The organism is Streptomyces sp. NPDC059785 (genome assembly GCF_042732375.1).
Classification (GTDB): Bacteria; Actinomycetota; Actinomycetes; order Streptomycetales; family Streptomycetaceae; genus Streptomyces.
In genome coordinates, this window is sequence record NZ_JBHWHV010000002.1 from 178,272 (window position 1) to 233,606 (window position 55,335).

The window sequence follows — 55,335 nt, forward strand, 5'->3', positions numbered from 1 at the left end:
TACATCAACACCTTCCAGCGCGGCGCCCAGGAGTCCGTCTGGGAGACGGTCCCGCAGCCGACCTGTGACGCCTTCAAGTACGGCGGCACCAACGGCTACCTGGACCTGTTCACCGGCGACTCCTCGTACGCCAAGCAGTGGAAGTACACCGACGCGCCCGACGCCGACGCACGGGCCGTGCAGGCCGCCTACTGGGCCGACATCTGGGCCAAGGAGCAGGGCAAGGGCTCCGACGTCTCCGCGACCGTCGGCAAGGCGGCGAAGATGGGCGACTATCTGCGCTACGCCATGTACGACAAGTACTTCAAGAAGATCGGCAACTGCGTCGGTCCGTCCGCGTGCGCCGCGGGCACCGGCAAGGACGCCTCGCACTACCTGCTCTCCTGGTACTACGCCTGGGGCGGCGCCACCGACACCTCGGCGGGCTGGGCCTGGCGCATCGGCTCCAGCCACACCCACGGCGGCTACCAGAACCCGCTGGCCGCCTACGCGCTCAGCAGTTACGCCGACCTGAAGCCGAAGTCGGCGACCGGGCAGGCGGACTGGGCCACGTCGCTGACCCGGCAGATGGAGTTCTACCGCTGGCTCCAGTCCAACGAGGGCGCCATCGCGGGCGGCGCCACCAACAGCTGGGCGGGCCGCTACGCGACCCCGCCGAGCGGCACCCCGACCTTCTACGGCATGTACTACGACCAGCAGCCCGTGTACCACGACCCGCCGTCCAACCAGTGGTTCGGCTTCCAGGCGTGGTCCATGGAACGCGTCGCCGAGTACTACCAGCAGACGGGGAACGCCACCGCCAAGACGGTCCTCGACAAATGGGTCGACTGGGCGCTGTCCAAGACCACGATCAACCCGGACGGCACCTACCAGATCCCCTCCACGCTCCAGTGGTCCGGCGCCCCGGACACCTGGAACGCCTCCAGCCCCGGCGCCAACAGCTCGCTGCACGTCACCGTCGCCGACTACACCAACGACGTGGGCGTGGCGGCCGCGTACGCCAAGACCCTGACGTACTACGCCGACAAGTCCGGTGACACCGAGGCCGCGACCACGGCCAAGGCGCTCCTGGACGGCATGTGGGACAACTACCAGGACGACCTCGGCATCGCCGTCCCGGAGACCCGCGCCGACTACAACCGGTTCGACGACACCGTGTACGTCCCCAGCGGCTGGACCGGGAAGATGCCGAACGGCGACACCATCAACTCCTCGTCGACCTTCGCCTCGCTGAGGTCCTTCTACGAGGACGACCCGGCGTGGTCGAAGATCGAGAGCTATCTCGCGGGCGGCGCCGCGCCCTCGTTCACGTACCACCGGTTCTGGGCCCAGGCGGACATCGCACTCGCCATGGGCTCGTACGCGGAGCTCCTCGAATAGTCCCCGCTACAGCTCCGCGTACCGCGCCGGGCGGCCCCCACCCGCACGGGGGGCCGCCCGGCCTTGGGCTGTTGTGACGGCCCCCGCTTCCCCCACCTTTCCCGGAAAGGACCCCCCGTGCGAAGAACCCGCATCCTCACGGCCGTCCTGGCACTGGCCGCCGGCCTGCTCGCGGGCACCCCGCCCGCACTGGCCGCCTCCGCCCCGAAGACGACGCTCGCGGCGGACACGTACACCTGGAAGAACGCCCGGATCGACGGCGGCGGCTTCGTGCCCGGCATCGTCTTCAACCGCTCCGAGAAGAACCTCGCCTACGCCCGCACCGACATCGGCGGCGCCTACCGCTGGAACCAGTCGTCGAAGACCTGGACCCCGCTGCTCGACTCGGTCGGCTGGGCCGACTGGGGCCACACCGGCGTGGTCAGCCTGGCCTCGGACTCCGCCGACCCGAACAAGGTGTACGCGGCCGTCGGCACGTACACCAACAGCTGGGACCCGACGAACGGGGCCGTGCTGCGCTCCTCGGACCGGGGCGCGAGCTGGCAGAAGACGGACCTGCCGTTCAAGCTCGGCGGCAACATGCCCGGGCGCGGCATGGGCGAGCGCCTCGCCGTCGACCCGAACAAGAACAGCGTGCTGTATCTGGGGGCGCCCAGCGGCAAGGGGCTGTGGCGCTCGACCGACTCGGGTGCGAACTGGTCGCAGGTCACCAATTTCCCGAACGCCGGCAACTACGTGCAGGATCCGACCGACACGAGTGGTTACGCCAACGACAACCAAGGCATCGTCTGGGTCACCTTCGACGAGTCCACGGGTACGTCGGGGAGCGCGACCAGGACGGTGTACGTCGGGGTCGCCGACCTGAACAACTCGGTGTACCGGTCGACGGATGCCGGGGCCACGTGGGAACGGGTCGCCGGGCAGCCGACCGGGTATCTCGCGCACAAGGGTGTACTGGACGCCAAGAACGGCTATCTGTACCTCGCCTACAGCGACAAGGGCGGACCCTACGACGGCGGCAAGGGGCAGCTCTGGCGTTACGCGACCGCCACCGGGACCTGGACGGACATCAGCCCCGTCGCCGAGGCCGACACCTACTACGGCTTCAGCGGGCTGACCGTGGACCGGCAGCATCCGGGCACGGTGATGGCGACCGCGTACAGCTCCTGGTGGCCGGACACCCAGATCTTCCGGACCACCGACAGTGGTGGCAGTTGGACGAAGGCTTGGGATTACACCTCTTATCCCAATCGGTCCAACCGTTTCACCATGGACGTCTCCTCCTCGCCCTGGCTGACCTGGGGCGCCAATCCATCGCCGCCGGAACAGACGCCGAAGCTGGGGTGGATGACCGAGGCGCTGGAGATCGATCCCTTCGACTCGGCCCGGATGATGTACGGGACGGGCGCGACGGTCTATGGCACCGAGAATCTGACCAACTGGGACAGCGGGAGTCAGTTCACCATCAAGCCTATGGTGCAGGGGCTGGAGGAGACGGCGGTCAATGACCTGGCCGCTCCGCCGTCCGGCGGCGCGCAGTTGTTCAGTGCGCTCGGTGACATCGGCGGGTTCCGGCACACGGACCTCACCAAGGTGCCGTCCATGATGTACACCTCGCCGAACTTCACCTCCACGACCAGTCTCGACTTCGCCGAGACCAATCCGAACACGGTGGTACGGGTCGGCAATCTCGACTCCGGGCCGCATGTGGCGTTCTCGACCGACAACGGCGCCAACTGGTTCGCGGGCACCGACCCGTCGGGGGTCAGTGGTGGGGGCACGGTCGCAGCGGCCTCGGACGGCAGCCGCTTCGTGTGGAGTCCGGCGGGCACGGGTGTGCAGTACACGACCGGGTTCGGGTCGTCGTGGGCCGCGTCCAGCGGGATACCCGCCGGTGCGGTCGTGGAGTCGGACCGGGTGGACGCCAAGACCTTCTACGGGTTCGCGGCCGGGAAGTTCTACGTCAGTTCGGACGGCGGCGCCACGTTCACGGCTTCGGCGGCCAGTGGTCTGCCCAGTGGGGAGAGCGTCCGGTTCAAGGCGCTGCCCGGCACGAAGGGCGACATCTGGCTGGCCGGCGGGGCGAGCGACGGCGCGTACGGGCTGTGGCACTCCACCGACGGGGGCACAAGCTTCACCAAGCTCTCCAACGTCGAGCAGGCCGACACCATCGGCTTCGGCAAGGCGGCCACCGGCGCCTCGTACCAGACGCTCTTCACCAGCGCCAGGATCGGCGGGGTGCGCGGTATCTTCCGCTCCACCGACAAGGGCGCGAGCTGGACCCGCGTCAACGACGACGCCCACCAGTGGGGCTGGACCGGCGCGGCCATCACCGGCGATCCGCGGGTGTACGGGCGCGTGTACGTGTCGACCAATGGGCGCGGTGTCATCTACGGCGACACCTCCGACACCAGCGGAGGCGGGGACGGGGGTGGCGGCACGGATCCCACGCCGACGGGAGCCTGTGCGGTCACCTACAAGGTCACCAACCAGTGGTCGGGCGGGTTCCAGGCCGACGTGACGCTCGCCAATACCGGTGGCGCCGCCTGGAGCGGATGGTCGCTGGGCTGGTCCTTCGCCGACGGGCAGCAGATCAGCCAGCTGTGGAACGGCGACCTCAGCCAGTCGGGGGCCGCGGTGACGGTGAAGAACGTGAGCTGGAACGGGACGGTGGCGGCCGGGTCTTCGGTGAGCTTCGGGTTCACCGGGAGCTGGACGGGGGTCAACGGGAAGCCGTCGGCTTTCAAGTCGGGTGAGGAGAGTTGCACGGTGTCCTGACCGTGGCGAGAGAAGGGCGCGTGCCGTCTTGCGGCACGCGCCCTTCGTGTTGTCCTGGCTACGGCTTGTCCCGTCTACGGCGTGTACACCGTCGGCCTCGGTGCCGTCGCCATCTTGTTGCCCAGGAAGAAGCTGGGGTGCGGGGGCTGGTTGTAGGCCGTGTTCTGCCAGGCCAGGCCCGTGCGGTACATCGTGTCGTGCAGGAGCGTGGTGATCTTCGTGGTCGTTTCGTACGGGGTGCTGTAGATGCGCAGTGCCGTGTTGTTCGTCGTGGGCCAGACGACCTCCTCGCGCCAGTCGCCGAGGATGTCGCCGGACAGCGACGGGGTCGCCTTGGTGCTGTTGTTGGAGTGCACGTCCGAGCCGGTCAGCAGGCGGGTGTCCGACGAGGTGCCGTACTTGTCGATGTGGGTGCCGTCCAGGAGTTCGCGGACGGTGTCGCCGTCCCACCAGGACAGGAAGTTGACCGAGGACGGCTCACGGCCCTTGGTCGCCCCGGCCTCGTCGCGGATGTAGGTGTCGGAGGCCGACCAGACCTCCGCGCCGTCGTTGCCCGCGTAGATGTCGCCCGCGACGCCGCGGCCGTTGTCGCAGCAGGCGGCGAGCTGCCAGTTCACGGTGCCGTTCGCCGGGTTGATGTACAGCTCGGCGGGCTGGCTGGTGCCCTCGGAGACCTTGAAGTACTCGAGGCCCGTGTGCGACGGGTCCAGGTCGCCGAGGTGCTGTGCGTCGCCGTGGCCCGTCTTGGTGGTCCACAGGCCGTTGCCGTTGTCGTCGACCGCCATCGCGCCGTAGACGATCTCGTCCTTGCCGTCGCTGTCGACGTCGCCGACGGAGAGGCTGTGCGAGCCCTGGCCGTCGTACCCCTTGCCCGTGTTGGTCGAGGAGTTGGTGTCGAAGGTCCAGCGGCGGGTGAAGGCGCCGCCCCGCCAGTCCCAGGCCGCGATGACCGTACGGGTGTAGTAGCCGCGGGCCTCGATCAGGGAGGGGCGGGCGCCGTCCAGGTAGGCCGTGCCCGCGAGGAAGCGGTCGACGCGGTTGCCGTAGGAGTCGCCCCAGGAGGAGACGGTGCCGCGCGCCGGTACGTAGTCCACGCTGCCCATGGCCTTGCCGGTCTGGCCGTTGAACATGGTCAGGTACTCGGGTCCGGACAGGACGTAACCGCTGGAGTTGCGGTAGTCGGCCGAGGAGCTGCCGATCACCGCGCCCGTGCCGTCGACGGTGCCGTCCGCGGTCTTCATGGCGACCTCGGCCTTGCCGTCACCGTCGTAGTCGTACGCCTGGAACTGGGTGTAGTGCGCGCCTGAGCGGATGTTCTTGCCCAGGTCGATGCGCCAGAGCCGGGTGCCGTCGAGTTTGATGCCGTCGACGATCGTGTTTCCGGTGTAGCCCGACTGGGAGTTGTCCTTGGCGTTGGTGGGCTGCCACTTGAGGACGAAGTCGAGCGCGCCGTCGCCGTCGAGGTCGGCGATCGAGGCGTCGTTGGCCTCGTAGGTGTAGGCGACGCCGTCCGGGGTGGTGCCGCCGGAGGGGGCGGAGATCGGTACGTCCTTGTAGCCGGCTCTGAACTGGATGGCGTGCTCGGAGTCCGCCTGTTCCACGCCGTTCACGATCGCGCGGACCGTGTAGTCGGCGGAGTTCGGGGCGCCGGAGTGGAAGTAGTTCGTGGAGCCGGTGATCGGCGAGGAGTTGACCAGCGTGCCGGCCCGGTAGACGTTGAACGACACGTCGTTCGGGTCGGTGCCGAGCCAGCGCCAGCTGATCAGGTTGCCGCTGCCGGTGTAGACGCTGACCAGGCCGCGGTCGAGCTTCTCGACCTGCCGGGCGGTCGCGGCCTCGGCCGGGGTCGCGGTGAGGGCGGTGAGGCCCGCGGCGGCGAGGGCGGCGGCCGCGGCTACGGAGAGGGCGGCCCGGACGGGGCCGTTCCTGCGTCTGCGGTGACTGTGCGGGTGGGGGTGCTGCACGGTGACCTCCTGGGAGGACGGACGGGTTCCGTCCTCCCAGTCGCCGCCCGGGGCGGGCGGGTTGCCGCTCGGGGAAAGCGTTTTCTGGCGGGTGCGGGCCGGGTTCGCCGGGTGCCTCGGCACGGTGGTGGATCGGGGCCGTGCGTACGCGGCTGCGGGTGGTGGGGGCCGTGGTCAGCTCGCTCCGTGTGCGCGGGCCAGTTCCGCCACTCGGTGGGCCAGTTCGAAGTCGCGTTCCGTTACGGTGCCGCCCGCGCTGTGCGTGTTCACCGAGAGGGACACGGAGTTGTAGCCGAGCGTGAGGTCCGAGTGGTGGTCGAGGTCGTCCTGCACCTGGGCGATGTGCATGACCAGCGCGGCCGCCGCGAAGTGTGAGCCGAGGCGGTAGGAGACGGTGATCCGGTCTCCCTCCAGTGACCAGCCGGGCAGTTCCGCCAGCCGGTCCTCGATGTCCTTCTGCGACAGCGGCTCGACGGGCATGGGACCGTCCTCTCCAGGCAGGGGGTACGCGCGGTGGTCCCACCTTGCCACAGGGTGCGGAGGGGGGCGGGTCAGCTGCGTGCGCACTCACTGGCGAAGTCGTCCGCCAGTACCGTGATCTCCGCGCGGGCCTCGGTGAGTGCCAGCCACTCCTGCGGCAGTCCGTGGTCTCCGTGGCGGGCGCCCAGGAGGTTGCCGCAGATCGCGCCGGTGGAGTCGCTGTCGCCCGAGTGGTTCACGGACAGCAGCAGCGCCTCGGCGACCGAGGGCGCGGCCAGGGCGCTGTACACCGCTATGGCGAGCGCTTCCTCGGCGGTCCAGCCCGCTCCGAGACCTTCCAGCTTCTCCGGGGTCGGGTCGCCCTCGGCGGCCAGGTCCAGTGCTCGGTGCAGGGCCGTCGTGGTCTCGTCGTGGCCGGGGTGGCGGGCCAGCAGCCGCAATGCCCGGAGTGCGGCGCTCTCCAGGGACTCGCCTGCTATGAGGTGGACGATCATCGCCGCCAGTGCGCCTGCGGCGTAGTAGCCGGTCGGGTGGCCGTGCGTTGTCTGGGCGCATTGGGCAGCGAGGGTGAAGGCTCGGGTTCCGGTGGTGCGGGTCAGGCCGAAGGGGGCCGAGCGCATGACCGTGCCGCAGCCCTTGGAGTTCGGGTTGACCGGGCCCGGGCGGCCCAGGGCGGACGACGGGTCGGGCACGTGGTTCTGCTGGAGGCCGGAGAGGCAGGCGTTGCCCGGGGCGCGGCGGGCGTACAGCCAGGGCTGTGCGGCGAGTCCGCTGTGGACATCCGCGGCGGGGCCGGTCCTGGTCCGGGTGTCGAGCCAGCGTCCGTAGGCCGCGCGGACCAGTTGGGGCGCGGCGCCGCCGATGCCCTTGCGGCGTTCGCGTGCGTGGGCCTGCGTGAGCGCCTCCACCGTGAACAGGGTCATCTGGGTGTCGTCGCTGACGCGTCCCACGGCGTTCTGGCCGTCCGGCACCAGGCCCGTGACGCCCCTGGGCCCGTGTTCGGCGCGCAGCCGGCCCAGGGAGTGGAACTCGACCGGGTAGCCGAGGGCGTCCCCGACCGCCCCGCCGAGCAGACAGCCTCGTACCCGGGCCCGGTAGGCCGCCTCGGCCTCCCAGGACAGCCGTCCGCTCCACATGTCGTTCACATACCTTTCCGCTTCTCGGCTACCGTCCTGTTCATGACCAGTGTCGCTTCCGGGGGCGTCGCCCCGTCCACCGCCCCCGGCGTCGGCCCTCTGTTGCGGGGGTGGCGTGAGCGGCGGCGGGTCAGTCAGCTCGATCTGGCGTTGCGCGCGGGGTCCTCGGCCCGGCACATCAGCTTCGTGGAGACCGGCCGGGCCCGGCCCAGCGAGGAGATGGTGCTGCGGCTCGCCGAGCACCTCGACGTGCCCGTCCGCGAACGCAATGCCCTGCTGCTGGCCGCCGGATTCGCGCCCCGGTTCCGGGAGACACCGCTCGGCGATCCTTCGCTGGACGGTGTCCGCCAGGGACTCGAGCGGCTGCTCCAGGGGTACGAGCCCTACCCGGCGCTCGTGGTCGACGCCGCCTACGACGTGGTGGCCGCCAACCAAGGCATCGGCATGCTGATGGAGGGGGTCTCGGAGACTCTGCTCACTCCCCCGCTCAACGCCATGCGGCTCACCCTCCATCCGGAGGGGCTGGCGCCGCGCATCCGCAATCTGCGGGCCTGGCGCGGGCATCTGCTCGATCAGATGGAGCGGCAGATCGCTCTGCACCGCTCGGCGCCGCTGCGTGCTCTGTACGAGGAGGTGGCCGCCTATCCGGTGCCGGACGGGCCGGAGGAGGAAACGGCCGGGTCCGTCGTGCACTTCGCGCTGCCGATGGTCATCGAGCACGACGGCCGGATCCTGTCGTTCGTGTCGTCGATCGCCACCTTCAACACCCCGATGGATGTGACGGTCGCGGAGCTGGCCGTCGAGACCTTTCTTCCGGCGGATCCGGCGACCGCGAAGTACCTGCTCATGAGGGTGGCATGAGTCGCTCCAGTGGCCTGCGGGGCCGGTGTGCGGCGGCCGGATTCGTGAGGCCGGATCCTGAACATGGCACACTGCACGGGGACTTCGGCGCTCGGGGAGGCGTGGCGTGAGTGAACGGCGGCCCGCGCCGACGGTGGGGCAGGTGGTGCTCGGCCGGCGGCTGCAGGAACTGCGGGAGGGTGCCGGGCTGAGGCGGGAGGAGGCCGCGCGCGTCCTGCACGTGGCCGCGGCGACCGTCCGGCGGATGGAGATGGCCGAGGTCGCCCTCAAAATCCCGTACGTGCAGATGCTGCTGCGCACCTACTCCGTGCCCGAGGACGAGGCGGCGGCCTTCGTCGCGCTGGCCGAGGAGGCGAACCGGCCGGGGTGGTGGCAGCGGTTCCAGGACGTGCTGCCGGACTGGTTCAGCATGCACATCAGCCTGGAGGGCGCCGCCAGCATCATCCGGTCCTACGAGCCGCACTTCGTGCCCGGTCTGCTCCAGACCGAGGACTACGCGCGTGCGGTCCTCGAGGCCGGTACGGTCGGCGAGGCGGGCCCCGAGAACATCGAGCGGCACGTGTCGCTGCGCATGGCCCGGCAGAAGCTGCTCAGCCGCGAACGCCCGCCGCACTTCTGGGTGATGATGGACGAGACCGTGCTCGCCCGCCCCGTGAGCATCCACGGCGAGGTGATGCGCGACCAGATCGACCGGCTGCTCGAAGCGTCCGAGGAGCGCAACATCACCCTCCAGATCGCCGAGTTCGCCGACGGCCCGCACCCGGGCACGTACACCTCGTTCACGCTGTTCCGGTTCGCGGAGCCGGAGCTGCCCGACATGGTCTACAGCGAGTACCTGACCGGCGCCCTCTATCTGGACGCGCGGCCCGAGGTCTCCCTGCACCTGGAGGTGCTGGACCACATGTCGGCGCGGGCCGCCACCGCGGAGCGGACCAGGGATCTGTTACGGGAGTACCGCGAGCGGTTCTGAGCCGCTAGCCCTCCGGCTTCCCCTTCTCCTTCTCCTCGTCCACGATCTCCGCGTCCACCACCCCCTCGTCGTCCCCGTCGCTCCGCTCGGCGTCCGGCTGCCTCGGGGGCTGTTGCTGGGCCTGGGCGTACATGGCCTGGCCCATGCGCTGGCTGACCGAGGCCAGCTTCTCCACGCCGGCCCGCAGGGCGGCGGTGTCCGCCTCCTCCGCCAGCAGGTTCTTCAGCTCCGTGGCCGCCGACTCGACCTCGGTACGGGTCTCGGACGGCACCCGCTCCTCGTTCTCGCGGAGGAACTTCTCGGTCTGGTAGACGAGTTGCTCGGCCTGGTTGCGGGTCTCGGCGGCCTCGCGGCGTTTGCGGTCCTCGTCGGCGTACTGCTCGGCCTCGCGCATCATGCGGTCGATGTCGTCCTTGGGCAGCGCGGAGCCGCCCGTGACGGTCATCTTCTGCTCGCGCCCTGTGGCGAGGTCCTTGGCCGAGACATGCATGATCCCGTTGGCGTCGATGTCGAACGCCACCTCGATCTGCGGCACGCCGCGCGGCGCGGGCGGCAGTCCGGTGAGGTCGAAGACGCCGAGCTTCTTGTTGTACGCGGCGATGTCGCGTTCGCCCTGGAAGACCTGGATGCCGACCGACGGCTGGTTGTCGGTGGCCGTGGTGAAGATCTCCGAACGCCGGGTGGGGATGGTCGTGTTGCGCTCGATCAGCTTGGTCATGATGCCGCCCTTGGTCTCGATGCCCAGGGACAGCGGGGTGACGTCGAGGAGCAGCACGTCCTTGACGTCGCCGCGGATGACACCGGCCTGGAGGGCGGCGCCGACCGCCACGACCTCGTCGGGGTTGACGCCCTTGTGCGGGTCCTTGCCGGTCAGTTCCTTCACCAGGTCGGTCACCGCGGGCATCCGGGTGGAGCCGCCGACCAGGATGACGTGGTCGACCTCGGACAGCTTGACGCCCGCGTCCTTGACGGCCTGGTGGAAGGGGGTCTTGCAGCGGTCGAGCAGATCGGCGGTGAGCTCCTGGAACTGGGCGCGCGTCAGCTTCTCGTCCAGGTGGAGGGGGCCCTCGGCGGAGGCGGTGATGTAGGGCAGGTTGACCGTCGTCTCGGAGGAGCTGGACAGCTCGATCTTGGCCTTCTCGGCGCCCTCGCGCAGCCGTTGCAGCGCCATCTTGTCGTTGCCGAGGTCGATGCCGTACGCGCCCTTGAACCGTTTGACGAGGTGGTCGACGATCCGCTGGTCCCAGTCGTCGCCGCCGAGCCGGGTGTCGCCGTTGGTGGCCTTGACCTCGATGACGCCGTCACCGATCTCCAGGAGCGACACGTCGAAGGTGCCGCCGCCGAGGTCGAAGACGAGGACGGTCTGTTCCTCGCCGCGGTCGAGGCCGTAGGCGAGCGCGGCGGCGGTCGGCTCGTTGATGATCCGCAGCACCTTCAGGCCCGCGATCTCGCCCGCCTCCTTGGTGGCCTGGCGCTGGGCGTCGTCGAAGTAGGCGGGGACGGTGATCACGGCGTCCGTGACGTCCTCGCCGAGGTAGGACTCCGCGTCCCGCTTGAGTTTTTGCAGCACCCGGGCCGAGAGTTCCTGGGCGGTGTAGCGGGTGCCGTCCACCGAACCCTTCGCGGGGAAGCGCCAGTCGGTCTCGCCCATGTGCCGCTTGACCGAGCGCGCGGTGCGCTCGACGTTCGTCACGGCCTGGCGCTTGGCCACCTCGCCGACCAGGACCTCGCCGTTCTTGGCGAACGCCACCACGGACGGCGTGGTGCGCGCGCCCTCGGCGTTGGCGACGACGGTGGGGTCACCGCCTTCCAGGACGGCCACCACCGAGTTCGTCGTACCGAGATCGATCCCCACCGCACGTGCCATGTCCCTCCCCTTCCGACCCTTCCGACCTGTCCGACCCTTCCGGCCTTCCATCCGGAACTGCCCGGACTCCAGCACAAAACTTGAGTGCCGTCTTGTCAATGGGCCGATTCGGCTGCCGGGTGCGGACAAGCGGGTGCCGCGCCCTCCGGGGAGGACGCGGCACCTGGGCGTACGAGCGTTCCGTACGGGTGGAGCGACGCGGAGCGGCGTGGGTCAGGCCAGCTTCGCCGACAGCGTGATGTTCGTGCCGGACAGCGCCTGGCTCACCGGGCAGTTCTTCTTGGCGTCCTCCGCGGCGGCGGCGAAGCCCTCCTCGTCCAGGCCCGGCACCGTGCCCTCGACGGTGAGGTGGATGCCGGTGATGCCCTCGCCCGGCTGGAAGGTGACGTCCGCCGAGGTGACGAGCTTGGTGGGCGGCGTGCCCGCGCCGGCCAGGCCGTGCGAGAGCGCCATGGAGAAGCAGCTCGAGTGGGCGGCGGCGATCAGCTCCTCGGGGCTGGTCCTGCCATTGGCCTGCTCGGCGCGCGACGGCCACGACACGGGCTGCTCGCCGATGCCGGAGGAGTCGAAGGTGACGACACCGTTGCCCTCGAGCAGGTTGCCTTCCCAGACGGTGTGTGCGGAGCGCGTGGTAGCCACGGTTGTTCCTTTCAGGGTGGCCCCGTTGCCGGGGTGTTGGTGTGCGGGACCATCCGATCACATCCCCGCTCAGCTCACCCGGAAGACCGGCCCGCGTGCGGTGAACGGCAGTCGCGCGCCCTGCGGGATCAGGTACGCGTGCTCGCGCCGCACCCGCAGCACGTCGCACTGCCCGTCGGTGATGACCAGGACGGGCGCGTCCGGCGGGAAGTCGTCGGCCCGGCGCAGCAGATCGATCCCGGGCTGGAGGACCGTACCGCCGCGCCCGTGCACCCGGACGCGGCCCGCGATCTCCGTCACCGGGAGGTAGCCCGCGTCGTACGGGGCCGCGTCACAGAAGACGACGCGGGCGGCCGGTACGTCCCGGGCCCCGGCGTAGGAGGCGATGGCGCCGAGCGCCTTGCCCAGCAGGGTGCTGCTCATCGAGCCGGAGGTGTCGAGGACGACGCCGAAGGTGCAGCGGGCGATCTCCTCGGGCGGGAAGTAACGTCCGGCGCGCGGGATGCCGGGGGTGGCGGCCTGGCGGCGGGCGGGGCGGGCGTAGCTGCGGACGGGCTCGGGGCGCGGCACGTACTCGTCGAACCAGCGGGCGAGACGGGCGTCCCAGGGCAGCGGCGGGTGGCTGAGCGCCCGGATCTCCTGCACCAGGCCGCCCGGCAGGAAGCCGCGGTCCTGCTGCTGGTGCAGGTCCAGGCCGTGGGCGAGGCCGCGGCGGAAGAACTCGTCGAGGTCGACGTAGTCGCGCGGCGGGCCGAGCGGGGCGCCGAGGATGTCGCGCGCGCCCTTGCCGCGCAGGGTGGCGAGCCGGCGGATCCGGCGCCCGTCGCGGACGATCCGGTCGTACACCTCCTCGGCGGACAGGTCCTTGAACCGCGGTTCGTACAGCAGCCCGTGGGGCATCGTGCCGATCCGCATCTCGTGCAGCCAGCCGTTGACGACGTAGTCGCAGGCGACGTTGAACAGGTGCGGGTCCCGGCCGCCGCAGCGGTCGCCGTGGCGCAGCGCGGCGTGCAGCATCTCGTGGGCGAGTACGAACCGCCATTCCTCGTCGCCGAGCTGCTGGAGCGGGTTGAGGTAGATCTCGCCCGCGTCCGCGTCGACGGCGGCGACCTGGATGCCGTGCGCGCGGGCCAGTTCGGCGTCGGCGACGAGGGTGATCCCGGCCGCGATCCCGCCGAGCAGCGGGTACGAGGAGACGAACCAGCTCAGCGCCCGCTCCCAGGGGCGCAGCCGGGTGGGGCCGCCGGTCATCGCGTCGCGCCGGCCGCCGGCCAGGTCGAGCGCGGTGGACATGGTGCCGGTCAGGGCCGTCGCGAAGGCGAGCTGCCAGTCCGGGGGCCGGCCGTTCCAGCCGTTCCACGGCGTCAGGAGCTGGTCGGGCTCGGTCCCCGCCGTACCGCAGTGCTCGTACGCGGCCGGGATGCCGTCCTGGCGCCAGCGGGCGGCGAGCTGCTCCTCGTCGCCGTCCGGGTAGGCGGCGGGCAGGTCGTCGGGCGGGCGGCCGACCGGGAAGGTGAGCAGGAAGCGGTTGACGACGGCGCAGCGGGCGGCGAGGTCGAAGCGGTCGGGCTGAACGCGCTCGCCGGCCGCGGCGGGGACGTGGCCGAAGCCGAGGTGGAGCAGGGCGTGGGCGAGGGCCCACGCCCACTCGGCGGGGTCGGCGCGGCGGGTGGGGTGCATGTGCACGTTGCCGTTGGAGGTGACGCGGACCAGGCCGCCGCGCGGCGCGAGCCGGCAGTCCTCCAGGCGGCAGCCCTCGTACTCGATCGCCGCGAGCGCCGGGTTGGCCTTCAGGATCCGCACCCCGGCCGCGCACGCCTCGGCGGCGGGGTCCTTGGGCTCCTTCTTGCCGGACTTCCGGCGCCCGCCGCTCACTTGCGCGCCTCCACCAGACGCGGCATGTCCCGGGCCGCCTCGACCAGGAACCAGGCGGGCAGCACCGGGTTGCCGTCGGGGTCGGAGGCGATGACGCTCTGGGCGACCTCGACGGATATCTCGGCGAGCTGCACGAGCAGCGACTTGGCGCGGTGAGCCTGCTGGCGGCTCTGCGCCGAGACGTGCTCGCGGTTGGCGGGCAGCTCCTTGACGAGGCGGCCGCGGAACGACTCGGCGAGGTAGTAGAGCAGGTCACGGTCGCGCGGGCGGTGCGGCCAGGAGGCGTCGCCCTTGATGATGGCCTCGATGCCGAAGCGGCTGCGCACGATCTTGACGTAGCCGCAGAAGGCGACCGCGTGCGCGGGGGTCAGGGTGCCGTGCGCGACGACCTTCAGGGTCTCCTCGTCGAGGTCCGTGCCGAAGGAGTGCAGGGCGTCGGAGAGCATGTGCCAGGAGCGCGGCGTGGAGAACGGCTCCTCGGTCTTCGGCGGCTTGGACCACAGGTGGTCGGGCCGGTCGGTGAGGTGGTCCAGGACCCACGGGTGGATGCCGTTCCCTGCGGCCCACACCAGCCAGTCCTTCGGGGACGCCTCCAGGTGTACGTGGGTGAGGCGGTTGACCAGCGCGGAGGCGATCGGGCGGGCCAGCGCGTTGTCCGTGGCGCGGTTGCCCGCGCCGATGACGATCGAGCCCTTGGGCAGCTCGTAGCTGCCGATGCGGCGGTCCAGGATCAGCGAGTAGAACGCCTTCTGCACGTCCGGCGTCGCCGCGTTCAGCTCGTCCAGGAACAGGCAGTACGGCTCGTCGCGGGCGATGGACTCCGGCGGGCAGAACACCGAGCGCCCGTCGCGGATCTGCGGGACGCCGATCAGGTCCTCGGGCGCGAGCTGCGTTCCCAGCAGGCTCACGCACTCGAGCCCCAGCGACTCGGCGAACTGCCGCACCAGGGACGACTTCCCGATCCCGGGCGCGCCCCAGACGAAGACCGGCCGCACGGTGGCGAGCCCGAGCAGCAGCTCGGGCACCCGGGCGGGAGTGACGGTGACGGCGGCCTGCACGCGAGGACTCCTTGTAAGGACGGTGAGGGTTCGACGGGGGACGCGCGGAGCGCGGTGACCGGCACGGACGTCCGGGCGTACGGACGTCCGGCACGGACAGTGTGGGCGGCGAGTGGCGTTCACCGCAGCCGATTTTCCCGGGACCGGGCCCTGGCGGCGGCCGTCGGGCTTCCCCGGGGCCGGGTCCCGGCGGCGACCGTCAGGCTTCCCCGGGCCGGGTCCCGGCGACGGCCGTCAGACTTTCCCGGGGCCGGGGCCTGGCGGCGGCCGTCGGGCTTCCCCGGGGCCGGGTCCCGGCGGCGACCGTCAGGCTTCCCCGGGCCGGGCCGGGCCGGGCCGCAGTCGCAGCCGCAGTCGCAGCCGCAACCGCAACCGCAACCGCAGCCGCAGCCGCAGCCGCAACCGTCAGGCTTCCCGGAAGCGGGCCCCGGCGACAGCCGTCAGGCTTTCCCGGCGCCGGATCCCGGCGGCAGCCGTCAGGCCGCTCGCCGGTTGCCCCGTCCTTCCGTCTGGGGTACCTGCGGGCCCAGGGACTCGCGCAGCCAGCGTCGCAGGACGTGGTGGACCTGTTCGGCGCCGACCAGGTCGGCGCCGTCCTCCACCGGTGCGGACAGCGTCAGCGGCGACAGCAGGAAGGGGCGGCCCTGCGCGCCGCCGAGCCCGCCGTGCGAGCCGATCTGCTCCTCAAAGGCGAGCACCTCGCCCTCGGCGGGCTCGTACCAGGAGTTGACCATGATGTCGGCGGTGTGCGGGAACGAGTGCGTGCGCCGTACGGCGTCGGCGGCGCCCGGACCGAAGTCGGCCAGCGGCCCCGGGTCGTCGTCCAGGGCGTCGAGCGGCACCTCGGCGCCGTGCGCCCCGAGCACCAGTCCGCCGTGCTCCTCGCTGCGCACCAGCAGGAAGCCGATGCCGGGATGGTTGGCGAGGGTGGTCAGCAGCGCCGGGTGACGGGCGTCGATCTCCTCCCGGCTCATCCGGTGCGGCACGTCGGGGAACGAGACGAGTCCGAGGTTCCCGGACGCGAGGACCAGCGGTTCGGACCGGCGGCTGGCGGGCGGCCGGTGCTGTTCCGCGCCCTCCTCGACCGGCCGGCGCAGCGCCGCCCGTACCGCCGCCCGCGCCTCGGCACCGCTGTGCGTGCGCCGCACCTTGCGCGGCACGGGCAGCCCGCAGCCCGCCCGCACCAGATTGCCCAGGGACAGCCCGTAGCGGGTCAGGAAGGTCTCCCCCGGGCTCTGCCCGTGGTCGGAGAGGACCACGATCCGGTACGGCCGGGGGGCGTGCTCGGCGACCTTCGCGACCAGCGCGAGGGACCGGTCGAGCCGCGCGAGCACCTTCTCGGCGTCCCGGCCGCGCGGCCCCGAGTGGTGCGCCACCTCGTCGTACGCCACCAGGTCCGCGTAGACGGCGGTGCGGCCCGCGAGCATGTCGCCGATCACCGAGGCGACCACCACGTCCCGCTCGACGACGGTCGCGAAGGCGCGGATGAACGGGTATAGCCCGCCGCGTCCCACCCGGGGCCGCTGCTTGCGCAGCCGGGCCCGGGTGGACTGGCCGATCTCCCGGCCCACGTCGGCGACGAAGGACATGGCGGTCCGCACGGCGTTGGCGGGGTCGCTGAAGTACGCGAAGTAGCCCGCCCGCGACCGGTTGCCCCGGCCCCGCCGCGCGGCCACGGACAGCACCAGGGCGAGCTGCTCGGCACCGCCGCCGAAGAGGTTGCCGCGGCTGGCGCCGTCGAAGGTGAGCAGCCCCTCGTCACCGGTGTGCGCGACGGCACGGCGCTGGAGCTCGGCCGCGCTGGACGGGCGGTTGCAGACCATCACCTCCCGGCTGTCCTTCTCGTACCAGCGGAAGGCCGGTACGTCGTGGTTGGTGCCGTGCAGGATGCCGAGCTGGCTGGCCCCGGTCTGGCTGGACCAGTCGGTGCGCCAGGGGGTGAGGCGGTGGGTGGCAAGGGGGGCGGTGCCGGGCGGGGTGCGCTCCCCCGTGTGCGGCGCCGCGGGGTCCGTGGCCGGCCGCGGTCCGGCGTCCCGTACCACGCCGAGCCAGCCCGCGACGGTCGGCATGACGCCCTTGCGCACGGCGTCCGTCAGCACGTCGTGGCCGACGCCGTCGAGTTGCAGGAAGACGGTGCCGGGGCTGGACGGACCGGCCTGGCCCGAGGCGCGTCTGCGGCGGTCGGCGAGGCGGTAGAGCCTGCGGCGGTAGGCGTCGTCGTCCCGGACGGCGAGCGCGGCGCCGGTCGCCGAGGCGACGGCGGACATCACGGCGGCCACCACCACGGCGGTCTCCGGAGCGGCCTCACCGCGTCCCGAGGGGTTGATCCGCAGCGCGATCAGCAGCAGCGAGCCGTTGAGGAAGAAGACCAGCAGTCCGAGCACGAGGGCGGGCACCAGCAGCAGCAACCGCACCAGCAGCGGCCACACCAGCGAGGACAGCAGACCGAAGACGGCCGCGCCGGCCCCCGCCGTGAGGGCGATCCGGGTCGCGCTGTCACCGGTGTCCGACTGGAGCTGGAAGTCGGGCAGCAGCCCGGCGAGCGCGAGCATGGTGACCGTGGACACGGCCCACACGGCGACGGACCGCCACACCCCGCTCAGCACCCTGCGCCAACGCCCGCCACCCACGCCCAGCCACCTCACGTTCCGGCCCGCACGGCGCGGACCGCCCCCACCCTGTCACAACGGACCGAGCACCTGTTTCCGGGCAGGTCGCCACCCGGACAGCCCGGTACGGGCACGGGGACGGGGACGGGGGCGGGTGCGGGCACGGGTGCGGGCACGGGCGTGGGTGCGGGCACGGGAATGCGGCCGGTCCGCGCCGGGGGCGCGAACGACCCGTTCCGGGGGCGCGAACGGCCCGTTCCGGGCGCGCGCAAAAGCCGGAGGCCGGGCCAACCCGGCCGACGGCGTCAGCGGCCGTCGTAGCCGGCCGTCGGCATCGACAGCCGGCGGTGCACCCGCGCCTTCATCTGCGCGTCGTAGGACGGCTCGGCGCTGCCGACCGTCTCCACCCCCACCCCGCGCCGGGCGCACTCCGCGGTGAACTCGTCGACCGAGGCCAGCGCCCGCTCCAGGACGCGGCGGCTGGGGGCGACGAACAGGTCCACGAGGCCCGCCTCCACGTCGTCCCACAGCACGCAGTGGTCGGCGCGCAGCCCGCCCACGAGCAGCTCCCGGGTGACGACGTAACCGCGCTCGGCGGCCCAGTGGGCACACATCGCGTGCTGGCTGCGGGAGTCGACGAGGAAGGGATCTTCGTCCAGCTCCTCCAGAGGCGTCAGACTCGCGATCGCGGTAACACGCACCAAAGGGTTTGCCCCCTGCTCGAACGAAACGGGTAGCGGGGCGCGGGGCATGCGGGCGGCACCTCGCACGTCTCCCATGACGTCCCCCTCACCTCAGGGTTTCGCCGCCGACCCTACTCCTGCCCGTAGGCTCGGGGGGAGTCGCGCGAAGGAGGCAAAGGGAGTGCCGGTGGAGATCACGTGGTGGGGTCACGCCACCTGCACGGTCGAGGACTCGGGCGCGCGGGTGCTCACGGATCCGCTGTTCGCGCGCCGGCTCGCCCATCTGCGCCGCCGCCGCGGGGCACCGCCGCCGCCCCGGGCCGCGGTCGCCGACATCGCCCTCGTCTCCCATCTGCACGCCGATCACCTGCACGTACCGTCGCTGGCCCGGCTCGAGCCCGGTACCCGGGTGCTGGTGCCGCGGGGCGCGCCACGCACGGTGCGGGGGCTGCGCAGACTGGCTCATCTGCACCTCACGGAGGTGGAGCCGGGCGCCCGCGTACCGGTCGGCGATCTGCACATCCGGGTGGTGCGCGCGGCGCACGACGGGCGCAGACTGCCGGTCGGCCCGCCCCGCTCCCCCGCGCTCGGCTACGTCATCGAGGGCGAGGCGCGGACGTACTTCGCCGGGGACACCGGACTCTTCGAGTCGATGGCCGAGGAGGTGGGCCCGGTCGACGTGGCGCTGCTGCCGGTCGGCGGCTGGGGACCGTTCCTCGGCGAGGGGCACCTGGACGCCGGTCGCGCCGCGCAGGCGCTGGCCCGGCTGTCCCCGCGCAGCGCCGTGCCGGTGCACTACGGCACGTACTGGCCGATCGGGATGGATGCCGTGCGTCCGCACGAGTTCCATTCGCCGGGCGACGACTTCGTGCGCCACGCGGCGGAGTACGCGCCCGAGGTCGACGTGCACCGGCTCGAACACGGCGCGAGCGTGCGGCCGGAGGTCTCGCGGTGATGCTGCGGTCCGCGGCCGCCCTGTCCGCGGCGGCGGTGACCACCCTGCCGACGCAGTCCACGCAGCAGGCGCTCGGCTATCCCTCGCTGTTCCTGCTGGTGCTGATCGGGGCGCTGGTGCCGGTGGTCCCGACGGGCGCGCTGGTCAGTTCGGCGGCGGTGGTGGGCTTCCACCGGGAGTCGCCGCTCATGCTGGCCATGGTCTTCGCGGTGGCGTCGCTGGCGGCGTTCCTCGGGGACGTCTTCCTGTACTGGCTCGGCCGGCGGGGCATGGGCTCGAAGAACGGCTCGCGCTGGCTGGAGGCGATACGCGACCGCGCTCCCGACGAGCGCCTCACCCAGGCCCAGGAGAAGCTGGACGACCACGGGGTCGCCGTCCTGGTCCTGTCCCGGCTGATCCCGGCCGGCCGGATCCCGGTGATGCTGGCCTGTCTGCTGGCGAAGATGCCGCTGGGCACCTTCGCCCGCGGCGACGTCCCGGCCTGCCTCGCCTGGGCACTCACCTACCAGCTCATCGGCATCCTCGGCGGCTCCCTCTTCAAGGAGCCGTGGGAGGGCGTCGTCGCGGCCGTCGTCCTGACCGTGCTCGTCAGCGTGACGCCGGGGCTGTGGCGCCGGATGCGGCGGACGGCCGCCTCCTGAGAGTCCGCGTACGCCCCTGCCACGTCACCACCGTCACCATCGTCTTCGCCGTCATCGCCGTCATCGTGGGGACTCGCGCCGTCGCCGGGCCTCGTCGCGCAGGTCGTCGAAGGCGCCGCCCACGCGGGCCAGCGCCTCGCGCACATGGGGCAGTTGAAGGGGTTCGGGCGAGGCCAGGGTCAGGGCGCGCTCCCGCGCCGTCGCGCCGAGCAGCGGAGCGGTGGACAGGCGCACCCGCAGCGCCGCGAGGTCGTCGCCGAACCGGTGGCCGCCCGGCGCGGGGTGGCCGAGGCGGTCGGTGAGGAAGTCCTCCAGCTCCTGGGCGTCGCCGACGCCGTGCGCGGCGAGCCCGGGGTGCAGCGGTCCGAGGTCGGCGTAGAGGTGGCGGCCGGCCCCCGGGGGCCGGGCCAGGGCGCCCGCCGCGACGACCGCGTGGTGCAGGGCGGCGGCCACGCGCGCGTGCAGCCGGGCCGCGGTCGTCAGCCGCCCGGTGATCTCCTCGGGCTCGTCGAGCGCGTACGCGGCGGCCGCGGCAACCGGGTCGGCGAGCCGGGCGCCCAGCGCGGTCAGCACGTCGAGGACGCCGGCCCGCAGCGCGGCCCCGGTGGGACCGGCGGGGAAGCGGGCGACGGCGGCCGGCCAGCCGGGCGGCAGGAAGGGACCGCACAGGTCGCTCAGGACGGTCACGCCGTCGGGCAGCATCTCGGCGGGGCTGAGCAGCACGGTGCCGAGCGGCTGGTGCAGGGTGTCCCGCCAGGTCTCGTCGCTGACCAGGTGCAGTCCCTCGCCCGCCGCGGCCTCGACGGTCTCGTGCACCAGCTCGGGCGGTGCCACGGTGGCGGTGGGGTCGTCCACGACGGACAGCACGAGCAGCCGCGGGTCACCGCCCTCGGCGCGGACCCTGCGCACGGTCTCGAGGAGCGCGTACGGGTCGGGGACGCCGCCGCACTCGGCGGGCGTCGGCACCCGGAACACCGGTCTGCCGAGCAGCCGCGCCAGGGGCTCCCACCACGCGGCGGACGGCCGGGGCGCCAGGACGTCGCCGCCGAGCACGGCGGTCACCGCGAGGAGCAGGGCGGGGGCGCCGGGGGCGGCGGCCACCCGGTCCTGGTCGGCGGGCAGGCCCCGGCGGGCCCAGTAGCCGCACGCGGCGTCGAGGAGTTCGTGGCCGCCGCCCACGGGCTCGGCCCCGGCGCGGTCGGCGGAGGCGGCGAGGGCGGCGGAGAGTCCGGGGAGCAGCGGGAGCCCGTGGTCGGGCAGGGGCGGGCCGTAACGAACGGGCCCGTGGCCCTCCGGATACGTCCGCCGCATGTATCGCCTCCGCGGGTCCGTGGTGCGCAGTCCTCGGCGCGCAGTTCGTGGTGCGCACTCCGAGGTACGCAGCCTGTGCGGCGCACCTCGGAGGTACGCAGTCCGTGGTGCGCCGCCCTGTTGTCGTCCGGTCCCGGCGTCCGGGCGTCGGCCGACCGGTGTCCGGTCGTGCCCGGTGCCCCGAGTACCACGGGGACCGGGTGCGCCGGGACCCCGACTACCTGTGTACCCCGCGTGCCGCCCGGCCATGAGTGGCCGGGCGGGTCGCGCACGTCACAGCGTCGGCGGCGCGCGGACCGGCCGGGGTCAGCGGCCCGCGGACCACCTGCGCCGGTACAGCCGGTGGACGGCCGCGCCGAGCGCGCCGGCGATCAGCAGACCACCGGCCACGAGCGCGGCCGGCGAGTCGGTGAAGGCACCGCCCCGGCCGGCGTGCACGCCGTGTTCGGCACCGGCGTCGTCCCGCCCGCCCGTACCGGGGTCCTCGGGGCGGCCGGGGTGGTCGTGGTCCCCGTCCGGCCCGGAGACGTTGTACGAGGTGTTCCAGGGCGTGTCCTCGCCGCCCCGGCCGCCGGGGCACTTGCCGTCGACGCCCCACTCGGAGCCGGGGCGGGCCGGATCGGGGCCGCCGGGGTGGTGGCCGCGCGGGTCACGGTCCGCGGCGCCCGGGCCCGCGTCCTCGGGTCCGACGACGTCATCGGGGCCGACCAGGCCCTCGCGTCCGAGGCCCGCGCCTCCCAGGTCCGCGCCACCGGAGTCCGCGCCGAGGCCGTCCTCCGGCTCCGGTCCGCCGCCGTCGTGACTCCTGGTGCGCGGCCCTACGGAGCCCGGGTCCATGGAGCCCGGGTCCATGGAGTCCGATCCCATGGAGTCCGGCCCCACGGCATCCGATCCCATGGAGTCCGGCCCCACGGCATCCGGTCCCACCGTGTCGGCTCCACCCATGTCGGCTCCACCCATGTCGGGGCCCACCATGTCGGGAGCCACCACATCGGAGTCCGCCGAGCCCGTCGTGTCGGCACCCATGTCGCCGGAGCCCATGTCCTCGTCACCGTCTCCCGGGTCGGCCGCGCGCGGTCTGCCGTCGCCGGCGCCCGCCGGGTCCCGGGCGCCCGCCGTGTCCGGGACGCGTGCCGTGCCGGTGTACGCGGCGCCCGTCGCGTTCTTCCCGGGCGCCGCGACCCTGCGCAGTCTGACCTTGCCGTCCTCGAACCCCCGCGAGGTGGCGTCGATGAATTCGGGCGGCGCGTCCCCGGCCGCGTCGCACGACACGGAGACGGTGACCGAGCCGCCCGGTGCGACCGTCCGGGGGCTCACCTCCGCCGCCGGATCGGCGTGCGCGGCCGGGACGGCCGCGCCCACGACGGCACCGACCAGGGCGGTGGCGGACAGGACACGGGCGGTACGGCGCATGCGAGGGGCTCCTTCGGCCTGCTCCGGCGGGGCACGGCCGTCGTGCCCACCGCCCATGACACGCCGCCCGCGGCCGGTCCGCGCGCCGCCGGGCACCATTCGCGCTACCCGGACCGCCGCCCGGGTGACATCGCGGCACCCGCGGGCGGGCGGATGCCGGTCAGCCCTCCGGGGACCGCGGCTCCGCCGCCGACAGCGACCGCAGCTCCCGTTCGAGCCCGCGGCCGCGCCGCTCGACCACGGTCGCGGCCACCTCGGCGAGCTTGCGCTGGGTGCCCTGGGAGATCCGGCGCAGTACGGCGAAGGCCCGGTCCGCGTCGCAGCCCAGGACGTGCATCACCATGCCGCACGCCTGGTCGACCACCGGCCGGGAGCGCAGCGCGGCCTGGAGCTGGCCCAGCTCGGTGAGCAGGTCGCGGTAGGAACGGTCGCGGACCAGACAGCTCGCGGCGTTGTCGCCGAGCGCGTGGGCGGGACCGTGCGGTGCGTCGGCGAGGACACCGGGCCGGAAGCTGTAGAGGCTGAGCGTGAAGGTCAGGCCGGTGCGCCGGAACGGGATCGTGACGCTGGAGCGCACGCCCGTATCGAGCGCCGTCGCGCGGTACTCCGGCCAGCGCTCGTCATCCAGCAGGTCGGCCGAGTCCACCGCCCGGCCGCGTTCCAGTGCGGCGGGGATGGGGCCGCGCCCGGTGCGCAGCTGGACGGCTACGACGCCGACGAGGTCGGGGTGGGTCACCGCGGCGGGCCGCTCGCTGCCGCCCTCGGACACGATGCTGCTGGCGCCGCAGCAGTCGGCGGTGCAGCGGGCGGCCTGCTCGACGAGTTCGGACAGTCGCCGTCCCGGCAGGCCGGGGAGGGGGGACTCCGGCGGCGGTGTCCCCCGGTGGTCGAGGTGATCGAGTGGTGTGGAGTGCGGCATGATGCGCTCCTCCTCTCTTCTCCCGCCTCCCCGTTCTCCCGGGCGGGAAACGAGGTGACGGGTTCCGGTACGGGCACCTCCGGAACGCGGCCCGCAGGTTACGTTCGTCGCATGGTGCAGACGGACGAATTCGGGGAAGAACTCGCGGATTTCGTACGCCGGGTGGCGGAGCTGAAGGCCTCCCGTTCGGTACCGGTGGGCGAGCTGCCGACCGTGCTCGACGCGGCGCTCTTCGAACTGGACCACGTGGCGGACCAGTTGTGGCCCTGGTACGAGCGGCTGTCGGCCGTGGACCCGTCCGGCGGCGTCACCTCCGCCCGGCAGGAACAGCACCTGCTCAAGGCGCTGTTCCAGCGGCTGCCGGTACCGGTGGTGCTGGTCGACGGGGAGACGGCGGTGCGCCGGCTGAACTTCGCGGCGACCTCCTTCACCGGCGTCAGGACCGGCTATGCGACGGGCCGGCCGCTGACCGGTTTCCTCGCGCACGCCGACCGGGCCGCGTTCCGTTCACAGACCGCGGCGGTGGCGCGCGGCGAGGGCGACCGCAGCGTCACCGTGCACCTCCAGCAGCGCCCGGCGGAGCGGGTGCGCGCGACGCTCGCCGCGCTGCGGCCCAGTGGCGAGCCCCGCACCTCCGTCCTCGTCGTACTGCGGCCCGAGGACCCGCCGGAGCGGGTCGCCGAGCGGCCGCCGGGCCCGGTGCCCGACCTGACGGAGGCCACCCGGCACGCGGTCCTGCTCGATCTGCTGGACCGGATGACCACGGCGCTGCTGGACGCGCCGCCGGGGGCGCCGGCCGCGGTCCTGGACCGGGCGGCCCGGGTGCTGCACGGGCGCTTCGCCGACTGGGTGGTGGCCGACACCGGGGCCGCCCGGCTGTCCCGTACGACGGTCCTCGGGCCGTCCGGCGCACAGACGGCGGGACCGGCCGGGCAGGACCCGGCCGGGTGTCCGCTCGTCGTCGAGGCGGCGCGCGGCGGTTCGACCGCGCTCCAGGTGCGCCCCGAGGACCCGGACGCGTTCGGCCGGGACGCCGCGGGCGACCCGGTGCTGGTGCGGGCCAACGTGACGTCGCTGCTGTGCGTGCCCCTGACGACGGCCGCGGGACCCGTACGGGGTGTGCTGACGCTGTTCCGGTGCGGGGCCCGCCCGGCGTTCTCGATGGCCGAGGGCCAGGCGATGGACATGATGTCCCGCCACATCGCCCTGGCGGCGGCTCGGGACGGGTCTACGCCGCGTCCCTCATGACCTGCTCCCGCAGGCGGTTGCAGCAGCGGCTGATCAGCCGGGAGACGTGCATCTGGGAGATGCCGAGTTCCTCGGCGATGCTGCTCTGCGTCATGTCGCTGAAGAAACGCATGTAGAGGATGGCCCGCTCGCGTTCCGGCAGGGCCTGGAGCCGCGGCTTGACGGCCTCGCGGTCGATGACCGTGTCGAGCGCCGGGTCGGCCGAGCCGAGGGCGTCGCTGAGCGAGTAGCCGTCCTCGCTGCCCGGCAGTTCGGCGTCGAGGGAGAGCGCGGTGAAGCTCTCCAGCGCCTCCAGGCCGACCTGCACGTCCTCCTCGGTCATCCGGGCGTGCTCGGCGATCTCGGTGACGGTGGGCTTGCGCCCGGAGATGGTCTGGGCGAGGTCCTGGTTGGCGAACCGCACCCGGTTGCGCAGGTCCTGCACCCGGCGCGGCACGTGCAGGGTCCACATGTGGTCGCGGAAGTGCCGCTTGATCTCACCGGTCACGGTCGGTACGGCGTAGCTCTCGAAGGCGTTGCCGAGGTCCGGGTCGTACCGGTCCACCGCCTTGACGAGGCCGAGCGCCGCGACCTGGCGCAGGTCCTCGAAGCTCTCGCCGCGGCTGCGGAAGCGGCCGGCCAGGCGTTCGGCCATCGGCAGCCACGCCTCGACGATCCGGTCCCGGAGCGCGTCGCGCTGCGCCCCCGGGGGCAGTGCCGCGAGCCTGCGGAAGTCCGCCGCGGTGTCCGGGGCGTCGTCGTGCGGGTGGTGCTTCACGCTCACTTGGGTTCGCATGGTGCGTCGCAACTCCCTTGAGGGGTGCCTTGAGTGGACAGTCACCGTGGGAGCGCACCCGTGTGTCGGAGGGGTACGCCCATGGCGCGGTACGCCGCTTCCACGGACGTGCCTCCTGTCCGAAGCACTGTTGACGCGCCTGCCCCGACGCTCGCGGGGCAAACACCCGCTCATTCTCACCCGGCGGCGGCCCGCGGCCCGGGACCCTCTGCCCTGCGGTTCCGTACGAGAACCGGGCCGCGGACGGCGGCCGGAAACCGGACCGCCGGCTCGTTGCGGAAGGTCGCCCTCCGTGACGTCCTGACACACGTGTCGACTCCTGGTGTACGGGTACGCGACGACCACCCCCGAACTGCTGGAGGGAATCATGCAGCGAGGCAGCGACCGGCTGAGCGTCCACCGGGACGACGAGATGAAGCACGAATTGCAGGGTCTGCTGCGGTCGGGCCACCACACCAGGACCGAGGAGTGGCACGACCCGGAGCCGACCGCGGACGACGATCCGGCGATAGCGGGCGGCCCCGCGGTGCCGGGCGGCGGTTCCGTCACCCTGGAGACGGTCCGGCTGGAGTTCGCGCGGCATCTGAACCGCACCGCGTTCCCCGCGGGCCCCCGCGAGCTGATGGGCGTGCTGCGGCAGAACAACGCGCCGGACGGTCTGGTGGAACCGCTGGAACGGCTGCCGCGCGGCGCCCGCTACGCCACGGTCCAGGAACTGACCGAAGCCGTCGTACGCCCCTCCGGATCCTCCGGAGAGCCGGCGGGAGGCGCATAGGCGCCCGCCTCGCGGGTACTGCGGGCTGTCACCCGACATACCCGCGACCCCCGTCAGCCGGGGAAGGCAGGAGGGTTACCCAGCCATGCCAGATTTCGTCAGGGAAGTCATGACGCCGGACGTCGTCGCCGTCCGGCCCGACACCTCGCTGGTGGAGGCGGCGCAGCTGATGCGCGCCCAGGACGTCGGCGACGTTCTCGTGGCCGACGGCGACCAGGTCGTCGGGGTCCTCACGGACCGTGACATCGCGCTGCGCGCCGTCGCCGACGGAGCGGATCCGCTGGCGGTCAGCGCCCAGGCGGTGTGCACCCCCAACCCCGTGGTGATCGGTCCGGACTTCGCGGTGGCGGCGGCCGCCCGGCTGATGCGTCACCACGCCCTGCGCCGGCTGCCGGTGGTCAAGGACGGTCACGCCGTCGGGATGGTGAGCCTCGGGGATCTCGCGGTCGCCGAGGACCCGGAGTCGGCGCTCGCCGACATCAGCCGCGCCGCGCCGGACCACCGGCCGGACACCACCGCGTGAGGCGGCGGCACCGGCCCGCGGTCCGGTGTCCGCGTACGTCCGCGCACCACGTAAGACGGGCCTCTCAGGAGGCCGAAGTGCCTCTCAGGAGGCCGGAGCCAGGAGATCGACATCATGCGTATCGCGTTTCTTACCGCGCCCGAGGGCGTCGAGCAGATCGAGCTCACCGACCCCTGGCAGGCGGTGACCGACGCGGGCCATCAGCCCGTGCTCGTGTCGACGCAGCCGGGACACATCCAGGGCTTCAACCATCTCGACAAGGCCGACACGTTCCCGGTGGACGAGGTCGTCGGCGACGTCGGCGCCGACTCCTTCGACGCGCTGGTGCTGCCGGGCGGGGTGGCCAATCCGGACGCGCTGCGGCTGGACGAGCGGGCCGTGTCCTTCGTCCGGGACTTCTTCGACTCGGGCCGTCCGGTGGCCGCGATCTGCCACGCCCCGTGGACGCTGGTCGAGGCGGACGTGGTCTCGGGGCGGGTACTGACCTCGTGGCCGAGCCTGCGCACGGACATCCGCAACGCGGGCGGCACCTGGGTGGACGAGCAGGTGCAGATCTGCGACCACGGCCCGAACACGCTGGTCACCAGCCGCAAGCCGGACGATCTGAAGGCGTTCGACGAGGCGCTGCTGACCGAGTTCGCCAAGGGCAGGACCAAGACGTCCTGACCATGACCGGTCACAGACGTCGTGCATGGGCCGGTCACAGACGTCCTGACCGCCCGGTCACAGACGTCGCGGACGGGCCGGACACAGACGTCCTGACCGTGACCGGTCACAGACGTCGCGGACGGGCCGGACACAGACGTCCTGACCGGACCGGCACAGACGTCGCGGACGGGCCGGTCACGGAGGTCCTGACCGGACCGGCACAGACGCCCTGGGCTGACCGGTCACAGACGCCTTGGGCGGACCGTGTCACCCGGTCCGAGGGGACCGGTCGAATGGTCAGCCGCAGCGGCGGCCGGGGTGCGGAGGCCCGGCCGCCGCTTCCGCGTGGGGACGTACCGCGGTGCGCGAGGGGGAGCGGCCGGGCCGGTCGCTCGCCGTCCCGGCACCGCTGTGCCGGGACGGCCGTCGGTCCGGCCCGGGTGGGTAGGCCGGGCCGGTCGCGCCGGGCCGTCGTGGACACGCCGCGGACGCGGCATTCTCGCGACGCGGCCGGTCGGCCCGCGCAGGGGCGAACGTAGATCACAGCTGACTGCTGAAACGATCCGCCAAGCGCACCGGCTGTCCGGAACGCGCAGCTTTCCCGGCGCCGGGCCCGTCCGGGACGCGCACCACGTACGCCGGCGTCTCCGCACGCCCGGCGGGCGCCCCGGCCCGTCCGGTCCGCCCGGCACGGCGAGCGACGCCGCGCAGTCCCGTACCCCCGCACCCGCACCCGTCCTCGCGCCGGCGCCTGTCCCCGCACCCGCACCCGTCCTCGCACCCGCGCCCACTCCCACGCCCGCTCCCATCCCCGCACCCGCCCCCGCCCCCATCCCGGCTCCCGCCCCCGGGCGGCCCGACCTGAGCGTCTGCGAAGGCCGCTCCCCGAACCGTGCCCGGTACTGCTCGGCGAACCGCCCGAGGTGGCCGAAGCCCCAGCGGTGGGCCACCTCGCTGACGCTCACCTCGTCCGCGTCGCCGTCACGCAGCTCCTCGTGGACGCGGCTGAGCCGCACCTCGCGCAGGTATGCCATGGGCGACATGCCGACGTAGCGGCGGAACGCCTCCTGGAGCCAGCGCACCCCGACCCGCGCCTCGGCCGCGAGTTCGGCGGCGGTGAAGGGGTGCTCGGGGCGGTCGTGGACGGCGTCCAGGGCCCGTTTGACGGGTGCGGGACGCAGCGGGTGCGCGGGCTGGGCCAGCTCGTCGCGGTAGCGGTGCTCGGCGACCAGCAGGAACCCGTTGAGCAGCGCCTCCTGCAACGGTGCGGACACCAGCGGCTGGGCCAGCAGCGCCTGGGTGCCGCAGTCCGCCTCGGCCAGCGAGCGCACCAGCCGCAGCCAGCCGCGGCCGGCTCCCGCGCCCAGGTCGAAGCCCGGCCCGAGCGCGACCGGGGTGCGGGCCGGCCTGCCGAGCAGCCGCTCGAGCTGGTTCTCCAGCGCCCCGCGGTCGATCTTGACGGCCAGCAGCCGGCAGTCGCCCGCCCACAGGTCGGAGGTCACGGCGCCCACGGGCTGGAACACGGCGGCCCGCTCCGGCGTCGCCCGTTCCTGCCCGCGCCGGCCCTGCCGCCAGGTCATGTGGCCGCTGAGCGGCAGGTTCACGTGGTAGGCGCCCAGCTCCGCCATGCTGATGCGGACATCGGCACCGCAGGCGAGGTCGCCGATGGTCACCGCCCCGCAGCGGGCGATGTGGAACCGCGCCGCGAACCGTTCCGCCCCGTCCAGCACGTCCATCGAGTTGGCGTAGAACTGGTCGCCGATGATCTGACGCGCCTGGTCGACGTCCGTCGTACGAATGGAAGCCGTCACGCAGCATCCCCCCTTGCCTCGTTCTCCGGGCCCGTACCGCGAAGCCCGCGTCCACCAGGGCGGCAGCGTACGGTGTGCCGCCCGGCGCGAGAAGATCCAAGCGGGCGCGGGCCGCCCCTCAGGGGGGTCCTGCTCGGGGGCCGGGTCCTCAGGCGAGGTCCGGTTCGGGGCCGCCGATCCGGTCCCTGGCGCCCTCGCGGGTCCGCGCGGCGGCGACCGGGCGGCGCGGATTGCGGCGCAGATACTCGCCCTCCAGCTCCGCCATGCGCGCGTTGTGGGTGCGCAGGGCGTCGTCGGAACCGTACAGAAGCGTGTCGTGGCGGGTGCGGTGGATCGCCTGGAGCTCCTTCATGAGCTGCTGGTCGTCCAGCCGGCCCGGGTCGACTCCGGTCATGGTGACAACCCCGATCGTCGCGATCATCGTGTTCCTTCTCCGCCGTCCGGGTACCCGCCCGGCAAGCAATACCCCGAGCGACCTTTCGGGAGGGAGCCATGGACCTCGCTTTTCTCCATCCTCTGTACGAGCATTCCGGGCCCTGGGCCTCTGTGTACGTCGATACCTCCCGCCATACGGAGAGCACCCCTCATGAGCGCTCCCTGACGGCGCAGGCCGTCTCCCGGGAGCTGGCCGCGCAGGGCGCGGACCGGGCGACGTGCGAGGCGGTGCACGCGGCCGTCGACGAGCTGCGGCACTCCACCGAGCCGCACGGGCGGGCGTTCTTCGCCGCGCACGGCGAGGTGGTGCTCGCACCGTCGCTCGCCGCGCCGCCGCCGGGCACGGAGGTGTTCTGGGGCCCGCTGCCGCGCACCGCGCCCCTGGTGGAGCTGGCCGGTGAGGACCCGCTCTGCCTGGTGGCGTACATCGACCGGCGCGGCGCCGACTTCGAGCTGCGCAGCGCGCTGGGCAGCGAGGAGGCGGGGTCGGTCACGGGCGACCAGTACCCCGTCCACCGCACGCGGTCGGCCGACTGGTCCGAGAAACACTTCCAGCTCAAGGTGGAGAACACCTGGGAGAAGAACGCCGAGGACGTCGCCAGGGCGCTCGCCGCCTGCCAGGAGGACAGCCGGGCCGACCTGCTGGTCCTGGTGGGCGACGCCCGGGAGCGGCACGCGGTGCGCGAACACCTGCCGAAGGCGCTGCACGACCGCACCGTGGAGGAGACGCGCGGCTCCGGCAGCCGGCTCCTCGATGACGACGTGGAGCGGATCCGCGCCGAGCACGTACGGCTGCGCACCACGGACGAGCTGGACCGGTTCCTCGCCGCCCGCTCCCCCGACGACGAGGGACGCAAGGGCGCCGCCGAGGGCGTGCCCGCCCTGGTCGAGGCGGCCCTTGAGCACCGTATCGACGAGCTGCTGCTCTGCCTGGACGGGCCGGACGCGCACCGCGAGGTGTGGATAGGCCCGGACCCGGACCAGATCGCCGTACGGCGCTCCGACGCGGCGGTGCTCGGCGAGCGCGATCCGGTGTCCGCGCGCGCGGACGACGCGCTGATGCGGTCCGCCGTCATGACGGACGCACCCGCGATCTCGGTCGCGGGCGTCACGTCCGACGAGGTGCCCGCGGGCGGACTGGGAGCGCTGCTGCGCTGGAAGTGACCGACGCCCTTCGACGCGCCCGCTGAGCGTTCCGCGGAACGCTCAGCGGGCGCGCTCCACGCGGCGCTCGTCCCACACCGGCTCCGGTGTCTCGCGTACCCGGCCGTCGGAGCCGAAGACCAGGTAGCGGTCGAAGGGGCGGGCGAACCAGCGGTCGTGGGTGACCGCGACGACCGTCCCCTGGTACGCCTCCAGGCCCTCCTGGAGCGCTTCTGCCGATTCCAGGTCCAGGTTGTCGGTCGGCTCGTCCAGGAGCAGGGCGGTGGCGCCCTCCAGTTCCAGGAGCAGGATCTGGAAGCGGGCCTGCTGCCCGCCGGACAGCCGGTCGAAGCGCTGCTCGGCCTGCGCGGTCAGCTCGTAGCGGCGCAGGCGCGACATGGCGGCGCCCCGGTCCTGCGCGTGCTCCGTCCACAGGATGTCGAGCAGGGTGCGGCCCTCCAGCTCCGGGTGGGCGTGCGTCTGCGCGAAGTGCCCGGGGACCACGCGGGCGCCCAGCTTCCAGTGGCCGGTGTGCGCGACGTCGCCGCCCGCGAGCAGCCGCAGGAAGTGCGACTTGCCCGAGCCGTTGGAGCCGAGCACCGCGACCCGTTCGCCGTAGAAGATCTCCAGGTCGAAGGGTTGCATCAGACCCGTCAGCTCCAGGCCCTCGCAGGTGATGGCCCGTACGCCGGTCCGGCCGCCGTGCAGCCGCATCGTGATGTCCTGCTCGCGCGGCGGCTCCGGCGGCGGGCCCGCCTCCTCGAACTTGCGCAGCCTGGTCTGGGCGGCCTGGTAGCGGGAGGCCAGCTCATGGCTGATGGTGGCCGCCTGACGCAGGCTCAGCACCAGCTTCTTCAGCTGCGCGTGCTTCTCGTCCCAGCGGCGGCGCAGCTCCTCGAAGCGGGCGAACCGCTCGCGTCTGGCCTTGTGGTAGGTGGCGAAGCCGCCGCCGTGCACCCAGGCGTCCGCCCCGGTGGGGCTGGGCTCGACGCTCACGATCCGCTCGGCGGCGCGCGCCAGCAGCTCCCGGTCGTGCGAGACGAACAGGACCGTCTTACGGGTCTCCGCGAGCCGCTCCTCCAGCCAGCGCTTGCCGGGCACGTCGAGGTAGTTGTCCGGCTCGTCCAGGAGCAGCACCTCGTCGGTGCCGCGCAGCAGCGCCTCCAGGACGAGCCGCTTCTGCTCGCCGCCGGACAGGGTGCGCACCTGGCGCCACTGCGCCTTCTCGTAGGGCATGCCGAGCGCGGCCGTGGTGCAGATGTCCCACAGGGTCTCGGACTCGTAGCCGCGCACCTCGGCCCAGTCGGACAGGGCCTGCGCGTACTTGAGCTGGGCGGCCTCGTCGTCCACGGTCATGATGGCGTGCTCGGCGGTGTCGACGGCCCTCGCGGCCTCACGGATGCGCGGCGGGGCCACGGACACCAGCAGGTCGCGGACCGTGGTCTCGTCCCGTACGGAACCCACGAACTGGCGCATCACGCCGAGGCCGCCGCTCACGGTGACCGTCCCGCCGTGCGGCTTCAGCTCTCCGGCGATCAGCCGCAGCAGGGTGGTCTTGCCCGCGCCGTTCGGCCCGACGAGGGCCACCACGGCTCCTTCGCCCACCCGGAACGACACGTCGCCGAGCAACGCCCTCCCGTCGGGGAGGTAGTACTCCAGGTGCGCGGCTTCGAGGTGTCCCATGGTCCGGCATTGTCCGGGGCGGCCGGGCCGGCGGGCAAACGCATTGTTCTCCCCGGCTCCCGAACGCATTGCTCTCCCCCGGCTCCCCGCGCCCGGCGAGCCGCCGGCGGCCCGGCTGGAAACGCCCACCCCTGGGTACTCGCTCTCGCATGACCTTGACCCCAGACGTCGATCTCACCGTCCGCCCGCCGGGACCGCACGCGATCCGCGACCGGCTGCTGACCGCCGACCAACGGCTGTTCGAGGCGGTCGCGACCCGGCACTGGCCGGGCGGCGACCGTCTGCTGCCGAGGCTGAGCCGCAGCGCCAATCACGGCGTGCTGTGGTTCGCGACGGCGGCGGCGCTCGCCGCGACCCGCTCCCCGCGGGCCCGCCGGGCCGCCGTGCGGGGCGTCGCCTCGCTCACCCTGGCGTCGGCCACCATCAACACGATCGGCAAGCGTTCGGTGCGCCGCGCCCGTCCGGCGCTGGACGCCGTACCGCTGATGCGGCAGCTCAAGCGGCAGCCGATCACCACGTCGTTCCCCTCCGGGCACTCCGCGTCGGCCGCGGCCTTCGCGGCGGGCGTGGCCCTGGAGTCGCGCGGTCTGGGCGCGGTGGTGGCGCCGGTCGCCGCCGCGGTGGCGCTGTCCCGCGTGTACACGGGCGTCCACTTCCCGAGCGACGTGCTCGCGGGCGCGGCCCTCGGGGTGGGCGCCGCGTACGCCGTGCGCGCGCTCGTCCCGCCCCGTGAGCCGGAGACGGACCCGGCGTCCGACCGGCCCCGGACGGACGCGCCCGCGGCGCTGCCCGAGGGCGAGCGCCCGGTCATGGCGACACCGCACCCCTGACCGGCCCCCATCTCTTGCTGACTGAGCATCAGACCGCATCGTGAGATACAGGTCTCACGATGCGGAGACTCGGCGTACGGTTCCGACCATCACCCCGGGGCGCACCGGTGCCCCGGGGCCCGTACGCCGAGAAGGGGAACGGTCATGTCCAAGTCCCGGGAGACAGCCGTCTACACGCACGGCCACCACGAGTCCGTGCTGCGCTCGCACACCTGGCGGACCGCCGCCAACTCGGCCGCGTACCTGCTCGGTTCGCTGAAGCCGCACATGCGGATCCTGGACATAGGCTGCGGGCCGGGCACGATCACCGCGGACCTGGCGGCCCTGGTCCCGGACGGCCGGGTGACCGGGGTGGACATGGCGGCCGGGGTGCTGGAGCAGGCGCGGGCCACCGCCGCCGCGCGCGGTCTGGAGAACGTCGACTTCGCCGTGGCGGACGTCCACGCGCTGGACTTCCCGGACGACACCTTCTGCGTCGTCCACGCCCACCAGGTACTCCAGCACGTCGGCGACCCGGTGCGGGCGCTGCGGGAGATGCACCGGGTGACCAAGCCGGGCGGCTACATCGCGGTCCGCGATTCGGACTACGCGGCGATGACCTGGTATCCGGCGTCCCAGGGCATGGACGACTGGCTCGACCTGTACCGGCGGGTGGCCCGCGCCAACGGCGGCGAGCCCGACGCGGGCCGCCGCCTGAAGTCCTGGGCGCTGCGGGCCGGTCTGCGCGACATCACGGCCACGTCGAGCACCTGGACCTTCGCCACCGCCGAGGAGCGGCAGTGGTGGAGCGGCCTGTGGGCGGACCGCACGCTGGCCTCCGCCTACGCGGACCGGGCCACGGAGGGCGGCCACGCGACCGCCGAGGAGCTGCGGTCGGTGTCGGAGGCGTGGCGCGCGTGGGGCGGCCGGGAGGACGGCTGGTTCTCCGTCCTGCACGGCGAACTGCTGTGCCGCAAGGACGGCTAGCCGCCCAGGACGGCCCTCCCCCGGCCCGCTCCCGGGGACGCCCTGCCCTAGTCCCTGGGGAGCAGGGGTCCCAGCGGTCCGAGGTCCAGGTTCAGGTCCTCGGGCCGCAGGCCGTAGCGGTCGCGCAGTTCGGTCATGCGGTCGTCGAGCAGCATCAGGGTCAGCCCGATGCGCTCTTCCTGGTCCTCGGTCAGCTCGCCGGTGTCGAAGCGGCGTACCGCCTGCCGTTCCATGAGCTGGCGCAGCAGTTCCACCACGGTCAGCACCAGCTTGATCAGGTCGCGTTCGACGGTGTCCGGTTCCAGCTCGATGCGCTGCTTCCTGCCGGGCGCCCCGGCGTCGGGCGACGGCCCGGCGGCCTGCCGCTCGCCGGGCGCCTGCGCCTTCTCGTCGAGCGCCGCGCTCAGCGCCTCCGTCAGTGTCTCGGCCGGCGTCGGCCCGGCCGGTGCCGGCCCGGCCGGTGTCGGCCCGGCCGGCCGCTCGGTGGTGCGCCCGCTCACAGCAGGTCCTCCCAGGGGGAACGGACCTGCTCGTTCACCGAGCTGATGAGCGCCTTCAGGTCGATACGGACGAGATCCACGTCGGCGATCCGCAGGGTGAGGTCGCCGCTGAGGACGACCCCGCCCGCGAGCAGCCGGTCGAGCAGGTCGACCAGCGCGATCTCACGGCGTTCCACGACGGTCACGGCGCCGCCTCCCCGGTGTCCGAAGCCGTGTCCGAAGCCGTGCCCGAAGCCGTGTCCGAAGCCGTGCCCGAAGCCTCCTCGGGAGCGGGAGTGGCGAAGGAGTACGCCGCCCACGGCCCGGTGAGCTCCACCCGCAGGCCGGCTCCGTCCGCCGTCTCCTCGTCCTTCGTGCGGTCCACCAGTTCCACGAACGCCTCGGAGTCCGCGCGGGACACCAGATAGGCGGCGTTGAGCACGTTCCGCCCGGACTCCCGCGACAGCGCGGAGTTCTGCGGCGGGTGCAGCCGGGAGTCCTCGGCGCGGCCGGAGAGCAGGTCGTGCAGCCGGCCGGCGAACTTCTCGGCCCGCTCCCACATCTCGTCGTGCGCCTGGTTGCGCCTGCGGCGCTGGAGCAGATAGTCGCGCCCGGACGCCGGCCGCGCCGGTGCCGCGGCCCGCTGACCGCCGCCGGACTCCGCGTAGATCTTCACGCCCCACTCCACCCGGCCGTCCAGGCGGTCCAGCGTCCGGCGCAGCGTCTCCTCCCGCCGCTCCAGCATGGTCCGCACACCGCTGTCGTCCCGGAACACCGTGGCGAGCCGCAGCGGGAGCGGGGTGGTGACGGCGGTGAGCGCGTCGATCACGCTCTGGTGGCCGCGCGCGGTGTCGCTGAGCCAGTCCAGGTCCTCCAGGTGGCGCTTGAGCGGTTCCTCGGCGAAGTCCCGCTCGGGCACGGTGCTGACGACCGCGACGAGGCCGTGGTGCGGCAGCTGCCCGACGGGTGCGCCCGCGACACCCGTCACCTGGGCCTGGAGCGGCGCGTCGAAGGGCCGGCAGACGGCGTAGACGTACCGCAGTCCGTTCATCAGGACTCCTTCTTCGTGGAGCGGGTCGAGCGGCTGGTGCCGCGGGCCGAGCGGGTGGAGCCGCCCTGCTCCAGTTGCCCGGCGTCGCCGCGGCCGCCGCCCGACTGTTCGAGTTCGGCCAGGTGGGCCCGCAACTCGGCGTTCTCACGGGCGAGTTCGTTGTGCCGTGCGCGGGAGGAGAGCGCGGGGTCGTCCTCCCACCAGTCGATCCCCATCTCCTTCGCCTTGTCGACGGAGGCGACGATGAGCCGCAGCTTGATGGTGAGCAGCTCGATGTCGAGCAGGTTGATCCGGATGTCTCCGGCGATCACCACGCCCTTGTCGAGCACCCGCTCCAGGATGTCGGCCAGATTGGCGCCGCTGCCCTGTCCGTACGGCTCCGGGATTCGGCTCGGCATGGTCATCGACGGCTCCCGCTCGCGGCGGGCTCGGCGGGCTCTTCCGCCTCGTCCGCCTCGTACGCCTCGTCCTCGTACTCCGGCTCGCCCTCGTCGGCCTCGTCGCCCTCGTCCTCGTAGGCGTCGTCCTCCTCGTACTCGCCCTCGGGCTCCTCCTCCGCCTCGTCGCCGGGCTCGTCGTTGTCCTCGTAGGACTCCTCCGGCTCGTCGTCGGCGTACTCGGCGTCGTCGGCCTCGTCGCGCGCGGTGTCGTCGTCCCGCTCGTCCCGCTCCTCCTCGGAGGTCTGTTCCTCCTCCTCGACGGCGTCCTCGTGGCTGCGTACGACCTCGCCGTCGCGGATCTCCCCGCGCCAGCCGTCGTCCGCCTCGCCCTTGATGGTGATGAAGCGGGCGTAGTTCTTCAGGTCGAGCCGGGCCCGGCGGCCCTGGGCGCGCCAGATGTTGCCGGTCTTCTCGAACAGACCCTTCGGGTAGTACTCGAGGACCAGCAGGACGCGGGTGAGGTTCTCCGCGAGGGAGTGGAAGGAGACGACGCCCTTGGTCGTGCCCTTGGCGCCCTCGGACGTCCAGGCGATCCGGTCGTCGGCGACCTGCTCGGTGGTGTGCGCCTTCCAGCTCCGGTTGGACCAGAAGACCTTCGCCTGCCAGTCGGAGGTGGTGTCGTCGGCGCGGTTGGCGCTCTTGACGCCCTTGGCGAAGGTGCTGAAGTCCTGGTACTGGGTCCACTGGTCGTAGGCGGTGCGCACCGGCACGCCGACGTCGATGAACTCCATGATGACCGTGGGCTTCTTGCCCGCGCCGCCCTTGCGCCTGCCCTTGCCGCCGGTCAGGTTCTTGAAGGCGCCGACCACGCTGTCCTTGGCCTTGCCCGCGCCGAGCTCCAGGGCGGTGCGCATCGGGCCCTTGCCCTCGGCCAGCTTGCGGCCGCCGTCCAGGGCGAGCTTGGCGAAGCCGGGGCTGTTGCCCTCGGCGATGTCGTTGAGCTTGACCGTGGTCTCGCCGAGCTTCTGCCCGACGCCGGCCAGCAGCCGCTGGGCCTGTGCGGACAGGTACTCCTGGACCTCCGACTTCAGCCGGTCGGCCGCTTCGCTCTTGACGAGCGAGGTGACCGGGTTGTCCGTCGCCTTGTCCGTCGCCTGTCGTGCGGCGGAGCCGAGGGTGTCAGTCACGGTCGCCTCCCTCCGGTACCCGGGCCCGCGTGGTACGGCGGGCGGCGGTCTTCGACGCGGCGGTCTTGCGGGCCGCGGTCTTCTTCGCGGCGGTCTTCTTCGCCGGGGCCTTGCGGGCCGTGCCCGACGCCGTCTTGCGGGCCGGGGCCTTCTTCGCGGCCTTCTTGGCGGCACCCTGCGGCGCCGAATCCGCCGACTCCGCCGATTCCGCCGTCTTCGCGGCCTTCTTGGCCGGGGCCTTCTTCGCGGGCGCCTTCTTCCGCGGCCGGGGCCGCTCCTCCGCCTCCCCCTCGGGGGCATCGTCGTCGCGGTCGTCGTCGCGGCCGTCCCGCTCGTCGCGGTCGTCCTCGTCCTCGTCCTCGTAGGCGTCCGGCTCGTCGTCGTCGGCCTCGTCGTCGGCCTCGTCGTCCCGCCGCCCCGGGATGTCCGGGGTCACGCCCGAGAGCTGGTCGCGGACGTCCGCGGTCCGGCCGTGCAGCCGGTCGGCGAGCGACTCCATCTGCCGCTCGACCAGCGCTCCGGAGGCGGCCTTGCCGACTCCGCGCAGCTCGCCGCGCAACTGGTCGGCGATCTCCTTGAACTGCGGGTTCGCCATCAGCTGCTGGGAGACCACGTCCGCGATGCCGCGCGGGCTCAGGTGCATCCGCTTGCCGGCCACCATGCTGCCGACCGCGAAGGCCAGCTTCATCTTCTTGGTCCGTCCGAGGAAGTAACCGGCCCCTACCGCGAGGCCCAGTCCTAGTCGATTCATCCTGTCGTCCCGCCTCCGCCCGCGCTCATGCGCGAGCTGGTCTCCAGCCGGTCGAGGAGTTCGTCCTCCCGGCTGTCGAACTCGTCCTCATCGATCTCGCCCGCGTCGAGCGCCTGCTCCAGGCGGGCGAGTTCGGCCCGGATCACCGCCGGGTCGTAGTACTGCCGCTCGGCCTCGGTCAGCACCTGCCGCACCGCCCACAGGCTGCCGCGCACGGGAGCGAAGGGGAGCAGCAGCACCTCGCCGATCAGGCCCATGTCCCGATCACTCCGCGCCGGTCTCGGCGCCCGCGGCGGTGGGCGCGGGCTCGGCCGGGCCGGGCTCGACGAAGCTGTACGGCGGCAGCGGTCCGTTGACCCGCAGTTCGAGGTGCGGGAAGTCCTTGCGCAGTGCGTCGACGGCCTCGAGGAACCGCTGCGGCGCGTCGCGCTCCACCAGGAACGAGACGTTGGCCAGCCAGCCGGTGGACTCGGGGCCCACGCTGACGGCGTCCGAGAGCGGCTCCAGGGCCTGCTGCACGGCCGCGCCGTCGGCGCTCTCCAGGCCCTGCACCTCGGCCGCGACGAGTTCGCCGAGCCGCAGCCGGTCCTCGTAACTGCCGCCGCCCGCCTGCCGGTTGGCCTCCGCGAAGGCCCGGATCTCCGGGTTGCCGTACATCACGCGGTGCAGCACGGCCTCTTCGTCGTGGCTGGCCTTGACGTTGTACTCGACCTTGCCGGCCAGCGCTTGAAGCCGCTCGGCGTAGTGGTCGGCGCGCTCGGCGAGCACGCTCTTGACGGCCGCGTCGTCGGGGGCGACGCTGCCGAACCGCATGGGCAGCACGGGCCCGCCGGCGCCCGCCTCGCTCAGCACGTTCTGGTGGGCGAGCAGGTCGTTGCGCTTGGGGCGCAGCCCCTCGGGGGCGTCGCTGACGATGGCGGTGAGGTCGCCCTCCTCGATGACGCGCACGGTCCGGGGAGGCTTGCCCACGCCGTCGATGCCGTCGGGGAGCGCCGGGTGCGAACTCGCGGCGATCCCGTAGATGTACGTGCTCACTCCTGCTCCTCCTTCCGGCGCGAGGCCGTCGTCTTACGGGCCCGGCTGCGCGACTCGCCCTCCTCGCGGGCCTGCTTGAACGCGCCGGAGATGGTCTCCGCCGCGCCGCCGAGCGCGCCCTTGGTCTTGCCGCGGGCGCCGGATTCGGTGAGTTCGCCCATGAGGTCGGGCAGTCCGGGGTTCTTGTGCGGGCCGGCCTCCAGGTCGAGCCGGTTGCACGCCTCGGCGAAGCGCAGATACGTGTCGACACTGGCGACGACGACACGTACGTCGATCTTCAGGATCTCGATGCCGACGAGTGAGACACGTACGAAGGCGTCGATGACGAGCCCCCGGTCAAGAACTAGTTCGAGTACGTCGTACAGGCCGCTGGTGCCGCCCGATCCTCCTGATTGCTGTGCCGGGACAACGGTCATGGCGTCCGGTCCTCCTAAGTCTGTCGATGCTGCGCGGGCAGCGGCCGAGGCCGAGCGGCGGCTCAACGGCCGCCGGACCTGCGGGAATCGGCCCGCCCGCGTTCGTAGCGACGTATGCGGCGGTAACCGGTGAGATCGCCCTGATGGTCGAGCTCCACCTGGTAGGTCGCGAGCAGGCTCATGGTGTCGGGCACCCGGACCACTTCCAGGACCTCGACCTCCAGGATCCAGCCGTCCTCGGTCTGTTCGAAGGACGAGACGGACTCCGGTGTGAGCCCGGTGAGTTCGGCGAGCTGGGCACGGGCGTGCCGCAGGATCTCCATGGGCTTCGGCAGGTCTTGCGCCGCGGTGTCTTTGTTGTCGTTGCTCCCCTTCGGCTCGGGGGAGTCCTGTGAACGTTGTGACTTGGATGTGTTTGATGTGTTCGACATGGCCACCTCTAACACCGTGTGGCCCGAAGGGCGTTGGCCAAACCTTTTCGTGCAACTGCCCCAGGAAAGTGCGAGGCCGGGGCGGTGTTCCGCCCCGGCCGTTCGATTGCGGTAGTGCCACGTCAGCCGCGTGGCACCGGCCCTGCTGAGTCGGTGCCGCGTCAGCCGCGCAGTGCGTCGAGCCTGCGCCGGGCCGGACCGAGGGCGCGGCCCCGCGACATGAGCCCCTCCCAGGGGCGGGTGCGCGCCTGCTCCAGGGCGTCGGCGACGGTCCAGCGACGGGCGTCGAGCCCCTTGTCGCCCAGCTGGTCCCAGGAGATGGGCATGGCGACGGGGGCGCCCGCCTTCGCGCGGACGGTGAAGGGCGCCACGGCGGTCTGCGCGTAGCCGTTGCGCTGCACGTCCAGGTAGAGCCGGTCGCCGCGCTCCTTCTTGCGGGCGGCGGTGGTCAGCGTGTCGGGGTGCGAGCCGGCGAGGGTGTCCGCGACGGACTTGGCGAACTCCCGCACCTCGTCGAAGTCCGCCCGCCCGTTCAGCGGCACGACGACGTGCAGACCGCGCGAGCCGGTGGTCATGAGCGCGGAGGGCAGCCTCAGTTCGTCGAGGAGCTCGCCCAGCAGCGCGGCGGCCTCGCGCACCGCGGCGAAGTCGTCCACGGCGGGGTCCAGGTCGAAGACCAGGCGGTCGGGCCGGTCGGGGCTGTCCGCCCGGGACAGCCAGCGGTGCACGGTCAGGCACGCCTGGTCGGCGAGGTAGACCAGGGTGGCCGCGTCCTCGCACACGGTGTGCGTGACGGTGCCGCCCTCCTTGGGCAGCTCCACCCGCTCGATCCACTCCGGGTAGTGGTCCGGGGTGTTCTTCTGCATGAACATCGGTCCGCCCACGCCGTCGGGGTGGCGTTCCAGCATCAGCGGCCGGCCGCGCAGGTGCGGCAGCATGAAGGGGGCGACGGACCGGTAGTACTCGACGAGGTCCGCCTTGGTGTACTCGGCGCCGCCCCCGCCCGTCCCCTCCGCGGGGAACAGCACCTTGTCGGGGCGGTGGATCTCCACGGTGCGGCGGCCCGCCCGCACCGTCCGTGCGCTGCTCATCGTGGTTCCTCCTGCGGACGGTGACGGGCGGGCGGTGCCGGGCGCGGGCCGGGCGGCGGGCCGGCTTCAGCGCACCACGTTCTCCTCCACCAGGAGCCGGGCGGCGGCCGCGATCGACCCGGCGTCGATACCGGCCTCGTGGAGCTGTTCCTCGGGCGTCGCCGAGCCCGGCATGGTGCGCACGGCGAGCCGGACCAGGCGCGGGGCGGGCCGGCCGTCGACGAAGGCGTCGAGGACCGCGTCCCCGATGCCGCCCTCCTCGCGGTGGTCCTCCACGGTGAGCAGGCAGCCGGTCTGCTCGGCGGCCTCGCGCAGGGTGTCCCGGTCGACCGGCTTGACCGAGTACAGGTCGATCACCCGGACCTTGATGCCCTCGGCGTCGAGCGCGTCGGCCGCGGCCAGCGCCTCGTGCAGGGTGACGCCCGCCGCGACGACGGTCAGCCGGTCGTCGCCGGAGGAGCGCAGCACCTTGCTGCCGCCGACCGGGAACTCCTCGTCGGGCCCGTAGATCACCGGGCTCTTGCCGCGGGAGGTGCGCAGATAGCGGATGCCCTCCAGGTCCGCCATCTCGCCGATGAGCTTCGCCGTCTGGTTGGCGTCGCACGGGTAGAGCACGGTCGACTCGTACAGGGCGCGGAACATCGCCAGGTCTTCCAGACCCATCTGGGAGGGCCCGTCCTGGCCGATGGCGCAGCCCGCGTGCGAGCCGACGAGGTTGATGCCGGAGCCGCTGATGGACGCCATGCGTACGAAATCGTAGGCGCGGGTGAAGAACGCGGCGAACGTCGCGGCGTAGGGCACGTGGCCGCGCGCGGCCAGGCCGACCGCGGCGGCGACCATCTGCTGCTCGGCGATGTAGCACTCGAAGTAGCGGTCGGGGTGTTCCTTGTGGAACGCCTCGGACTTGGTGGAGTCGCCGACCTCGCCGTCCAGGACGACCACGTCGCCGCGGGCGCCGCCGAGCGCGGTCAGCGCCTGCCCGTAGGCGTCCCGGGTGGCGACCTCGTCGCCGGGGTCGAAGCGCGGCAGCTCCAGGTGTCCGGCGCGGACGGCGTGCAGCGACCGCGCGGCCGGCGGCTGCTGCACCTGGATGCGCAGGTCGCGCCGGCCGCCGAGCTCCTCGATGGCCTCGTCCGCGTCGGGCACGGGCTTGCCGTGCATGCCCTCGCGGTCCTCGACGGCCTTGACGCCCTTGCCCTTGAGGGTGCGGGCGAGGATCACGGACGGCTGTCCGGTGGTGGACTCGGCCTCCGCGTACGCCCGGTCGATGGCGTCGATGTCGTGGCCCTCGATCTCGACGGTGTGCCAGCCGAACGCCTTGAAGCGGCGGGCGTAGGCGTCGAGGTCGTGGCCGTGCCGGGTGGGGCCGCGCTGGCCGAGCCGGTTGACGTCGACGATCGCGATCAGGTTGTCGAGGTGCTCGAAGGCGGCGTGTTCGGCGGCCTCCCAGATCGAGCCCTCGGCGAGTTCGCTGTCCCCGCAGACGACCCAGACCCGGTAGCCGGTGCGGTCCAGGCGCTTGCCGGCCAGCGCGATGCCGACGCCGACGGGCAGGCCCTGGCCGAGCGATCCGGTGGCGGTCTCCACCCAGGGCAGCCGGCGCGGCGTCGGGTGTCCTTCGAGCCTGCTGCCGAGCCCCCGGAAGGTGAGCAGTTCCTCGTCGTCGATGGCGCCGGCCGCCTTGAACGCGGAGTACAGCAGCGGCGAGGCGTGCCCCTTGGAGAGCACGAAGCGGTCGTTGCCGGGATGGTCGGGCTTGTCGAAGTCGTAGCGGAAGTGGCGCGCCAGCAGGACGGCCATCAGGTCGGCGGCGCTCATCGAGGACGTGGGGTGGCCGGAGCCCGCCGCCGCGGCGGCGCGCACGCTGTCCACCCGCAACTGCTGCCCCAACTCGGCCAGTTCGCTGTTGTTCATGAGTCTCCTTCCGCCGAATCGCCGGTGTTTCCGGACGTGTCCTCGGCTTGGGTGGCGCCGGCGGTGCTCCGGCCCGCGCCGTTGTCGGGTGGGGTCATGTGCGGCAGTTCGGGCGACGCGGTGTCCAGCGGCACCGACCACGAGCGGACCAGGCCCAACTGGACGGCCTGGCGCGGGAGTACGGCGTCCAGGAGCCAGTCGGCGGCTACCCGGACGCGGTTGGCCGGCATGGCGGCGAGATGGTAGCCGCGGGTGACCGCTCCGGCGAGCGGTCCCGCGAGCGGGATGTGCAGCGGGTTCGCGGCGCCCTTGACGCCGCCGAGGTCCACGGTGAAGCCGAGGTCCCGGTGGTGGTAGGCGCGCCGCTCGCCGACACCGAGGGAGGCCGCGACGTTGCGGGCCGCGGTCTTCCCGTGCCGCCAGGCGTGCTGGGCCGTCATCGGCGTGTACTGCCCCGGGTTCTCCAGGTCGGGCACCGCCGCCGCGTCGCCGCAGGCGAACACCTCCGGGCACCCGGGCACCTGGAGGTACTCGTCGACGAGGAGCCGCCCCTTCTCCTGCGGGCGGCCGAGGCTCTCCACGAGCGGGTCGGGACGCACGCCGACGCACCAGACCAGGGTCCTGGTGTCGATGTCCTCCCCGTCGCTGAGCCGTACGCCGGTCGCGGTCGCCTCCTGCACGGACGTCTTCATCCGGACCTCCACGCCGCGCTGCCGCAGCACGCGGTCCGCGGTGCGGGCGAGCCGTTCGTCCAGGCCCGGCAGGACCCGGTCGGCGACGTCCAGCAGCAGCCAGCGCGGCCGTACGCCCGCCATGAGCGGCTGCCCGCGGACGATCTCGTCGGTCATGATCTTCCCGTGCGCGGCGACCTCGGTACCGGTGTAGCCGGCACCGACCACCACGAAGGTGCAGCGGGCGGCGCAGGACTCCGCGTCGCCCGCGGCGGCGGCCAGCTCGAGCTGGCGGACGAGGTGGTCGCGCAGGTACAGCGCCTCGGGCATGCCCCGGAAACCGTGCGCGTTCTCGGCGACACCGGGGATCGGCAGCAGCTTGTTCACGCTGCCCACGGCGATCACGAGGCGGTCGTACGCCAGCGTGCCGCCCTCGCCCTCGGGGCCGGTGTAGTGGACGGTGCGCCCGTCGAGGTCGATGTCGTCGGCCTCGCCGAGCACCAGCCGTACGCCGGGCAGGGTCCCGGTGAGGGAGACGGTGACGCGGCGCGGTTCCAGGACGCCGGCCGCGACCTGGGGCAGCAGCGGCAGGTAGAGGAAGTAGTCCGTCGGATTCACCACGGTGATGTCCGCCTTGCCGCGGCTCATCCGGGACAGGGTGCGGGCCGTTCGGTATCCCGCGAAACCGGCACCGACGATCACGATGCGGGGTCGAGCCACGGTTCGCCTCCGTCGGTCGGGGTCGTTCGCTGGTCCTGCCGGTCGTCGGTCGGGGTCGTTCGCCGCGCTCGCCCGGCATGGTCGCGCGTCGGGCTTACCGCGTTTCCCTGACCAGGACGGCCAAACGTGACGGGGCTCGCGCAAGCGGGCGTTTCCGGGCCCCGGCGGGCGTTTCGCGGCGGGCCACGGGGTTACCCGGGCCGCGGCTCTGCACATCCCCCGAACCACCGCCGCGGAGGTGCCCCATGGCCGAGTACGGCTACTTCCTGTCGACCGAGCAGTCCGGTCCCGCGGACCTCGTGGAACAGGCCCGCATGGCCGAGCAGGCGGGGTTCCAGCACCTGTGGATCTCCGACCACTACCACCCCTGGAACGGCGCGCAGGGCCAGGCGCCCTTCGTGTGGTCCGTGATCGGGGCGCTCACCGAGGCGGTGTCGCTGCCGGTCCAGACGGCGGTCACCTGTCCCACCGTGCGGATGCATCCGGCGGTGGTCGCGCAGGCCGCCGCGACCAGCGCCGTCATGACGGACGGCCGCTTCCGGCTCGGCGTGGGCTCCGGCGAGGCGCTCAACGAGCACGTGCTCGGCGACCACTGGCCGCCCGCGCACGTCCGCCTGGAGATGCTGGAGGAGGCGGTCCAGGTGATGCGCCATCTCTTCACCGGCGAGGAGGTCAACCACCACGGCACGCACTACACGGTGGAGAACGCCCGCCTCTACACGGTCCCCGACGAGCCGGTCCCGATCGACGTCTCCGGCTTCGGCCCGCAGGCGACGGCGCTGGCGTCCCGGATCGGCGACGGCTACATCACGATGACACCCGACGAGCCGATGGTGGAGCAGTTCCGCAAGGGCGGCGGCGGCGCGAAGCTGGTGAGCGGCGGTACGAAGGTCTGCTACGGGCCGGACCGGGACGAGGCGGTCGCCACCGTCCGCAAGCTGTGGTCGAGTGAGCTGCTGCCCGGCGAGATGGGCCAGATCCTGCCCACGCCGCGCCACTTCGAGCAGCTCGAACCCCTGGTAACGGAGGACACGGTCCGCGAGATGCGGGTCTGCGGCGACGACGTGGACGAGCACGTCGCCGCGCTCTCCGCCTACGCCGACGCGGGCTTCGACCGGGTCTACGTCAGCCAGATCGGCCCGGACCAGCGCGGCTTCTTCGACTTCTACCGCACGAAGGTGCTGCCGCAGCTCCAGTAGCCCGGCTTCCTCCACCGGCACCGCATGGATACAAGCTTGTATCTATGCGGTGCTAGGGTGTGCCCATGCCCCCCACCTCCCGTCCCGCGCCGCCCAGAGCCGCCTCCGCGGCGCACACGGTGTACGCGATGACCAAGGAACTGATCCTCACCGGCGAGCTGCCCGCGGGCAGCCTGATCAGCGAGGGCGAGATCGCCGAGCGGGTCCGGGTGAGCAGGACGCCGGTCCGCGAGGCGTTCCTGCGGCTGGCGTCCGAGGACCTGCTCGCGCTGCACCCCAAGCGCGGCGCGGTCGTGGTGCCCGTACCGCCCGGCGAGGCGGCGGACGTACTGGAGCTGCGGCTCGCCCTCGAGCGGTCCGCGGCGGAGCGCCTGGCCCGCACCGGTCTGTCCGCCGGGCACGAGGAGGAGCTGCGCGAGCTGATCGTCCGTCAGCGCGCGCTCGCGGAGGCCGCGGACGTCGACGCCTTCGCGGCGGCGGACGAGGCGTTCCACCGGGGCATCGTCGAGGCGTCCGGGAACCGGCTCGCCGGCCGCTTCTACGCCACCCTCGGCGACCGGCAGCGCCGTATGAGCGTCTCCGCGCTGCGGGTGCGGCCCGAGCGGCTCGCCCTGCTGGCCGACGAGCACGAGACGCTGCTCGGCCACCTGGGGGCGGGCGACGCCCCCGCCTTCGCGGCGGCCCTCCTCGACCACCTCACCGCGACTCACGGCGCCCCGCACCCGCCCGTCGCGGACAAGCGCTGACCCGTCGGCGCCTCCCCCGGCACCCGCGCACCCCCTGACGCACGTACGAAAGCCCGGCTCCACCATGTCCGACACCCGGCAGGCCCCTCTGCCGTCCGCCCTGCCCGCCTCCGCCCTGTCCCGGCCGCACGCCTGGCGTACCGTCGCCGCCGCGATGTTCGTCTGCGGCTGGGGCGGCAACCAGTTCACGCCTCTGCTGCTGATGTACCGCCGGCTCGGCGGCTACTCCGCGCTCAGCGTCGACGCGTTCCTCGGCGCGTACGTCGTCGGACTCGTACCGGGTCTGCTGCTGGCCGGTCCCGTCTCGGACCGCCGCGGGCGCCGTCCCGTCCTGGTGGCCGGGACCGTCGCGTCCGCCGCCGCGAGCGTCGTGCTCTGCTTCGGCGGTCACAGCCCCTGGCCGCTCTACGGCGGCCGGCTGCTCACCGGGATCGCGGTCGGCATCGCCATGGCGGTCGGCAGCGCTTGGGTCAAGGAGCTGTCGGCGGGCGAGGACGGCGCGGCGGACAGCGGTCTCGCCGCACGGCGGGCCGCGCTGTGCCAGACGGCCGGGTTCGGGCTCGGCGCGGGCGTCGCGGGCCTGCTCGCCCAGTGGGGCCCGTGGCCCATGGTGACGCCGTACGTGGTGCACGTACTGCTGACCGCCGCCCTGCCCGTACTGCTGCTGAAGGTCCCCGAGACCCGCCGCCCGGCACCGGACGGCCCGGCCGCTTCCGTACGGGAACTCCTCGCGACGCTGGTGGACGACCTGCGGGTGCCCGCGCCCGCCCGCAGGCGGTTCCGGCTGGTGGTCCTGCCGATGGCGCCCTGGGTGTTCGGGGCGGCGGGGCTCGCGTACGCGGTCATGCCCCAGCTCGTCGGCTCGCGGGTGGGGAACTGGGGGCTCGCCTACGCGACCGGTCTGACCGTGCTGACCCTGGGCACGGGCGCCGCCGTGCAGCCGCTCGCCAAGCGGCTGCACGCCGGGGCGGGTGCCGCGAAGGGGCGGGCCCCGGTGGCCGCGATGGCCGTCATGGTCCTCGGCGCGGCGCTGTGCGCGGCCGACGCGGTGCTGCTGTCGCCCTGGCTGGCCGTGGCGGCCGCGGCCGTCCTGGGCGCCGGGTACGGCATCGCGGTGGTGTCCGGGCTGCTGGAGATACAGCGCATGGCGGGCCCGGACGACCTGGCCGGACTGACCGGCGTCTACTACACCTTCGCGTACGCCGGTTTCCTGCTCCCCACGGTTCTGGCGGCGCTGTCGGGGTGGCTGCCCTACCCGCTCATGCTGGCCCTGGTGGCCGTCACGGCCGTGGCCTGCCTGGCGCTGGTGCTCACCGGCGCCCGGGACCGGGCGTCCGCGGCGGGGCGGCAGCGGCAAGCCGTGTGAGGCAAGGCCCGTGCGCCGCCCCCGAGTTCACCGCTTCTCACCGGTGCGCGTCCCGCGGGGTGCCCGGGGTCGGTCCGCTCTGCTGCGCCGCGTCCGCGCCCGCGGGGCCCGAGGTGTCGGCGGTGCCCGGGGTGTCCGCGGCGCCAGGGGTGCCTGACGGGCCGTCACCCACCGTGGGCGGGTCGGACGGTACGGGCGGCACCGGCGGGTGCATGATGCCGGGGCCGGCCGGGGGCGTGGCCGGTGCGGCACCGGCGACGGCGCTCGCGGAGCCGGCCGGGGTCCGCGGCGCGGACGGGCGGGCCATGTTCCGCAGCAGATACGCGGCGACGCCGAGCAGCGCGGCGGTGATCAGCGCCGCGGCCCAGTCGGGCAGCGCCCGTGCGAGCGCCAGCCCGACGGCGAGCGACAGCGCCGCGCCCGCGTACAGGGCGAGCGCGCCCGAACCGGCGTACAGGGCGGCGGTACGGCGCTGCTTGCGGGTCTGTTCCCGCAGCTCGTCGCGCACCGTTTCCCTTGCCACCTGCGCCAGTTCGTCGACGAGGTTCTTGTCCAGATGGTCTAAGTGGTCCAAGCGCTCCATGCCGCACGGGTACCCGGGCACCCGCGGACAACACCGCGACTAACGCCGGGTGGCGCGGGTACCCGCCCGGTTCCGCACCACCCCCTACCCACGAAGGAAGTGGCAGAGAGGATGCCCGAGCACACCGATGTCGTGGAGCTGCTGAAGGCGCAGCACACGAGGATTCGCGAACTGCTCGACCGGGTTGCGGCAACCGAGGGCGACGAACGCAAGCGCACCTTCCATGAGCTCGTCCGGCTTCTCGCGGTGCACGAGACCGCCGAGGAGGAAGTCGTCCACCCCTTCGCACGCCGGAACATCGAGGGTGGCGAACAGATCGTCAAGGAGCGCGTCGAGGAGGAGGAACACGCCAAGCAGGTGCTGTACCGCCTCGACGACATGGACCCCGGCTCCCCGGAGTTCATGGAGCAGTTCACCGCGCTGCGCCGGGACGTGCTGGCCCACGCGGAGGCCGAGGAGCGGTACGAGTTCTCCCGCTTCGCGGACGTCGCCGACCGCGGCAAGCTGAAGAACCTGGCCCGCGCGGTGAAGGCCGCCGAGAGCGTCGCGCCCACCCGCCCGCACCCGGGGACGGACACGGCGCCGAAGAACCTGGCGACGGGGCCGGTGGCCGCCGTCATCGACCGCACGCGTGACGTCATCCGCAAGGCCATGGGCTGACGCCACCGGCGGCACGGCGGGCCGGCCGCAGGCCCGCGGGGCCGGCCGGGCCGGGGATCCGCCCGAAACGATCTCCTGCCCGGCCGGCCCCAACTAGGCTCGTCCCCATGGAAATTCTGGGAGCCACGCTGCGCATCTGCGTCGACGACCTGGAGACTGCGGTCCCCTTCTACGAGAGACTGGCGGGCGGACAGGCCCTGCGCTTCGAGCGCGGCGGCGTCTCCGTCGCCGCGATCGGCTGTTTCCTGCTGATGAGCGGCCCCGAGGCCGAGCTCGAAGTGCTGCGGAAGGTCGCCGCCACCATCGCCGTCAAGGATGTCGACGAGGCCAACCGGGTGCTCACCGAGTCGGGCGCCCATGTGCTGGCCGGCCCGATCACGTCCCCGGCCGGCCGCAATCTCATCGCGATGCACCCCGACGGCATGGTGTACGAGTACGTGGACCGCCGCGGGGAGTGACGCGGGTCCCGTACGGCGGTGGTCAGTCCGCCGGTGGCCGCATGCGGAAGTCGTAGCGGGCGGGCAGCGGTGCGTCGGTGAGCCGTGCCCACAGTTCACCGATGGCCTCGGCGCCCTCCCGCAGGTCGGCCACCTCGAAACCGGCGTCGAAGACCGCCCGCGCGGCCTCCCGGTCGCCCTCGGCGAGCAGCAGCCGCGCCTCGATCAGCCGGAACCTGCCGCGCTCGCGGGTCCGGGGCCGCAGCCGCTCCCACACCGCGCGCGCCGCCGCCGGGCGGCGCGCCGTGAGCAGCGCATCGATGGCCTCGCGGCCGAGCGCCGCGGTCGCCGCCGTCCAGGCCGTACCGTCGTCGCGGCGTTCCCGGCACAGGTCGTCGAACGCCTCCGCGTACCGGTCGGCGGCCCGCTCGTGGTGCCCCTCCTGCTGGTCGGCGACGGCCAGGCAGCGCAGCAACGGCCACTGCGACGGGGCGAGTTCCAGCGCCCGTTCCCAGCTCCGCACGGCCTGGGCCCGGTCGCCCGCGTGCCACTGCGCGACCCCGAGGTGGTACTCGGTCAGCGGCCGGGCGGGCGCCGTCTCCAGCATGTCCCGCCAGGGCCGCGCCACCAGGCTCTCCCCCGGCGGCCCCACTCGGCGCGGCTCGGGGAAGGACCCGGTCTCCAGCAGCTCCCGCCACGGCGCCTGTACGTCGCCGAGCGTGCTCTCGTCGAACGGGGTGCCCGGCAGTTTGTACGACGCGCGCAGTACTTCGAGGGCGCCCCAGCCGGAGCCGGTGGCCAGCATCTCGCCGGGTTCGGTGTCGGCGCAGGGCAGCCAGCGCGCGTACGCGGCGTCCACGTCGGCGCGCGGCAGGGCCGTCTCCAGGCGGACCTCCGTCTCCGCCAGCGCCGCGGCCCAGTCCGGGCCGAGCGCCGTGCCGGGGTCGGCGCCGAGCGGTCCGTACGCCTCCAGCCAGGACACCTCGCTCTCCGCGTCGAGCGGCACGTGTTCGAGCTGGGTGCGGGCGATCCCGGCCTGGATCTCGCAGTAGCCGCCGGTGCCGGGCTCGGTCAGCCACTCCTGCCAGCGGCGACCGCCGGGGCCCGTGCCCCAGACGAAGAGCTTGCGGCCGCGCAGCGTGTCGGTCGAGGTCTGCACGAGGCCGTCGCCCGCGTCGTCCAGGGCGGCGATCCAGCGCCGCCGCCCGTCGGGGATCTCGTAGAACCAGTCGCCCGGATACGTGCTGTTACCGGGGTACGTTTGGTCGGTGCCGCCGTCGGCGGGCACGGGCACCCGGCGGAGCCTGCGCTCGTAGCCGAACTGCCAGGCCGCGTCGGCCGGGGCGAGGACACGGCGGTCCTCGGGCACAGCGATGTTGGACCACCAGTACAGGGGCGCGGTCCGTTCGTGCGGGTTGCGGATCCGGACGCCCGCGTACAGGAAGTCGGAGCCCTCGGGCAGCCACAGGTCGACCTGGAAGGGCAGGTCGCGCAGCCGCTCCCACTCCCACAGGCGCAGCATGTCGCCACCGTCGGGCGCCGTGACGCGGGCGGCGTGCACCGGGGCGCAGGAGAGCGCCGTGTGGCCGGTGGCGCCGATGTTCCACTCGATGCCGCCGGAGAACCAGGCGCCGTTCAGCGCGAAGCAGGCCGGTTGCAGCACCGGGTTGCGGTAGAGGAGTTCGCGCGCGGAGGGCTTGTGGAAGAGGGAGACGACCCGGCCGCCGCAGCCCGGCAGCACGGTGGCGCGCAGCCGGTCGTTCTCGATCACGAGCGCGGGCATCTCGCGCGGCGCGCGGGTTCTGCCGTAGCCGTCCCTGATGCGCTCGGGCAGGACGCTGCGCAGCGGTGCGTGGCCGATCTGCCGGGCCATGTCGGGCGGCAGCTCGCGCCGGTCGCGCTCGTCGATGCGGTGCGTCTCGTCCAGCGGGCGCAGCGGCGGCAGCGGATTGCCCGGGCCCAGCTCCGCGGCCGGCAGCGTCAGTACCTCGCGTCGGATCGTCGTCACGACGACCATGGAACAGCGTCGTCGTGCACCTGACCAGGGTGTCCGTCCGTCAGGATCCGGTCAGTATTGCGCAAAGGGGAACGGGCCGCCGCCGGTGCTCCGCACCGTCACGGGCGGTCCATCTCCGCGGTGATCGCCCACCGCTCGTGGTCCCGCCAGGCGCCGTTGATGTGCAGGAAGTCCGGTGAGAAGCCCTCAAGGCGGAAGCCGCAGCGCCGGGCGAGCGCGATGGAGGCGGCGTTGTCCGGCTGCACGTTGATCTCCAGGCGGTGCAGCCGCATCCGGTCGAAGGCGTGGCCGACGACGAGCGCGAGGCCCTCGCCCATCAGGCCGCGCCCGGCGGCGTGCGCGAAGGCCCCGTAGCCCAGCGCGCCGCTCAGGAAGGCGCCCTGGACGATGTTGTTGATGTTGATGAACCCGGCGATGGCTCCGCCGTCCCGCTCACAGACCAGGAACCCGGCCTTCGTGGGGTCCTCGATGAGCCGCCGCGCGTAGGCGGTGAACGCGTCGAGGCCGGTCGGCGGGAACAGCCACGGGTGGTGCAGTTCCTTGCTCTCCCGCGCCCGCCGGGTGAACTCGGCACCGTCGTCCAGGGTGTACGGCCGGATGGCCACCCGGGGGCCCTCGGCGAGGTGTCGGGGGTTCTCAGGCATCCCGCCACAGTACGCGACCGGGCTTTCCCGCTCCCGGGTCGTCCACCGGCTCTCAGCCGCCGACGACCGGCAGCCTGAGGACCCCGGTGTCCTGCGGGGTGCTGCTGACGGTCACCGGCTTCACCCCCCGGTTGCCGAAGTAGGCGCCGTCACTGGCGGCCACCACGAACCGCAGCCGGTGGCCCTTCTCGTACCGGTGCACGATGCCCGGCAGGGTGACGGTGAAGCTCTTCGTCACGTCCGCCACCCGCACCGGCGCCACCAGCCGGTGCACCAGCGTCTTCGTGCCGTCGGGCGCGACGTCGTAGAGCTTGGCGAACAGCACCAGTTTGTCGGCGGCGTTCCCCGAGTCCTGCACGCGCTCGGCGCGCGGCGAGGAGACCCGCAGCGTCGCCTCGGGCGCGCCCGCGACCTCGACCGGGCCGCTCAGCGGCTCGCTGGTCCAGCCGAGATACGTGCCCGCCGTGTCGTACGGCGCCGGGTCGGGCAGGCCGATCAGTCCGGCGAGGGAGCTTTCGGAGTGGCTGCTCGGCAGCGGGCCGTTGCGGTAGGTGCGGCTGCCGGCCGTGACGTCGGCGCGGTCGCCGACGAGCCTGCCGTCGCCGGAGAGGTACAGGGTCCGGCTGAGCGCGGGCACCTCCGGGGCGGTCGCGTAGGTGTCGTCCGGGTCGGCGACCCAGTCGCGGTAGTACGCGACGGCCGGGCCGGTGTCGGTGCCCGTCCGCCGGTGCAGATACCGGTCGAACCACGCGAGGATCCGCCGCCCGACGTAGCTCGTCTCCAGATTGCCTTGGCTCAGGTCCAGTTCACCGGCCGCCGGGTCGGTCATTCCGCCGCTGTGCCCCCAGGACTGCCAGATCAGCTTGGCGGGAACGCCCCGCGCCGTCAGCGTGCGGTACGTGGCCGTCGCCTCGTTGAGGTTGAAGAGGCTGTCGGCCTGCCCCTGCACCAGCAGCGTGGGCGTACGCACCTCGCTCAGGTACGACACGGGGGAGACGCCGCGCGCGTAGTCGAGCAGCGCCTTCGTCCGCGCGGCCGGATAGCTGCCGGAGTTCAGGGTGCGCACCGTCTCGCAGGCGTCGGTGACGAAGTGCAGGCAGGTCAGCGAGTTGATGCGGGACGGGTCGAGGCTCGGGGCCAGCAGGGTCTGCCCCTCGCCGAGCAGGTAGAAGCCGTTGGTCCACTGCCATTTGAAGGCGCCGGGCACCGTGCGGGCGGCGGCTGTGTCGTCGTTCGGGTCGAGCGCGTACGCCAGGTCGTGCCAGGTGATCATCGGGACGAGGGCGTCGACCCGGTGGTCCACGGCGGCCGTGGCGAGCTGGATCGCGCCGCCGTACGAGCCGCCGATCATGCCGACCCGTGGGTCTCCCTCGCCGTCCTGCGTGACGAATCCGGCCCGGGTTCCGTCGTCGGCCGCGCGCTCGCCCGCCAGGAAGTCCACCAGCCGGGAGGCGGCGGCGCCGTCGATGCGCGGGTCGTCGAGGGAGATCGGGCAGCCCGATCTGCCGAAGCCGAGCCCGGAGTAGACGAGCCCGACGTAGCCGCGGGCCGCGAACGCCTTGCCGATGGCGTCCGTCGAGCCGTCCGACTTGCTGCCGCCGAAGCCGTTGGTCGCCAGCACGGCCGGTGCGGGGTGCGCCCGGTCCACGCCGTCCGGGCGGTAGAGGTCCGCGTCGACCGCGCAACTGCGGCCGCCCGCCCGCACCGTGAACGTCAGCGGCGTGACCGTGTACGGGTCCGCCGCGGCGGCGGGCGTGGCGAACGCGAACGGCGCCGTGAGCACGGCACCGAGGGCCAGGGCGAGCGACGTACGCACGCGGCGTACGCGGGAGCGACGGGACACGAAGACCTCCGCACTGAGGACGACCCGGTTACCGGCACCGAGGACAACCTGCCTACCGACCGGTAGTCATGCTGTGTCACGTGTCACACGGGGTCAATCACCGATGCGGGGGTTTCTTGACGGAGATTCAGTGAAGAGGGGGCCGGGACCGGGGCCGGTGGGAGCCTTGGCGCGGCCGGGGCCGGCGACGGTCAAGTCGGCGCCGGTCAGGCCGGGACGGGGGCGGGCCGAGTCGGGGCGGGACGGGGGCGGGGCGGGCCGAGTCGGGTCGGGACGGCGACGGTCAAGTCGGCGCCGGTCAGGCCGGGACGGGGGCGGGCCGAGTCGGGGCGGGCCGAGTCGGGGCGGGCCGAGTCGGGGCGGGACGAGTCGGGGCGGGACGGGGGCGGGCCGAGTCGGGTCGGGACGGGGGCGGGGCGGGCCGAGTCGGGACGGGGGCGGGGCGGGCCGAGTCGGGTCGGGACGGGGGCGGGGCGGGCCGAGTCGGGACGGGTCGGGTCAGGCCAAGGCCGGTTTCTCCAGGGTCAGCGTGCCCGCGAGGGCGTCGAGTTCAGCCCGTGCCCCGAACGGGATCGTCAGCGCGTCCTCCCCGTGGCCGAAGCCGAACTCCTCCACCACCGGCACCCCGAGCCCGCCGAGCCGGTCCGCAAGCAGCGCCCGCACCTCCGGGTACGGCGAGCAGTCGGCCCAGGAGCCCAGCAGGATCCCCGCGACACCGTCCAGCCAGCCGGCCCGCAGCAGCTGCGTCAGATACCGGTCGAGCCGGTACGTCTCCTCGCCGACGTCCTCCAGGCAGAGCAGCCCGTCCCGGGCGCCCGGCCTGGCGTACGGCGTGCCCAGGTCGGCGGCGAGCAGGCTCAGACAGCCGCCGAGCAGCACACCGCTCGCCCGGCCCGGCACGAGCGCCGCCGCCCCGGGGTTCGCGGTGATCATGCGCACCGTCTCCGGCTCGAACAGGGTGGCCCGCAGGTGCTCCTGGGCCCGCGCGTTCTTCAGGAAGCCGACAGCGGCCACCATCGGCCCGTGCAGGGTGACGAGCCCGGCCCGGACGGCGAACGCCTCGTGCAGGGCCGTGATGTCGCTGAAGCCGAGGAACACCTTGGGTCCCGCCGCCGTCATGGCGTCCCAGTCGAGCAGGTCGGCCATGCGCTGCGCCCCGTACCCGCCGCGGGCGCAGAACACCGCGGCGACGTCCGGATCACACCAGGCGGCCTGGAGATCGGCGGCCCGGTCGGCGTCCGTCCCCGCGAGGTAGCCGAAGTCCGCGTGCCGGTCCAGGACATGGGGGGCCACGACCGGGTCGAGGTCCCAGCCGCGCAGCAGGTCGAGGCCGGCTTG

At 73.1% G+C, this 55,335-nt stretch carries 51 protein-coding genes and 1 pseudogene (2 of these 52 running past the window's edge); 18 read left to right on the forward strand and 34 right to left on the reverse strand.

What is annotated here, in order from left to right; all coding sequences use genetic code 11:
* Positions 1–1,380, forward strand: the 3' end of a protein-coding gene (locus ACFV6E_RS02215; protein ID WP_385458879.1) for a glycoside hydrolase family 48 protein. 1,536 nt of this gene lie to the left of the window's left edge; the window shows 1,380 of its 2,916 coding nt (coding positions 1,537–2,916); the start codon falls outside the window, past its left edge; the stop codon is at positions 1,378–1,380.
* A gap of 117 nt (positions 1,381–1,497) precedes the next feature.
* Positions 1,498–4,158, forward strand: a complete 2,661-nt coding sequence (locus ACFV6E_RS02220) for a cellulose binding domain-containing protein (RefSeq protein WP_385173092.1) — start codon at positions 1,498–1,500, stop codon at positions 4,156–4,158.
* Between the two features lie 74 nt (positions 4,159–4,232).
* Here the strand turns inward: ACFV6E_RS02220 and ACFV6E_RS02225 are convergent, their stop codons facing one another.
* The 3 genes from ACFV6E_RS02225 to ACFV6E_RS02235 all read right to left on the reverse strand — a co-directional run bounded on the left by ACFV6E_RS02225 (position 4,233) and on the right by ACFV6E_RS02235 (position 7,738).
* On the reverse strand, positions 4,233–6,122 hold the full coding sequence (locus tag ACFV6E_RS02225) for a rhamnogalacturonan lyase (protein WP_385173095.1): 1,890 nt from the start codon (positions 6,120–6,122) through the stop codon (positions 4,233–4,235).
* Positions 6,123–6,296: 174 nt separating this feature from the next.
* Positions 6,297–6,602: a 4a-hydroxytetrahydrobiopterin dehydratase gene (locus ACFV6E_RS02230; protein ID WP_385173098.1), complete on the reverse strand. Its 306-nt coding sequence runs from the start codon at positions 6,600–6,602 to the stop codon at positions 6,297–6,299.
* A 71-nt stretch (positions 6,603–6,673) separates the two neighbouring features.
* Complete coding sequence (locus ACFV6E_RS02235; protein ID WP_385458942.1) at positions 6,674–7,738, reverse strand: ADP-ribosylglycohydrolase family protein; 1,065 nt, start codon at positions 7,736–7,738, stop codon at positions 6,674–6,676.
* Positions 7,739–7,780: 42 nt separating this feature from the next.
* On the opposite strand from ACFV6E_RS02235, the gene ACFV6E_RS02240 reads away from it, so the two are divergent.
* Positions 7,781–8,599 carry a helix-turn-helix domain-containing protein gene (locus ACFV6E_RS02240; protein ID WP_385458881.1) on the forward strand — a complete coding sequence of 273 codons (819 nt, stop codon included), beginning with the start codon at positions 7,781–7,783 and terminating at the stop codon, positions 8,597–8,599.
* Between the two features lie 106 nt (positions 8,600–8,705).
* Entirely contained in the window at positions 8,706–9,569 is an 864-nt protein-coding gene (locus ACFV6E_RS02245; protein ID WP_385173104.1) for a helix-turn-helix domain-containing protein, read from the forward strand.
* Between the two features lie 4 nt (positions 9,570–9,573).
* On the opposite strand, the gene dnaK is transcribed toward ACFV6E_RS02245, so the two are convergent.
* The 6 genes from dnaK to ACFV6E_RS02275 form a co-directional block, all read right to left on the reverse strand.
* Positions 9,574–11,436, reverse strand: coding sequence for a molecular chaperone DnaK (gene dnaK, locus ACFV6E_RS02250; RefSeq protein WP_385173107.1), 1,863 nt, complete (start codon positions 11,434–11,436; stop codon positions 9,574–9,576).
* A gap of 213 nt (positions 11,437–11,649) precedes the next feature.
* Positions 11,650–12,075 carry an OsmC family protein gene (locus ACFV6E_RS02255; protein ID WP_385173109.1) on the reverse strand — a complete coding sequence of 142 codons (426 nt, stop codon included), beginning with the start codon at positions 12,073–12,075 and terminating at the stop codon, positions 11,650–11,652.
* Positions 12,076–12,144: 69 nt separating this feature from the next.
* Positions 12,145–13,950 (reverse strand): hypothetical protein, encoded by a 1,806-nt coding sequence (locus ACFV6E_RS02260; RefSeq protein WP_385458883.1) that lies wholly within the window; start codon positions 13,948–13,950, stop codon positions 12,145–12,147.
* Positions 13,947–15,008 (reverse strand): ATP-binding protein, encoded by a 1,062-nt coding sequence (locus ACFV6E_RS02265; RefSeq protein WP_385173112.1) that lies wholly within the window; start codon positions 15,006–15,008, stop codon positions 13,947–13,949. Before ACFV6E_RS02265 ends, ACFV6E_RS02260 begins: the two co-directional genes overlap by 4 nt.
* A gap of 476 nt (positions 15,009–15,484) precedes the next feature.
* Positions 15,485–17,638, reverse strand: a complete 2,154-nt coding sequence (locus ACFV6E_RS02270) for a phage holin family protein (protein ID WP_385458885.1) — start codon at positions 17,636–17,638, stop codon at positions 15,485–15,487.
* Between the two features lie 284 nt (positions 17,639–17,922).
* A complete protein-coding gene (locus ACFV6E_RS02275) occupies positions 17,923–18,369 on the reverse strand; it encodes a hypothetical protein (RefSeq protein WP_385176210.1) in 447 nt (148 codons plus the stop codon).
* A gap of 112 nt (positions 18,370–18,481) precedes the next feature.
* On the opposite strand from ACFV6E_RS02275, the gene ACFV6E_RS02280 reads away from it, so the two are divergent.
* Together ACFV6E_RS02280 and ACFV6E_RS02285 are read left to right on the forward strand one after the other, a co-directional pair.
* A complete protein-coding gene (locus tag ACFV6E_RS02280; RefSeq protein WP_385176206.1) occupies positions 18,482–19,255 on the forward strand; it encodes an MBL fold metallo-hydrolase in 774 nt (257 codons plus the stop codon).
* Complete coding sequence (locus tag ACFV6E_RS02285; protein ID WP_385458887.1) at positions 19,255–19,896, forward strand: DedA family protein; 642 nt, start codon at positions 19,255–19,257, stop codon at positions 19,894–19,896. The genes ACFV6E_RS02280 and ACFV6E_RS02285 overlap by 1 nt, the downstream gene beginning before the upstream one ends.
* Before the next feature lie 60 nt (positions 19,897–19,956).
* On the opposite strand, the gene ACFV6E_RS02290 is transcribed toward ACFV6E_RS02285, so the two are convergent.
* The 3 genes from ACFV6E_RS02290 to ACFV6E_RS02300 all read right to left on the reverse strand — a co-directional run bounded on the left by ACFV6E_RS02290 (position 19,957) and on the right by ACFV6E_RS02300 (position 23,539).
* Positions 19,957–21,207 (reverse strand): aminotransferase class I/II-fold pyridoxal phosphate-dependent enzyme, encoded by a 1,251-nt coding sequence (locus tag ACFV6E_RS02290; protein ID WP_385458889.1) that lies wholly within the window; start codon positions 21,205–21,207, stop codon positions 19,957–19,959.
* 306 nt (positions 21,208–21,513) lie between these two features.
* Positions 21,514–22,620 carry a hypothetical protein gene (locus ACFV6E_RS02295; protein ID WP_385176198.1) on the reverse strand — a complete coding sequence of 369 codons (1,107 nt, stop codon included), beginning with the start codon at positions 22,618–22,620 and terminating at the stop codon, positions 21,514–21,516.
* Between the two features lie 160 nt (positions 22,621–22,780).
* Entirely contained in the window at positions 22,781–23,539 is a 759-nt protein-coding gene (locus ACFV6E_RS02300; RefSeq protein ID WP_385176196.1) for an ANTAR domain-containing response regulator, read from the reverse strand.
* A gap of 111 nt (positions 23,540–23,650) precedes the next feature.
* Between ACFV6E_RS02300 and ACFV6E_RS02305 the strand changes: the two genes are divergently transcribed.
* Complete coding sequence (locus tag ACFV6E_RS02305; protein ID WP_385176193.1) at positions 23,651–24,787, forward strand: PAS domain-containing protein; 1,137 nt, start codon at positions 23,651–23,653, stop codon at positions 24,785–24,787.
* On the opposite strand, the gene ACFV6E_RS02310 is transcribed toward ACFV6E_RS02305, so the two are convergent.
* Entirely contained in the window at positions 24,768–25,562 is a 795-nt protein-coding gene (locus ACFV6E_RS02310) for an RNA polymerase sigma factor SigF (protein ID WP_385458890.1), read from the reverse strand. The two genes, ACFV6E_RS02305 and ACFV6E_RS02310, sit on opposite strands and share 20 nt — an antisense overlap.
* Positions 25,563–25,929: 367 nt before the next feature.
* Here ACFV6E_RS02310 and ACFV6E_RS02315 point away from each other — a divergent pair, with 367 nt between their 5' ends.
* The 3 genes from ACFV6E_RS02315 (at position 25,930) to ACFV6E_RS02325 (ending at position 27,526) form a co-directional block, all read left to right on the forward strand.
* Entirely contained in the window at positions 25,930–26,337 is a 408-nt protein-coding gene (locus tag ACFV6E_RS02315) for a DUF2795 domain-containing protein (RefSeq protein ID WP_385176188.1), read from the forward strand.
* An 85-nt stretch (positions 26,338–26,422) separates the two neighbouring features.
* Positions 26,423–26,860 (forward strand): CBS domain-containing protein, encoded by a 438-nt coding sequence (locus tag ACFV6E_RS02320; protein ID WP_385176186.1) that lies wholly within the window; start codon positions 26,423–26,425, stop codon positions 26,858–26,860.
* A 114-nt stretch (positions 26,861–26,974) separates the two neighbouring features.
* The gene (locus tag ACFV6E_RS02325) at positions 26,975–27,526 is read left to right on the forward strand and encodes a type 1 glutamine amidotransferase domain-containing protein (RefSeq protein ID WP_385176183.1); all 552 of its coding nucleotides are present in this window, start codon (positions 26,975–26,977) and stop codon (positions 27,524–27,526) included.
* Positions 27,527–27,750: 224 nt separating this feature from the next.
* Here the strand turns inward: ACFV6E_RS02325 and ACFV6E_RS02330 are convergent, their stop codons facing one another.
* Positions 27,751–29,319 (reverse strand): AraC family transcriptional regulator, encoded by a 1,569-nt coding sequence (locus tag ACFV6E_RS02330; RefSeq protein WP_385458892.1) that lies wholly within the window; start codon positions 29,317–29,319, stop codon positions 27,751–27,753.
* Positions 29,320–29,467: 148 nt separating this feature from the next.
* Positions 29,468–29,740: a DUF6158 family protein gene (locus ACFV6E_RS02335; RefSeq protein WP_385161942.1), complete on the reverse strand. Its 273-nt coding sequence runs from the start codon at positions 29,738–29,740 to the stop codon at positions 29,468–29,470.
* 71 nt (positions 29,741–29,811) lie between these two features.
* Between ACFV6E_RS02335 and ACFV6E_RS02340 the strand changes: the two genes are divergently transcribed.
* Positions 29,812–30,918 carry a Vms1/Ankzf1 family peptidyl-tRNA hydrolase gene (locus ACFV6E_RS02340; RefSeq protein WP_385161944.1) on the forward strand — a complete coding sequence of 369 codons (1,107 nt, stop codon included), beginning with the start codon at positions 29,812–29,814 and terminating at the stop codon, positions 30,916–30,918.
* A gap of 42 nt (positions 30,919–30,960) precedes the next feature.
* Here the strand turns inward: ACFV6E_RS02340 and ACFV6E_RS02345 are convergent, their stop codons facing one another.
* Entirely contained in the window at positions 30,961–32,580 is a 1,620-nt protein-coding gene (locus ACFV6E_RS02345; protein ID WP_385458894.1) for an ABC-F family ATP-binding cassette domain-containing protein, read from the reverse strand.
* A gap of 155 nt (positions 32,581–32,735) precedes the next feature.
* Between ACFV6E_RS02345 and ACFV6E_RS02350 the strand changes: the two are divergent.
* Both ACFV6E_RS02350 and ACFV6E_RS02355 read left to right on the forward strand, forming a co-directional pair.
* Positions 32,736–33,380: pseudogene (locus ACFV6E_RS02350) on the forward strand (phosphatase PAP2 family protein); the annotation flags it as partial.
* A 174-nt stretch (positions 33,381–33,554) separates the two neighbouring features.
* Entirely contained in the window at positions 33,555–34,376 is an 822-nt protein-coding gene (locus ACFV6E_RS02355) for a class I SAM-dependent methyltransferase (RefSeq protein ID WP_385161948.1), read from the forward strand.
* Between the two features lie 47 nt (positions 34,377–34,423).
* Here the strand turns inward: ACFV6E_RS02355 and ACFV6E_RS02360 are convergent, their stop codons facing one another.
* From ACFV6E_RS02360 to ACFV6E_RS02420, 13 genes are all read right to left on the reverse strand, one after another.
* Complete coding sequence (locus ACFV6E_RS02360) at positions 34,424–34,687, reverse strand: gas vesicle protein K (protein ID WP_385162062.1); 264 nt, start codon at positions 34,685–34,687, stop codon at positions 34,424–34,426.
* Between the two features lie 185 nt (positions 34,688–34,872).
* Complete coding sequence (locus ACFV6E_RS02365; protein WP_385161950.1) at positions 34,873–35,061, reverse strand: gas vesicle protein; 189 nt, start codon at positions 35,059–35,061, stop codon at positions 34,873–34,875.
* Positions 35,058–35,906, reverse strand: coding sequence for a GvpL/GvpF family gas vesicle protein (locus tag ACFV6E_RS02370; protein ID WP_385458896.1), 849 nt, complete (start codon positions 35,904–35,906; stop codon positions 35,058–35,060). The genes ACFV6E_RS02365 and ACFV6E_RS02370 overlap by 4 nt, the downstream gene beginning before the upstream one ends.
* Positions 35,906–36,310, reverse strand: a complete 405-nt coding sequence (locus ACFV6E_RS02375) for a gas vesicle protein (RefSeq protein ID WP_385161954.1) — start codon at positions 36,308–36,310, stop codon at positions 35,906–35,908. The genes ACFV6E_RS02370 and ACFV6E_RS02375 overlap by 1 nt, the downstream gene beginning before the upstream one ends.
* On the reverse strand, positions 36,307–37,473 hold the full coding sequence (locus ACFV6E_RS02380) for an SRPBCC family protein (protein WP_385458898.1): 1,167 nt from the start codon (positions 37,471–37,473) through the stop codon (positions 36,307–36,309). The genes ACFV6E_RS02375 and ACFV6E_RS02380 overlap by 4 nt, the downstream gene beginning before the upstream one ends.
* The gene (locus ACFV6E_RS02385) at positions 37,466–38,224 is read right to left on the reverse strand and encodes a DNA primase (protein WP_385458900.1); all 759 of its coding nucleotides are present in this window, start codon (positions 38,222–38,224) and stop codon (positions 37,466–37,468) included. Before ACFV6E_RS02385 ends, ACFV6E_RS02380 begins: the two co-directional genes overlap by 8 nt.
* Entirely contained in the window at positions 38,221–38,481 is a 261-nt protein-coding gene (locus ACFV6E_RS02390; protein WP_385161960.1) for a gas vesicle protein GvpG, read from the reverse strand. Before ACFV6E_RS02390 ends, ACFV6E_RS02385 begins: the two co-directional genes overlap by 4 nt.
* A 7-nt stretch (positions 38,482–38,488) precedes the next feature.
* On the reverse strand, positions 38,489–39,259 hold the full coding sequence (locus tag ACFV6E_RS02395; RefSeq protein WP_385161962.1) for a GvpL/GvpF family gas vesicle protein: 771 nt from the start codon (positions 39,257–39,259) through the stop codon (positions 38,489–38,491).
* Entirely contained in the window at positions 39,256–39,675 is a 420-nt protein-coding gene (locus ACFV6E_RS02400; RefSeq protein ID WP_385161964.1) for a gas vesicle structural protein GvpA, read from the reverse strand. The genes ACFV6E_RS02395 and ACFV6E_RS02400 overlap by 4 nt, the downstream gene beginning before the upstream one ends.
* A 62-nt stretch (positions 39,676–39,737) precedes the next feature.
* Positions 39,738–40,106, reverse strand: a complete 369-nt coding sequence (gvpO, locus tag ACFV6E_RS02405) for a gas vesicle protein GvpO (protein WP_385161966.1) — start codon at positions 40,104–40,106, stop codon at positions 39,738–39,740.
* A 161-nt stretch (positions 40,107–40,267) separates the two neighbouring features.
* Positions 40,268–41,197, reverse strand: coding sequence for a non-homologous end-joining DNA ligase (ligD, locus tag ACFV6E_RS02410; protein WP_385458902.1), 930 nt, complete (start codon positions 41,195–41,197; stop codon positions 40,268–40,270).
* Positions 41,198–41,263: 66 nt separating this feature from the next.
* On the reverse strand, positions 41,264–43,111 hold the full coding sequence (locus tag ACFV6E_RS02415; protein WP_385458904.1) for a transketolase: 1,848 nt from the start codon (positions 43,109–43,111) through the stop codon (positions 41,264–41,266).
* Entirely contained in the window at positions 43,108–44,502 is a 1,395-nt protein-coding gene (locus ACFV6E_RS02420; protein WP_385458905.1) for an NAD(P)/FAD-dependent oxidoreductase, read from the reverse strand. Before ACFV6E_RS02420 ends, ACFV6E_RS02415 begins: the two co-directional genes overlap by 4 nt.
* Before the next feature lie 245 nt (positions 44,503–44,747).
* Here ACFV6E_RS02420 and ACFV6E_RS02425 point away from each other — a divergent pair, with 245 nt between their 5' ends.
* From ACFV6E_RS02425 to ACFV6E_RS02435, 3 genes are all read left to right on the forward strand, one after another.
* Positions 44,748–45,701 carry an LLM class F420-dependent oxidoreductase gene (locus ACFV6E_RS02425; RefSeq protein WP_385161974.1) on the forward strand — a complete coding sequence of 318 codons (954 nt, stop codon included), beginning with the start codon at positions 44,748–44,750 and terminating at the stop codon, positions 45,699–45,701.
* A 65-nt stretch (positions 45,702–45,766) separates the two neighbouring features.
* A complete protein-coding gene (locus tag ACFV6E_RS02430) occupies positions 45,767–46,447 on the forward strand; it encodes a GntR family transcriptional regulator (protein ID WP_385458907.1) in 681 nt (226 codons plus the stop codon).
* A 64-nt stretch (positions 46,448–46,511) separates the two neighbouring features.
* Positions 46,512–47,813, forward strand: coding sequence for an MFS transporter (locus ACFV6E_RS02435; protein ID WP_385458909.1), 1,302 nt, complete (start codon positions 46,512–46,514; stop codon positions 47,811–47,813).
* Between the two features lie 37 nt (positions 47,814–47,850).
* Here the strand turns inward: ACFV6E_RS02435 and ACFV6E_RS02440 are convergent, their stop codons facing one another.
* On the reverse strand, positions 47,851–48,396 hold the full coding sequence (locus ACFV6E_RS02440) for a phage holin family protein (RefSeq protein ID WP_385161980.1): 546 nt from the start codon (positions 48,394–48,396) through the stop codon (positions 47,851–47,853).
* Between the two features lie 111 nt (positions 48,397–48,507).
* Here ACFV6E_RS02440 and ACFV6E_RS02445 point away from each other — a divergent pair, with 111 nt between their 5' ends.
* Both ACFV6E_RS02445 and ACFV6E_RS02450 read left to right on the forward strand, forming a co-directional pair.
* Entirely contained in the window at positions 48,508–49,056 is a 549-nt protein-coding gene (locus ACFV6E_RS02445; protein ID WP_385458911.1) for a hemerythrin domain-containing protein, read from the forward strand.
* Between the two features lie 107 nt (positions 49,057–49,163).
* Positions 49,164–49,514 (forward strand): VOC family protein, encoded by a 351-nt coding sequence (locus ACFV6E_RS02450; RefSeq protein WP_385161984.1) that lies wholly within the window; start codon positions 49,164–49,166, stop codon positions 49,512–49,514.
* 22 nt (positions 49,515–49,536) lie between these two features.
* Here the strand turns inward: ACFV6E_RS02450 and ACFV6E_RS02455 are convergent, their stop codons facing one another.
* The 4 genes from ACFV6E_RS02455 to ACFV6E_RS02470 form a co-directional block, all read right to left on the reverse strand.
* Entirely contained in the window at positions 49,537–51,510 is a 1,974-nt protein-coding gene (locus ACFV6E_RS02455) for a DUF5107 domain-containing protein (protein WP_385458912.1), read from the reverse strand.
* Positions 51,511–51,608: 98 nt separating this feature from the next.
* Positions 51,609–52,154 (reverse strand): GNAT family N-acetyltransferase, encoded by a 546-nt coding sequence (locus ACFV6E_RS02460; protein ID WP_385161988.1) that lies wholly within the window; start codon positions 52,152–52,154, stop codon positions 51,609–51,611.
* Positions 52,155–52,206: 52 nt separating this feature from the next.
* Positions 52,207–53,997, reverse strand: a complete 1,791-nt coding sequence (locus tag ACFV6E_RS02465) for a CocE/NonD family hydrolase (protein ID WP_385458914.1) — start codon at positions 53,995–53,997, stop codon at positions 52,207–52,209.
* Positions 53,998–54,495: 498 nt separating this feature from the next.
* A protein-coding gene (locus ACFV6E_RS02470) for an LD-carboxypeptidase (RefSeq protein ID WP_385458916.1) crosses the window boundary here: on the reverse strand, positions 54,496–55,335 show its 3' portion. The gene runs 90 nt beyond the window's last position; the window shows 840 of its 930 coding nt (coding positions 91–930); the start codon falls outside the window, past its right edge — the gene reads right to left on this strand; it ends in the stop codon at positions 54,496–54,498.

What these genes read in the sequence shown, in the direction of transcription:
- ACFV6E_RS02390 (WP_385161960.1), bottom strand. Translation starts at nt 38,481, where the DNA reads ATGGGCCTGATCGGCGAGGTGCTGCTGCTCCCCTTCGCTCCCGTGCGC.
- dnaK (WP_385173107.1), bottom strand. Translation starts at nt 11,436, where the DNA reads ATGGCACGTGCGGTGGGGATCGATCTCGGTACGACGAACTCGGTGGTG.
- ACFV6E_RS02230 (WP_385173098.1), bottom strand. Translation starts at nt 6,602, where the DNA reads ATGCCCGTCGAGCCGCTGTCGCAGAAGGACATCGAGGACCGGCTGGCG.
- ACFV6E_RS02385 (WP_385458900.1), bottom strand. Translation starts at nt 38,224, where the DNA reads ATGAATCGACTAGGACTGGGCCTCGCGGTAGGGGCCGGTTACTTCCTC.
- ACFV6E_RS02290 (WP_385458889.1), bottom strand. Translation starts at nt 21,207, where the DNA reads ATGCGGCGGACGTATCCGGAGGGCCACGGGCCCGTTCGTTACGGCCCG.
- ACFV6E_RS02355 (WP_385161948.1), top strand. Translation starts at nt 33,555, where the DNA reads ATGTCCAAGTCCCGGGAGACAGCCGTCTACACGCACGGCCACCACGAG.
- ACFV6E_RS02445 (WP_385458911.1), top strand. Translation starts at nt 48,508, where the DNA reads ATGCCCGAGCACACCGATGTCGTGGAGCTGCTGAAGGCGCAGCACACG.
- ACFV6E_RS02235 (WP_385458942.1), bottom strand. Translation starts at nt 7,738, where the DNA reads ATGTGGAGCGGACGGCTGTCCTGGGAGGCCGAGGCGGCCTACCGGGCC.
- ACFV6E_RS02415 (WP_385458904.1), bottom strand. Translation starts at nt 43,111, where the DNA reads ATGAACAACAGCGAACTGGCCGAGTTGGGGCAGCAGTTGCGGGTGGAC.
- ACFV6E_RS02315 (WP_385176188.1), top strand. Translation starts at nt 25,930, where the DNA reads ATGCAGCGAGGCAGCGACCGGCTGAGCGTCCACCGGGACGACGAGATG.
- ACFV6E_RS02455 (WP_385458912.1), bottom strand. Translation starts at nt 51,510, where the DNA reads ATGGTCGTCGTGACGACGATCCGACGCGAGGTACTGACGCTGCCGGCC.
- ACFV6E_RS02300 (WP_385176196.1), bottom strand. Translation starts at nt 23,539, where the DNA reads ATGCCGCACTCCACACCACTCGATCACCTCGACCACCGGGGGACACCG.
- ACFV6E_RS02275 (WP_385176210.1), bottom strand. Translation starts at nt 18,369, where the DNA reads ATGCCCCGCGCCCCGCTACCCGTTTCGTTCGAGCAGGGGGCAAACCCT.
- ACFV6E_RS02370 (WP_385458896.1), bottom strand. Translation starts at nt 35,906, where the DNA reads ATGAACGGACTGCGGTACGTCTACGCCGTCTGCCGGCCCTTCGACGCG.
- ACFV6E_RS02345 (WP_385458894.1), bottom strand. Translation starts at nt 32,580, where the DNA reads ATGGGACACCTCGAAGCCGCGCACCTGGAGTACTACCTCCCCGACGGG.
- ACFV6E_RS02320 (WP_385176186.1), top strand. Translation starts at nt 26,423, where the DNA reads ATGCCAGATTTCGTCAGGGAAGTCATGACGCCGGACGTCGTCGCCGTC.
- ACFV6E_RS02335 (WP_385161942.1), bottom strand. Translation starts at nt 29,740, where the DNA reads ATGATCGCGACGATCGGGGTTGTCACCATGACCGGAGTCGACCCGGGC.
- ACFV6E_RS02430 (WP_385458907.1), top strand. Translation starts at nt 45,767, where the DNA reads ATGCCCCCCACCTCCCGTCCCGCGCCGCCCAGAGCCGCCTCCGCGGCG.
- ACFV6E_RS02425 (WP_385161974.1), top strand. Translation starts at nt 44,748, where the DNA reads ATGGCCGAGTACGGCTACTTCCTGTCGACCGAGCAGTCCGGTCCCGCG.
- ACFV6E_RS02240 (WP_385458881.1), top strand. Translation starts at nt 7,781, where the DNA reads ATGACCAGTGTCGCTTCCGGGGGCGTCGCCCCGTCCACCGCCCCCGGC.
- gvpO (WP_385161966.1), bottom strand. Translation starts at nt 40,106, where the DNA reads ATGTCGAACACATCAAACACATCCAAGTCACAACGTTCACAGGACTCC.
- ACFV6E_RS02375 (WP_385161954.1), bottom strand. Translation starts at nt 36,310, where the DNA reads ATGACCATGCCGAGCCGAATCCCGGAGCCGTACGGACAGGGCAGCGGC.
- ACFV6E_RS02310 (WP_385458890.1), bottom strand. Translation starts at nt 25,562, where the DNA reads ATGCGAACCCAAGTGAGCGTGAAGCACCACCCGCACGACGACGCCCCG.
- ACFV6E_RS02295 (WP_385176198.1), bottom strand. Translation starts at nt 22,620, where the DNA reads ATGCGCCGTACCGCCCGTGTCCTGTCCGCCACCGCCCTGGTCGGTGCC.
- ACFV6E_RS02460 (WP_385161988.1), bottom strand. Translation starts at nt 52,154, where the DNA reads ATGCCTGAGAACCCCCGACACCTCGCCGAGGGCCCCCGGGTGGCCATC.
- ACFV6E_RS02285 (WP_385458887.1), top strand. Translation starts at nt 19,255, where the DNA reads ATGCTGCGGTCCGCGGCCGCCCTGTCCGCGGCGGCGGTGACCACCCTG.
- ligD (WP_385458902.1), bottom strand. Translation starts at nt 41,197, where the DNA reads ATGAGCAGCGCACGGACGGTGCGGGCGGGCCGCCGCACCGTGGAGATC.
- ACFV6E_RS02305 (WP_385176193.1), top strand. Translation starts at nt 23,651, where the DNA reads ATGGTGCAGACGGACGAATTCGGGGAAGAACTCGCGGATTTCGTACGC.
- ACFV6E_RS02325 (WP_385176183.1), top strand. Translation starts at nt 26,975, where the DNA reads ATGCGTATCGCGTTTCTTACCGCGCCCGAGGGCGTCGAGCAGATCGAG.
- ACFV6E_RS02400 (WP_385161964.1), bottom strand. Translation starts at nt 39,675, where the DNA reads ATGACCGTTGTCCCGGCACAGCAATCAGGAGGATCGGGCGGCACCAGC.
- ACFV6E_RS02340 (WP_385161944.1), top strand. Translation starts at nt 29,812, where the DNA reads ATGGACCTCGCTTTTCTCCATCCTCTGTACGAGCATTCCGGGCCCTGG.
- ACFV6E_RS02435 (WP_385458909.1), top strand. Translation starts at nt 46,512, where the DNA reads ATGTCCGACACCCGGCAGGCCCCTCTGCCGTCCGCCCTGCCCGCCTCC.
- ACFV6E_RS02440 (WP_385161980.1), bottom strand. Translation starts at nt 48,396, where the DNA reads ATGGAGCGCTTGGACCACTTAGACCATCTGGACAAGAACCTCGTCGAC.
- ACFV6E_RS02450 (WP_385161984.1), top strand. Translation starts at nt 49,164, where the DNA reads ATGGAAATTCTGGGAGCCACGCTGCGCATCTGCGTCGACGACCTGGAG.